This is a genomic window from Dactylosporangium cerinum (genome assembly GCF_042653625.1).
Classification (GTDB): domain Bacteria; phylum Actinomycetota; class Actinomycetes; order Mycobacteriales; family Micromonosporaceae; genus Dactylosporangium; species Dactylosporangium cerinum.
The window spans coordinates 1-53,276 of the sequence record NZ_JBHSIU010000065.1 but is presented as its reverse complement, the minus strand read 5'-3'; the positions used below and the strand labels follow the sequence as shown (position 1 = coordinate 53,276).

Genomic DNA, 53,276 nt, shown 5'->3' with positions numbered 1-53,276 from the left:
TGTGGCTCTCATTTGGCATGCGTCCTGCCGGTCACCGCGGCGTGGAGAGGCTCCAGAGGGGTCTGCCCAGCTCGAAGAAGCGCTGCCCTCCTCGCTGACATAGCACTCGTCAGATCGAGGAGGGCCGGCATGGCACGCGTCATCATCGGCATGGACCCGCACAAACGGTCCGCGACCATCGAGATCATCACCAGCCGGGAGAAGGTCCTTGCCCAGGGCCGGTTCGGCACCGACCGCGACGGCTACACCGCGATGCTCAAACTGGGCCGGCAGCACAAAGACCGGGTCTGGGCGGTGGAAGGCTGCAACGGCATCGGCCGGCACATCGCCCAACGCCTGGTCGCCGACGGCGAGACCGTGCTCGACGTGCCAGCGAAGCTGTCCGCGCGAGCCCGGCTGTTCGACACCAGCCAATCCCGCAAGACCGACCCCGCCGACGCCCACTGCATCGCGGTGGCAGCGCTGCGTGCCAACGGATTGCGTCAGGTCACCGTCGATGACGTCACGGTGGCGTTGAGGCTGCTCGTGGACCGCCGTGACGGGCTTGGCCGGGCCCGGACCGAAGCGCTGAGCCGGCTGCACCACCTGCTGCTCGAGCTCGTCCCGGGCGGGGCGAAGCAGTTCCTGTCCGCGCCACAGGCCCGAGCGCTGCTCAACACCGTCCGGCCCCGCGACCTTGTCGGGCGCACTCGCCGGCAGCTGGCCTCGGAGCTGATCACCGAGGTCGCGGTCATCGACAAGAAGATCAAGGCCGCGAACCAGCAACTGACCGAGCTGGTCGCGTCGACCGGCAGCACCTTGCAGCAGCTCACCGGCATCGGCCCGTCCGGCGCCGCCCGGCTGCTCGGTGATATCGGCGATGTCGGCCGCTTCGCCAGCCGAGACCACTTCGCGTCCTGGAACGGCACCGCGCCCATCGACGCGTCCTCCGGCGACCAGCACCGCCACCGACTGTCCCGCGCCGGGAACCGGCGCATCAACCGGGTCCTGCACATCATGGCCATCGTCCAGCTCCGCAACGACACCGAAGGCCGCGCCTACTACCGACGCAAACTCGCCGCGGGCAAAAGCCCGATGGAAGCCATGCGGGCCCTGAAACACCGACTGTCCAACGTGGTCTATCAGCAGCTGGTCAAGGACACCAAACGAGTCAGGACGGGCCCGGGAGGGCAAACGGGAGCGACTCTGCAATCCAGCGCGGCCGGCTCAATCCCGACAGCCGACACTTCGGAGAAGCCACTTCCCGGACCCGCCAGAACCCACTCTAGAACACCGCCCCTGGCCGCATCTTGATGGCATGAAGGAGCGGTGCCTCGCTCCTCGTGACTCCCGGCGGGATGCTCGGGGTGCTCACGTCTCACGACGAAGGAGGCCCCTGTGGACGCAGCGTACGACGGTCGGCAGATCGTTGGGATGGATCTGCATCGGCGCCGCTCGGTGCTGGTGCGGATGACCGAGACCGGGGAACGGCTCGAGACCGTCAGGATCGACAATGATCCAGTCGAGCTCGGTTTGCAGATCGCGAAGGCGGGCGAAGGCCCGGAGGTGGTGCTGGAGGCGACCTACGGCTGGTACTGGGCGGCGGACGTGCTGGCCGCAGCCGGCGCCGCGGTGCATCTGGCGCACCCGCTGGGCGTGAAAGGGTTCGCCTACCGGCGGGTGAAGAACGACGTGCGCGACGCCGCCGATCTGGCGGATCTGCTGCGGATGGGCCGTCTGCCGGAGGCGTGGATCGCCCCGCCGGCGGTCCGCGAGTTGCGGGAACTGGTCCGCCACCGGGCGAAACTGGTGGCGTTGCGCAGCGGGTTGAAGGCCTCGGTGCACACGGTGCTGGCCAAGCAGGGCGTCCATATCGCGGTGTCTGACCTGTTCGGCGTCGGCGGACGTGAACTGCTCATCGCCGCGCCGCTGGACGGCGCGTTCCGCGGCCGGGTCGATTCGCTGTGCCGGCTCATCGACGCCGTCGACTTCGAGATCGACGCCCTGACCAAGCCGGTGCGTTCCCGGCTGTCCGGGCACCGCGGGTTCACCGCGATCCAGGCGATCCCCGGTGTCGGCCCGGTCCTGGCGGCCATCTTCGTCGCCGAGATCGGCGAGGTCGACCGGTTCGGCGGCCCGGCGCAGCTGGCGTCGTGGGCCGGACTCACGCCACGGCACCGCGAGTCCGATACCACCGTCCATCGTGGACGGATTACCAAGCAGGGCTCGACCCTGGTGCGTTGGGCCGCGGTCGAGGCCGCGCACAGCGCCGCCCACACCGGCTGGCTCGCCACCACCAAGGCCCGCATCGGCGAACGCCGCGGCCGCAACATCGCCACCGTCGCGGTGGCCCGCAAACTGCTCACCCTCGTCTTCTACGGCCTGCGCGACGGGCACATCCGCGCCCTCACCCAGGCTCGGAAGGCGGCGGCGTGAACGGGTTCGGACGTGACCGGGCACGAGATCGTTCTGTGTCTGACCCTCACCGGCCGGTGGCGTGGTCGCCCTCTTGATTGATCCTGCCCGGTCACGGCCGCACATCACCATGCCCCTACCTGCGGGGCGAATGGATGACCGGCAGCCGAACCCCGGCCTGCCCTCCGGCATCACGCCCGGACCCTGGTGCAACGCGGCCAACCCCACAACCTACTTCCCGGCATCGCACAGCCTGGCGTGCACGACGGCGGCGTCAAGACCAAGCCCCTGCGGGGCGGCCCTCCGGGCCGGCCTTGACCCCGACGCCGCATACACGCCTGCCCGAAACCCATGCCGGAAACAGACAAACAACGTCAGCACTCCAGCCCTCATCGACTTGACCGGCCCCGCTCCTTCATGGATGACACAGAGGGGTGCCAGAAGCGGATGCCTCGGACACCAGCGTCGTGGACGGCCGGCGTCACGTTCCGTGTCCGGCATGCTCAAGGCAGGTGTAACCAGTCAACTGGAGTCACCATGTAACGGATCAAGCGGAGTACGACACCGAAACCGACCGAGTGTCGAGCCTCAGTTGATGCGTTACGGATCAGCGTCACATGATGTGTGAAAGCTCCGGCTAGACGATCTACCTTACGTTTTCGGTCGAAGGCGTGGGCTCCGCTGCCCACGAGTCGGGTTCGGTCTGGCTCCAGGTCAGCTCACCGGTGAAGTTCCAGTGCCGGCGGAGGTGTGCTTCGAGGTCGTGTTGGGCGACCTCGATCGGTGCGTCTGGTGGTGTGTCGGGCAGGTCGCCACAGGCGATGGCGTCGGGGACCTCCGCCACTGAGATGCGCCACTTCGTTGGTGTCCGGTAGAGGAGCACCCATCGAACCTTGGTGCCGTTCACCCCGAGTCTCCTCGTCTGCCGCCCCGTCGCGGGGGTTCAGGTTTGCGGGCCTTCAATCTAGCGACGCTTTTCGTAGTCGTGCGAGGCACTTCGGTGAGAACCTGGTCGCCGTCGTGAATGCGGAAGGTGGCGTCGGCTTCTTCGATGGTGACGGTTCGGCCAGCGTGACCGATCCCGACATGGATCTTCTGTCCAGCGACGACGAGAGCGCCGCAGCTGCTGACGCGGCGGTCGACCCGCTGCGGATCGACCGGTGGCGCCGGGGCCGGTCCGGCTGGGCGAGCATCGCGAATACGGGTCATGTCGGTCGGTGACAGCGGGTTGGGCAGGCTGCGTAACAGCACGCCCTGGTCGGCGAGCTGCATCAGGGCCTGGTCCAGGCGGACGGTGACGCGTCGGCCGGCGAACTGGCTGCCGATTGGGTGCTGGCGGCCGGCCAGCCCGATCAGGCCGGTGGCGTTGACGAGGCGGTCCACCTCGACCGCCGTGCCCGGTTGGACAGGTGCGGCCGGGAGCGGTGGTGGGCCGGCGGGTTGGCCGCCAGCGGCGAGCAGCTGCCGCAGGTGGGCGGCGGTGAGCCGGGACGGCACGGTCTTGAGCCGCACGTCGTCTTTGAGCAGGTGCACGACGGTCGTGTCGGCCCACAGGGTGATGGTGGTGCCGGCGTAAGCGGGGCCGAGCCAGAACTGCTGGCCGCACACGCCGAGGTTGCCCGAGGCCGGGACGATCCTGGTCGGCTCCGCGGCGAGGTTGACCGGGTCGACGCCGTTGGCCGACATGACCAGCGGCGCCACGGCCGCCTGGGTCGCCGGGGTACTCGATGCCGCCGCCGGCGCGGGTTCGGGGGCGGGCGCGGTGGTGAGGGAGGCGGGCACCCGCAGCGGCAGGGCGGGCTGGTCTGGGCGGGCGACGAACCGGTCGGCGGGAAACGCCATGCCCAGCGCCTGGTGCGGCCGGTTGGTGTTGTACTCGCGGCAGAATTCGTCGATGGCCGCCTGCGCCGCCTCGACGACACCGGCACGCTGTCGAGCAGTTCGCGTTGCAGGGTCTGGTGGAACCGCTCCACTTTGCCGGTCGTGGTTGGTGAGCGGGGCTTGGTGTTGCGGGCGATGATGCCGTTCTCCCGGCAGATCCGCTCGAACAGCACCTCACCCGGGCGGGGCTTGGTGAACCGGCCGGTGAACTGCTTGCCGTTGTCGGTGAGCACCTCTTCCGGGATGCCGAAGCGGCGCAACGCCGCCACGAACGCCAGACACACTGCCCGGCCGGTGGCCCGGCGCACCGCCGTGGCGATCACGCAGTACCGGGAATGGTCGTCCACCCCGGTGATCACCTTCGCCTCGGTGCCGTCGGCGAGCATGACCCCGCCGACGATGTCCATCTGCCACAGCTCCATCGGCCGATCGCGCTGCCAGCGGGTGTAGTCCTGCCGGCGACGACCACGCGGCTGCGCGTCGACCAGGCCGTGCCGCACCAGCACCCGGTAGATCGTGCTCAGCGACGGGATCGGGCCGGGACAGCCGTTGCGACCCAGCTCAAACTCGATACACCGCTGCCCCCAGCGCGGATGCTGCCGGCGCAGCTCACAGATCACCGCCTCCACCTCCGGCGACGTCTGCGCCGGATGCGCATGCGGCCGGTGCGAGCCGTCAGCCAGACCCTCCAGGCCCAGGGACCGGTACCAGCCCAGCCAGCGGTGCACCGCCTGCCGCGACACCCCGAACCGCTCGGCCACCTCGGTCACCGGAACCCCGGCATCGACTTCCAACACAGCCCGGTACCGCTGCTCCGTCATGGTCAACTCCACCAGCACTCGGCGGAGTGTCACGCACGTCCTGATACCGATGTGTCACGCGGGTACCGAGACCGGACAAGTGCCTCGCTGGAGGCCGGTGAGAACTTTCTATACGTCTTCAAGGCGGCCCTGGCGGCCGCTGCACACCGCTCGGGGCACGCCGCGCCTTGCCGCTCTGCTCCCGGCGCCGTGGCTTGGTCTTCACGCCAATACGCGCACCTGTCGACATCATGTGGCCCTATGGCTTACGCTATTTGCATGGATGTCGATCATCGCGGACCCGTTCCGGTGTATCTACGGCTCGCGTCGGCACTGCGGCAGCAGATCACAGCGGGTGTCTACGGACCCGGGTCTACACTGCCATCCGAGGACGGTATCGGCAGGGTTCACGGCGTGGGCAGAATGTCGGTCCGCCGCGCTCTGGACGTACTACGTCACGAAGGTCTGATCACGACGGAGCGCGGCAAACCGGCCGTCGTTCGCGAGCACCAGGAACGGACGTTCGTGCAGCTGGGTTATGAAGACCGGCTTGTCGCCCGGATGCCGACCCGAGACCACGCCCATCTGCTCAGCATTCAGGCCGGCGTTCCACTACTGGAAGTGCGCCGCGCAGATGGATCGGTGGAGACCTACCCTGCGGACCTGTTCGGCGCTCAAGGTCCACCACGTCCATGAACCCATGCACCCGCCGAGATCGGTCTGACGGACAACAATTGCATGAGACCCCTGCCCCGGGTTCCGACGTATCCTCGCTTGCCCGAAGATCAGAGCGGCGGAGGTAGCGGGCGCAAGGATTGCACCATAATGCCGCTTATGTACGCACGCCTGCCGACACGATCCACGCTCTGCGGCTGCATGAAGCTGCTCGACAAGTGGGTTCCGAAGTCACCGACGAAGCCAGGAGTACACGTGAAACTGTCGACATGGGCCGTCGGGGAGGCTCGGGGGCGTACTGGCGCGAATTGATGCGCAGGAACGGCCTTGATCTCCTCGTGTATCACGGCGTTAGCTTGAAGCCGTTCGGCTTCCATGTCCCAGTTCTCAGGCGTGCGTGTTGGACCATGTCCTACGACATGACCATGCTATGTAGCAGCAGGCAGATCCGATCTACTTCCTCTGCCCGCAGGTCGAGCGGGTACTGCAGTTCGATCGACATGCCGACGCGGAGGGGAAAGGCGATCGTCACAATCGGTACAGCAGCCATGAGACAGCTGCCGCCCGGTACTGCCCCGTGACGGGAGCTTGGCACTACGGGATCGCCGCACAGCCACGCCAGGTAGAGGCGCCGGCCGAGCCGCAGCCGGCTCCGGTAGCTCGAGTCGCTGCGGAATCCGGGTCTGATGGCGGAGAACCTGTCGACGAGCTCGTCGAGGTCAAGGTCCGCGGCCAGCGTGCCTGTTGGCACGTGTAGTGCCTGGCGCACGCTGCGCCAGGTGGAACGCGTCTGGCGCAGGCTCGCTGGCCTGTAACCCGCGTACCCGGCGGGGTCTGCGGCTGCCTGCCCTAACCAGCGTTCCAATCCATCGACCGTCCCCGACCTGACACCGTCGTCGGCAGCGGCCACAGGTGCGCTCGCCGGGTTCCGCCAGGAGCGATCATCGTTCACGGACGTATCGCCGCACGACTTTGTCGGTCAGCCAAGTCTGGTCAGCCAATGGCCCCAGGTCATGGCGGCCCACGCGCTTCCCGTGCCCGCCTCTTCGTCAAGCGCGTAGCGCGGCAGTGCTGCGGCACGTCGGTGGCGTGCCGCTCGTCACTTCGGTTCCGTGACGGTGGCCGACGACTGTGCTTCTGTCATCTCGGTCGGCGGACTCGCTGTAGCGGTCAGCGCCTCACCTGGCTCGCCGGTTCGGACGGCATGGCCCTCACCCGCCAGCGGGCGTGCTCGCGTTGCTGCGGATTCCAGGTCGGCAGTGGATCCAGATGCGTGCCGAGGGTGTGGATCAGGGCAACGGCCATTCGGGCGTCGGCCTCGCAGTTATAGCGGTGTATCGCGTGACCGCCGTCGCGTGTGTGGAGCCGGCAGTCGCTGAGCTCAACTGTCCACACGCCGGAGCCGTCCACCGCTTCTTCTAGGCGGACGAACAGATGCCGAACCGGGTCGCGGTCGGTGCCGGTGATCAGCCAACTGGCCTCCCGCAGTTGGGGAATGCCAACCATGCACCCATCGTATCGAACACATGTTCTGCGCCAGAGCGGCATCCGGATCAAGGTCCTGATTGGGCGTACGGCATGTCCACAGCGGCCATGAGGTACTGACAGTGGCGAGGGTCGCCCCCGTTCAGATCGCGCGGATGGATCACACTTTCTGATCTGTTGCAGGGATGGTGACGCCTCGACGGCAGCGCGGTCCAGGTGGTGTCGATATGAAAGTGGGAGCGAGTAGGCAGTAGCGATGGCACAGGGATGCAGGAAACGGTGTGACGAGCGGTGTTTCGTCTCAGATGTTGATGCAAACATTTCAGATTGTGCAAACCACCGGTCGCGCCTAGGTACGGAGAGAGGCTTCGGTTCGAGGTGGCGCCCGCATCCGCAGGACATCAGTAAGCAGCCAGAACGACGGTTTCGCACGGCGGTACCCAGTGAGTGACCGGCGCTTGCCACCTACGCTGCGTCCACACAACGGCGTTGATCAGTGAGGGGTTGTTCACCCTCGGTTGATCTAAAGGTGCAGAATGGACCGATGTCGATGGTTGTGGATCTTCGGCTGGGCATTGACCTGGCATCGGCCCGGGTGCGAGCGGTGGTCGGGTTCCAGGACGGAACCGCGGTGGCGTTGCCGCTGGACGGGGTCGGCTGGTTGGTCAACGCCGTGCTGGTCGACGAGGACGGTTCGCTGCTGGTCGGGGTGGCTGCGGAGCAGCGGGCGGCCGGGGTGGCGTCGGCGGGGTGGGTGGTGGAGCCTGGGTCTCGGCTTGGCAGCGAGGTGCTGGTTGAGGGTCGGCGGGTCGAGGCCGTCGATCTCGTTGAGGTACTACTGCGCGAGGTTGGGGCGTGCGCGGCTGCGGTGGCGGGTGCGGTGCCGGAGTCGGTGGCGGTGGCGGTGCCGGCCGGTTGGCCTGCTCGGCGGTTGACGGCGTTGCGTGTGGCCGCGCGGGCTGCGGGGCTTCGCGGGGTGGAGGTGGTGACCGCGCCGGTCGCGGTGGCTTGGCATCTGCTGTGTGGTGCGGCGGTGTTGCCGTACGGGTCGACGTTGCTGGTGTGTGAGGTCGACACCGCGTGCAGAGCGACGGCGCTGCGGCGCACCGCGAGCGGGTTCGACGTGCTGTCGTGTGTGGACACCGCCACGGTCGTCGCTGGCCTCGGTACGCCCGGCGCGGCCACTCGATCATCGGGCCGTTCGGTTAACGTTCCGTCAGGGTCTGCTGGACTCGCCGCAGTTCCATGTCAAGGACAGGTCGCTGAGGGCGCATCGCCGTGGGTCGGGCGTGACGGTGATAGCCCGCCCGCTGCGGCCTGGATCGGTGAGGTGGCGCGCCGTGCGGTGGATGGTTCGGGTGCCGCTGCGAGCAGCCTGACGATGGTCTGTGCCGTCGGTGCGGGCGCGTTCAACGTGTCGGTCGGTGCGGAACTGCACGGTGCGGTCGATGTTGAGCCGTTTCTCGTGGCGGAGGCGGACCTCGCGGTAGCGCTCGGTGCGTTGCGGGCTCCCCGGCCGACCAGCCGGGCGGCGACCCGGCCGGTGAGTGGGTCGGTGGTGTCTTCGACATCCGGTACGCGGGACGCGCCGGTGGTTGAGGCTGGGTGGCGGGATGTGGCGGCGGCAGCGGTCCCGGCGATGTGGTCGGTGGTGTTGTTCTGGCAGTTCATGGCGGGGTCGGAGCGGTACGGGCCACGGCAGAGCATCGACCGCGCGATGTTGCTGGCGGCGTGGGGCGGGCTGGCGTTCGCGGCGGTGTTCGGCTTGATCGCGGTGGTTGGTGGGTTGGTGTTGGTCACGTCTCTTCGGCATGAGGAGAGTGCGGCGCCGGCCTGGGTGCGGCATCGGCTGCTGGCGGTGGCGCTGGCCGGTGGCGGCGTGGGTGGCTTGGTGGTCGCGGCGGTCTATGCGACGGTCGCGGCCGGGTACTTCGATCTGGAGTCCGGGCCGCTGCTGCGGTGGTCGGTGCTGCCGGTCCTGCCGGGTGTGGTCGCCGTGGTGGGGCTTGCGGTGGTGGTGTGGCGGCGTCCGGACCCGCCGCAGGGTTCGTGGTTGGGCTCGCTGCGGTTCCCTCCGTTGGTCGCGGCGCTGGTCGGTTTCGGCGCGTGGCTGATCAGCTGGGACGAGCAGGGCAGCCCGGTGGCGTTGAACGTGCTGGCGGCGGTGTTGCGGCAGTGGGTGGCCGAGTCGCCGACCGACATCATCGGGCCGGTAGGGCGGCTCGGCGGGTTGTGCGTCGGTGTGGGCGTGGGGTTGTTGTTGGTGCGGCGTGCGTTGCATCGGCTGTTGCTGGCGGTGCCGTTGGCTGGGCTGATCGCCGGGTCCTTGGGCTGGCATACGACCGGGATGGTGGCGGTCGGGTTCGCGTTCGCCGCTGCGGGGTGGTGGGCCGCGCAGGCGGTGTGGCTGTTGCTGCGGCGCCTGTTGCTGGTCCCGCCGGCTGGTACGTCGGTGCCGTTCGGGGCGGGACCTGCCGCTGCGGTCGGCGGCGGGCCGGGCTGGTCGTCGCCGTCGGTTGTGCCGCAGCACCGGGACGTGGACGGGTCGCGATGGGTCGGTTGATCCGCGTCGTGGGTGCGGCGGTGGCCGCGTTGGCGGCCCTGGTGGGGCTGCCGGCCACGCTCGTGGTGTTCCAGCGGGCGGTGGAGTGGGACTGGCCGCTGATCGTGGCGCAGCCGCTGTCGCCGGGTGGGTTGGCGGCAGCGGGGGTCGGGGTCGGGTGGCTGTTCTGGCTGCTCCTGCTGCGGTCGGCGGTGCTGGACGCCGTCGATGTGGCTCGGCGCGCCGCACGCGCGCCACGGCTGCCGGTCCCGGTGCACACCGCTGTCACCGCCGCCGCGAGCGGACTCATGCTGGCGGTTGACGCGCTACGCGGTGGCACGCAAGCACTGCACCTGTCAGCTTCGTCGACCGTCGCCGAATCCGCGGCCCGCGATCCGGACAGCACGCGGCCTCCGGCCGCGACTGACGCACCCCGAACCCGATCCGGGGCCGTCCCCGCCGGTGTACCGCCGATCCGCGCCGACCCGCCGGCGAACGCTGTCGGGCCTGCGGCGTCGAGCCCGCACGTGGGCGGAGTCGCGGTGCCCGGGGGTTGGTTGCCGCTGCCCGTGCTCATGGCGGTCGGCGCTGCGGCGGGCGCGCTGTGGGTGCAGCGGCGCCGGACCTATCGGCCTCGGCCACCGGTCCGGGCGCACCGCACCGACGCTGACCTGGCCCCAGCGTCTGAGACCCTGCAGCGGCTGACCCGGCTCGCCCGCAGCGTCGCCGGTGCCGCCGATGCGCTTGCCCGGACCGGCGTGGACACCGACCTGGCTACAGCGTCGGGGACGGCCGGACACGTGGGCCGCAGCGGGTCTCCGACCGATGCGCTGGCCGACCTGCCTACCGACGGCACCGGCTTCGAGGACCTGCCCAAACCTGGCACGGTCCTGGCCGACGCGCTGCCGTCGCCCGGTGTGGGACTGATCGGACCGGGCGCGCATGACGCCGCTCGCGGCCTGCTGGTCGCGCTGAGCACTGACCCGCACCACCGCGCAGCACCGGTTACTGTGCCGGCCGACGTCCTGCAGATGCTGCTCGGGCCGGGTTGCGTAGGCACGAACTCGCCGCGGCTGCACGTCACCAAAGGTCCACCGGTCCGGGACGTGGATGGCGCTGTCCTGCACGTTGGTGCGCCTCCCGACGGGCTGGACGCGCCGGACCAGCGACCCGCGAACGGCGGATCAGCCCCTTGGCCATGGCCGCCGCGTACCTCGGCAGCGGCGGAGACCGGAAGGAACGACCAGGTGGCTGGGACCCGAGTCATCCGGCTCGGCGCCTGGCCTGCCGCCACCACGTGGTTCGTCGCCGGCGACGGGACCGTGCGCGTGATGGACGGCGCCGCGTCCGGCCCGCGTCGGGTCGCGGTCCTCAGCTCGCAGACAGCGCGCTCGGTGCTGAATGGTCTCGGGCTCATCACCACACCGACGACTCCCCCGCCGACGGCTGCGGTGCCCGGTGTGCTCCGGGCCGACGGGCCGACGGCCGCCGTCAACCAGACCGGTGCCGTCGGTGACATCGCCGGGACCTGGCCGCGGACCCCACCGGCCGTCGCGCACATGCCGAGGCGGCTGCAGGTTCGGGTGCTCGGCCGGCCGGTCGTGCTGCGGCCGTACCCGGACGGCAGCACCGCCCCGGTCGTGATCCGGCGCAGCGCCGGTCGGCAGATCCTGCTCATGCTCGCCGTACATCGCGACCCGGTCAGCGCCGACATGGTCAAGAAGGCGGTATGGCCGGACGAGCCAGGTACCGCGGTGCACCGCCGGTACCTCACCACCATGTCGGAGCTGCGCCTGGCCTTGGTCGACGCCGCCGGGCAGCCGGTCCTGCTGCAGTCGACCAACACCGCCCGGCCGGGCAACACCCGGTACTGGCTCGACCCGGACACCGTCGACGTCGACCTGTGGCGGTTGCATGACCTGCTCGACGCCGCCGACAGCACGGTCGAGACGGCTGGGCGGCTACTGCTGCTGCGGCAGGCCGCCGACCTGTGCCACGGCGAACTCGCCGAAGGCAGCGCCGAGGAGTGGCTGACCGTCGAGCAGGAACGGTTGGCCCGGCATGCTCTCGATCTGCGGGTCCATCTTGCCGACCTCGAGCCTGACCACGGCACCGCGGTGCGACTGCTGCGAAGGGCGTTGCGGGACGCGCCCGGCAACGAGTCCGTGCACCGGCGGTTGCTGCTGCGGCACGCCGCCGCCGGCGACGCCGACGGGCTTCGCCGGGCGGCGGCGACACTGACGGAGCACCTCACCGCCGCCGGCATCGAACCTGAACCCGACACAGTCCAGGTCATCGCAGCCGTCCTCGCCGACGCCGCAGACGCCGTGTATCTCCCGGCCACGGCGGCGTCCGCACCGATGTCCACCGCCAGCAGTCCCGCCGCACGGGGCACCGTCGAACGGAGCCGCCAATGAGTGCCGCACCCGAACCGTCCGGGCCGGCCCAGCCCGGCAGGTCCACGTCAACGCTGCCCGGCCAGGCCGGCAATGGGCAGCCGGAGGACACAGACACAGCCGCCGCTACCGTGACAGACGGTGCCGTGGAGGACCAGCGTCCTCGCGTGACCGGCCCGGATCCGAACCGGGCCGCCACTGCCGAGCTGCCCGCCGTGCTGACCCGATTCACCGATTGGCGGGCGTCGCAGTTCCCGGTCGGGGTCCGCGTCCCGTTGCCGTCCCTGCCCGCGCACGCAGGTCCGCCGACGGCGGGTGTCGCCGTGGCGCCGCGATCGTCTCGGCAGCAGCGACGCCGGACGACGCAGATCCTCGCCGGTGTCCTTGCCGTACTGATCGTGGTCACCGCAGTCACGATCGTCCGCAACTCGTACGGGCCGCCGCCGCGGGAACTCGTCCAGCGGCTGTTCGACGCGATCGCCGACCGGGACGACGAAGCGTTCTCCCTGGCCGGGAAGTGTTCCGACAACCCGCTGTGCACAGCTGTCGCCCTGAAAACCGGCTACCAGCCCCCCACCAACATCCACATCGACAGCGAACGGGAGCTGCCCGCCGACACACAGCTGCCGGGGACGAAGCGGCGGAACGTCACCGTGTCCTTCGACCTCAACGGACGACGGGCGACAAACGAGGTGGGTCTGACCTACCGGAAGCAGAACTTCTTCGGTGGGTCCTGGTCGATCACCGAACCTCCCGGGTCGGTCATCACCATCCCCGGCCCCACCCACTTTCTGATCGACCTCGCGGGTGCCGACCTCCCACCCATCGCCGCGGACGTCCCCGTCACGGCCTGGGCGCCGCCCGGCGTGTACACCGTCAGCAAGGCAGGCACCGCACTGCTGGAAGCCAGCCAGGTCACCGTCACCATCGGCGCGGACGGCAAGGACGGCGCGGGCGACACCAACGGGCCCGGCGGCACCGACGGCGGTGAAGCGTCCACGACCGTCACGCTGCCTGACACTATCAAGGCGGGCGTGGCCGAGCAGGTGATCGCCCAGGTCCGTGCCGGGATCGACGCCTGCGCGGCACAGGGGTCGTTCAACCCGGACACCGACCCGACCCTAGGCACTATCAACACCTGCCCGATGCGGCACTCCACCAGATACTCCATCACCGACAAGCCGCAGTGGACCGTCCTGCAATACCCGCAGGTGCGGCTCGACCCCGCCCCCGACGGCACGATCACCGTCACCACCACCACCGCGGGCCGCGCCGAGATCCACTATCGGTGGACGATGTACCTCGCGGAGCCCCGGACCTGGTACGAGGTGAACGCCGTCGAGGAATTCAAGGTCAACGGTCGGGTCACCGCCGACAACGGCACCCCGACCTGGGCCCCGACCTGACCGCAGCGTCGCGACGGCCGGCCCCGGGCACGGACATCCGACGCGCGTCCATGCCCGCGACGCCGCCAGGGCGGGCACACACGTGCCCAGCACCGTGGCCCGCGCCCGCAGCGCAGCAGTTTATGTAACGACTGGTTCCCAACCTGGTCGTTTCAGCAGTCCCAAGGTCGACGGCCGGCAGATCACGGCTGCGCGCATCGCAACCACTGTGAGCTGCGGTGTTACCGCGTGTGATGGCGTGTGATCACGTGTGTGCCCGTGTGACCACGTGAACGGGTCATCGTCGCCAAACGCGGTTTAGCGTCGCAGACATCAATCGACGTCGGCCTACATGGAGCGCGGTCACGATGTTTGTCGGACGCCCGGAATCCCGCCTCGGCACCGCACCGCCGGTCGCGCAGCGCAGCCGATGGCTGCGTCGACGGGCCCGCTATCGGCGGCGTCGCCGGATGGCGGCGGCGCTGCAGCGGGTCTGCGGCGCGTTGACGCTGCTGTGCGCCCTGTTCGGTCTGCCGGCCGCGCTGATCCCGACCCGCCAGGTGTGGTGGTCCGAACTGGACGTCGCGGCCGCGGTCGCGCAACCGTTGAGCCCGCCGGTACTGCTGCTCGCCGCGATGGGCACGGGATGCCTGCTGTGGGCGTGGCTCGTCGTCGGCACGGTCCTGGACGCCGCCGCCGTGTTCACCCGCACTGCCCGGACCCTCCGGCTGCTGCCCGCGCCGTTGCAGACCACCGTCACCACCCTCGCAGGGTCGCTGCTGATGGCGATCACCTCGGTCACTGCGGCAGCTTCCGCCGCCGGCGTCACACCGCCGGCCGGTACGGCCACACACACCGCCGGCCCACCGACCGCCGCGCTGCCGGCGTCCGCCGCGGAGACGGTCGCCGCGGTGCCGGACCTGATGCCGGTGTCCGCGGATACGACGCTGCAGCTGTCGCCGACCGTCGGGCCGCGCAGTGCCATGCCACATGTGACGCACGCAGCGCAGGGACGGCCGATGACGGTGACCGTACGGCGAGGGGACACGTTGTGGAGCATCTCCGAGCGGTGTCTGGGTGATCCGCATCGCTGGCAGGAGATCTACCGGCTCAACGCCGGACGCTACGACCGTGCGGGCCGGATGCGCGGTGGTCATCACATCGAGCCGACCTGGGTGCTGACCCTACCCGTCGACGCCGAACCGAGTGCCTCGACCGGACACACCGATCCCAGCGGAGGGGCCGGGACACCGCCACCCGCTACCGCACCGGGCCAGTCGAGCAGCCCGGGCCCGTCGACCACGACCACGACCACGACAACCGAGCAGGCTCGCGACGACGGAATCACCGGCCAACACCCGTCCGGTATCGCGTCCGTCCCCGTCACGCCGAGGACGGTGAATCCCACTGCAGGTCAGCCCGGGCAGGCAGGACGGGCAGATTCCGGGGATCGGACCAATCGGGGCGGGGCACCCGGGGTCGGGCTGTTCACCGGTAGCTGGGTCGACGCCGGCCTCGCCGGCGCGATCATCGCGGCAGCCGCGCTGGTCTGGGCGCATCGCCGCCGCCGCTACATGCCGAGAACACCGTCAGCGTCGACCCGACCCGACGACACCGACATCACCGACCTGCCCGCAGTCGTCCGGAAGCTCCGCCGGGCCACCGCCACGTCCACCACAGACGTCGCCGTCGACGCAGCCGCCGTCATCGAGACAACCGACGGCCACGCCACCGGCGGCCAGCACGATAGCGGCAGCGTCGGTTCCGTCGCAGCGTCCGGCACGGACCTGCACCACGATGCGGCAACCGACGAGGACCGAGGCGAGGCGGCAGCGGAGCAGAGCCGTTTCGTGCCGGGGTGGGGCAGGTCCGTCGGCCTGGGCCTGGCCGGTCCCGGTTCGGAGGCAGCAGCCCGCGGGCTGCTGGTCACTGCTGTCGCCGACGGTCCGGACAACCCCGCCGACCGCAGCGTCGTGCTGATCCCGACGCCGACCGCAGCACGACTGTTCGGGACCGGACACGCCCTGCCCGACACACCCCGAATCGTGATCACGAACGGGCTGCCGGAAGCCCTGGACCAGCTGGAGGCCGTCACGTTGCACCGCAGCCGCATCCTCCACCAGCACGCCGTGGACACCGTCGCCGAGCTACGCCGCGTCGATCCGCTCGAGGAACCGCTACCGCCGACGATCCTGCTCGCCGACACCGACATCCTCGATGAGGACCGCGGTCGGGTCACCGCGCTGCTGCGGCAAGGGCACCGGCTCGACGTGCACGGCGTCCTGCTCGGCACCTGGCCACCCGGCGACACCGTCACCGTCGCCGCTGACGGCACCACCAGCCAGACCAGCCAACACGAGAACGCTTCGACCGCGACCCCGACCGACGGCAGCACTCGGCACGCCGTCGACCTTGGACGGCTGACCGTCCTGACCGTCGGCGAAGCCGTCGATCTGCTCAACGTGCTCGCCGAGTCGCAGACCGGCCAGCTCTCCACCGCCGCCTTCGACTCCCCCGCACCCGACGAGACGAGCGATCCTGACGCCGGCGACACCCAGGGCGCCACACCAGAACCCGACGCCTCGCAACCCAGTACGGCTCTGGAAGCCCGATCGTCACGCTCCACCGGCTGCAGTGACCAGCCACCAGCGGCGGGCACCACCGAACCGGACGTCGACACCGACGCTGACGCCGGGGCGGCGGCCAGCCGCGCGAACGGCGATACAACAGGCCGCCCGATCCGCCGTGTGGCGGTGGAGCTCCTCGGCGCACCGCGAGTCGTGGACGCCGACACCAGCAAAGGAACACTGCGGGCCAAGTCGCTCGAACTCCTGGCGTACCTGGCCGTCCACGACGGCGCCGTGCACTACGAATCGATCCTCGACGACCTGCTCCCCGACGCCCCGGCCAGAAAAGCAGTCCACCGCCTGCACACCTACATCTCCGACCTGCGCCAGATCCTGCGTCGTACCGGCGGCCACGACACCTACATCACCCGAACCGGACAGCGGTACCAGCTCAACCGCGACGCGTTCGACGTCGACCTGTGGCAGATGCGCACAGCACTGCACCAGGCCGAACTCGCCGACAACCCCGCCGACCGGAACGCCGCCTGGCAGCAGGCACTGCAGGCATACCAGGGGCACCTCGCCGACGGCGTGGACTACGAATGGATCGAACCGCACCGGGAAGCGGCCCGCCGGCAGGCAGTCGACGCGGCACTTGCCCTCGCCGCCACCCTCAAAGACCAGCCCGAGACCGTGATCCCGATCCTCGACCGCGCGATCACGCACAGCCCATACACCGAAGCGCTGTACCAAGCCGCGATGCGCGCAAACGCCGCCGCCAGCCGCCTGGACACGGTCCGGGCACTGCGGCACACCCTGGCACGGCAGCTGGCCGACATCGACGCCGAACCGAGCGAGGAAACCACCGCCCTCGCCGATCAACTGCTGACGGCCTCGCCGGCCACACCCCACCACAACCGCCGGAACCAGCAACCGAACCAGCCCGACGCGTCGGCGACCCCGCCCGCCGATCAAAAGCCCACATCCCGAACCGGCCAGGCCGCAGACTACGCACCCGACCCGCCGACCCCACGACCGGCCGGCGACACCGACACGGGCAGGGGCACAGCCGCATGAGCAACCCGGCGGGCACTGGGTCGGTCCACGACATCCGGCCACGAACCTTCGCCAGCGGCGGCCCCCACGTCGACACGGTCCAGGCACTTCGTACCGACGTCCGGACATCGACTGTCGGGCGTCACGGCTTCGACGCCGAACTGCACACGGCGGTGCGGCACGCGGCGCTACTACGGCGCGGCTTCTACTCGGTGGTGCTCGTCGTCGCCCTCGCTGGGCAGGTGTCCGGCGCGGTACACGCGCTGGACATACCGCTGCTGGCGGCGATCCCGGCAGTCGGTGCGTTGGAGCTCGGCGGCGTCGTGGTGATGGCCAACGCCGACGTGCGACGCCGGCTCGGGGAGCGCGCGACCGGGTCACGACTCCTGTCCGCGGCCGTGGCGGCTGGGGCCACCGCGTTCAACTGGACCGCGCACCCGGACCCGCTGCTCGGCGGGTTCTTCGCCGGAATGTCCGCGCTCGGATACCTGGTGTGGCTGACCCATACCGAGAACTCCCGCCGCGACCGGCTCCGCGCGCTCGACGCCCTACCCCCGACCACACCCGCATACGAACCGTTCGGCCATTGGATCCGCCACCCGTGGCTCACCCACCGAGCCAAGTCCCTCGCCAAGGCGCACCCCAACCTGGGCCTGTACGAATCGCTCGCCGCAGCACGCACCGAACTCGACGCCGAACGGCGCCGAAGGGCGATCGCCACCGTCCTGCACCGCAAGATCCGCGCCACTGTCGACCCGACCACCGCTGACATCGCCGTCGCTGTATACGACCTCGACGAGATCGCCGGCCGGCTCGCGAACCGAGCCGACTACGACGCATTGACCGACCTCATCGCCCAGGGTCTAGCACCGACCCAGCTGGCACCTTCGCCGACGCAGCCAGGCCAGCGCTCTACAACGCCCGTTGACAGTCACACCGCCCAAGCACCAGATCCGAGCCTGATGGACGCATTCAGGCATCAGCCGGTCCGGCCGTCAACGCTGGCGGCTCCGCCGATTAACGCCGACGCCAGACTGCCGCAATCCACGATCGCGACAGCACGGTCCGGGCACTGCAGCACCCCGGCCCAGCGCGGCACTGTCGCGAAACCCGCGTCGCTGCCGAACCTCGCACACACCGCAGCCGACTCGGGTGTGTACGCGATTCCGACCAGTGACGTGGAAGCGGGGCCGGATGAAGCGAGCCGCATGACGCCCACCGATCAACAGAGGGCTGACCCGATACCGTCCCAGCGCCATGGCCGTCCCGGCAAGGCGGCACTCGCCGAGAGGAATGATCAATCTGTATTCGATCAGGGCTTCGACCAACCAGAGGCCGTCCCTCTCGACACAGCAGCGGCTGTTGCCTACTGGCGGCGGCGTGAGCCGGACCTAAGTCTCGCCGAGGTCGCTGCCCGGATCGGCCGGTCGAAACGCACCGTTTACCGGCACTGGGAAAGGACTGTTGCCTGAACACGACCGGGGTGCTGGCGGAGACCGGCAAGTTGCACCTGCTGGCCCACGCCGATGCCAGGACACTCAGTCACCGTCGCGCCGGCGACCGCGACAGTCAGGTCGAATCTGCGCTCCGGATCGGATGTACCCACCAGCGTTGTTTCGCTCGGGAGCTCGACCAACGGCCGCGTCTGTCCCAGACCCGTTCGATACGGCTCGGTCGGCCGCGACATGGTTGCGGATGGGGAGCCGGACGCTGAAATTCTGCTGGTGGTGGGGCGACGGGCGGGAAGCACGCCGCGCTTGCACGGCCGTGGTCCACGCGCACCGCTCGTCGGTCCAGGACAGGTTGGCACATTGACCATCGGCTCATTGCGGCGCTCGATCAAAGACGTCAACCGCAAGTCGCCGCAGCACGACGTCGACGGCATGGGCTGTGACGGTAATAGGTGGTTCGACGACCGTCTCAGCCAACCGGTCGAGGCCGGGCAGCGAATTTCGGGTTCACGACTTGGACTGCGGTAGGGATGCCTGCCGGACTTCCGATGCAGCCAGGCGAACGGCCGCAATAGTCAGCGGGCGCGGCGTATCTCCTGGCCGAGCGCTGCGGCGGCGCCCGCCAGACTGGTCCCTGTCTGCTTGGTCTGCCCAACGAGGGCTGCGACGGCGAGCGCCAGCGCCAGGGACGCATTTGCCTGGGCATATGCGATGCGTTGGTCCGTCGTTTCAAGGTCCTCCGGGTTGATCTGATTGAGTGCAGCAGCGGCGGCCTTGGCATGGTCTGCCATGACTCCTCCTCCATAGGGGACCAACCGTGACGGCGGTGCACACTGTCGCGCAAGACCCGACCCTCGGTTGGTGGCAGTGACGCTTCAGGCGACACAGCGTCGAGCCGTCAGACCTGACGCGTCAAGTCGCCGGACCGCTTTCGGCAACCGCGGGTCCCAGTCGGCGTTGCGGTCGTCGAGGTGTCAGTCAACGAAAAGCGCTGATCCGGGCGTCCGTTGTGGCAGGTGATGGTCGGCGCCGGGTCTGCCGCGTGGCAGCTGGTTCGGCCGTCGGCCGTGAACCGTTCTGACGGCGCTGGTGAACCAGTCGGTGAACTGTCCCGTGTTCGAGTGGCCGACAGCGGCGCGCCCGAACACGGTCGGTGCCGGTCGCGGGTCGGGGGTGTCGACTGGAGCAGGGGCGGTGGTCGGTGCGGTTCGGGCGGCAGACGGGGAACTCGCCGCCGGTGATCGGGCCGGTGCCAGCGGGCGGCGGGCCATCCGCAGCGCCCGATAGGCATCTACGGCCGGGGCGCAAATGCGGCGAACGCCGGTGCAGCGCAGGTTGGTGCAGTCTCCGGCGGAGTTGCGCTGGTGCTCGGCGGCGACGTCGAACGCCAGCCGCCAGAGCAGCACGTCGACCACGTCCTCGGGGACGGTCACGTCGGCGGACGGATGCGTGCGCTCCTGGGTGACGGTGCTGAGCATGCTGGTCATGGCGTGGTCTCCCCGCGGTGCGTGCGTCTGGTCAGCCGCCGACACCCGGCACGCGTGTGGCGGCGGGGTTGCCGGTTCCGGCACACCCATCGACGCTCGACTTTCCGCGCAGGTCAAGCCGTCGCGAGCGACCCCGGGCAGAGCGCGGGTACGAGATCCCGGCGGTGTGTCCGCCAGCGGGGGTGTCTGCGGACGCCGGGCCGGGTGGTTCGACCTCGATGAAGCCGAAGAGGCGTCCGATGAGTTGCAGCCGCCAGGTGCGGTACCGGTCATGGAAGCCGCGGCAGACCGCCGGTTGCACGTCGGGTGGTTGCCGTACGGGAGCGTGTCGTGGCAGATCACATAGCTGCCGTCCGCCACCGCCGCAGCGACGATCCCTTTGAGTCGACCGGTCGCCAGATGCATCCGGTTGCCGGGGTTTCTCTGCACCACACAAGAGGCACAACCGATCGAACGACTCTGTCTCGTGACCCACTCTTCGGGAAGGCAGGTAAGTACTCGGCCATGGAGCCAGTCCAGCTGTCCGTTTGGGAACCCCCAACGGACAGAAGCCGGGCCCCGGCACCATCGTCGTCCGCTCATAGCCGATGAGTGAGCCACTCCGCCGATCACCTCGACCCAGCCTGGCCGGGCTGCGGTCGTGCCACCAATACAGTAAGGGAGATCACCAAGAAGCCCTAGCCTAGCCAGCAGCAACGCAGCAATAGCAGGTCTCAGGACGGTCTTGAGCGATCCATGTACGTCGCTTGCGGCGCCGGCCAGCCAAGACGGCGCTGGCCGCCTTGATCACCGATGATCAGTTCACCCCAGAAGAAACGCACCCGTCGCATATCGTGGGTAACGATGGACGGCTATGGAGCAAAGAGCGATCTCACGTCGCCTTTGAGACTGATGTGTAGCCAGCCGCCGGGCGCTAGGGTCGCCGTACTGGCGGTGACTGGGAGGCTGATCGCATGGCGGATCCTTCGGACGGTATTGGGCTGGCAGAGGCGATCGCGGCGTTGCGTGATGAGCTGCTGCAGGCCCGCGCAGAGGGGTCGGGTCGCGATATTCAGCTTCCGGTGGAGTCGATGACAGTCGAGCTTACCGTGACGGCGACTCGTTCGGCCGAGGGCAAGGCGGGGTTCAAGGTGCCGATCGTGGAGCTCGAGCTGGGCGGCGGTGGTAGCCGGCAGCGCGCCGATGAACAAAAAGTCACCGTGGTATTCGGTGGCCCCGTCGATCGCTTGGGCCAACCGATCAAGGTCGCCAACGCGGGTGATGAGCTCAAGGGATAGCAATTGGACGTGTCATTGGCGGATCGGCTCGTTGAGGTCATCGTTGACGCTGGCGAGGGTGTCAATCCTCGGTACCGGTACGGATCAGGGTGCATCGTGGCCGGCCGCACCGTACTCACCGCGGCTCATGTGGTCGCTGGCGACGTCGCGGTGCGTGTCCGCACCCCCAAGAAAGAACTCTGCGACGCGTCGATCGACTTACGGTTCGTCGGCCAGGAGTCTGGGCCGGCTCCGGATCTGGCTTTGGTCGAGATCGACGACCCGTCGGTGGATTTTCCCGCGCTCCGGCTGGCCCGTCTCGACCGGGACAGCGCGGTCGAGGCTGCGATTAGATGCCACGCCTTCGGCTATCCATGGTTCACAGAAAGGCCGTCACCGGCGGCAGTCCGCGAGATCGCCGACGCCATCGGCGAGGTTCCAGTGCTGTCGAAGCTGGCCACCGGGCTCGCGAGCGTCCTGGTGCGAGACTCACCACGCCCGCTGCCCCTGGAGGATTGCACGCTGGCCGAGTCGCCATGGTCCGGTATGTCCGGAGGGCCGGTCATCGCCGGAGGGAAGCTGCTAGGCGTGGTGATCGAGCACGCGCCGCGGGAAGGGCAGTCGACGATCACCATGGCGCCCATCAGCCTGCTCGAACACGATCCGGACTACCCACTGTGGGGGCCCGGAGTGAGTGATCCCGGCGCGTGGTGGAGCCGCTTGGGGGTTACCGGTATCGCCGACGTGGTGGTTCTGCCCCCAAGATCACCGGATGTTGCCGTCGTGCCCGAAGTCGAACTCCCACCCGACACGATGGAACATTTCCGTCCGAAATTCGAATCGGCCGGGTTCGCCCCGCCCGCGCGGGAGACGGCCGGTGCGCAGTCCGTGTCGCACCGAATGCGGTCGATGCTCGCAGCTGCGGCGGGCCTGCTGACTGCGTTGCTGACGCTGTTGCTCTGGACGACAGCCGGTTCGGCACATATCAGCGCAATTTGGGGCGTGCTCGGCGGTGTGATGCCGTTCGTGATTGCCTTGGCCACGTGGGTCTTGACGAAGCCGGCGTTGGTGGTCGCCGATGATGTGGCCCTCATCCGTTACATGTCGACGACGTTGGCGGAACAGGAACGTTCGCAGGGCGTTCATGATCCATGGCCGATGCCGGTCGTGTTGCGGGTCGCGGCGCATCAGTCGATGGATCGCTGGGACGTCATCCGCGGCGAGCCGGACGTCCGTACCCCCATCGAACTGGACGGCGACGTCCGGGCCATCGAAAAGGTGTTCGCCGCGATCCCCTCCGGTCGTATCGTGCTGGTCGGCCCGGGAGGAGCCGGCAAGACGACGGCCGCCCGGCGGCTGGCGGCCGCTTGTGCCTTGTCGTGGTCGCCGGGCGCGCCGATTCCGGTCATCGTCCCGCTCGCCCTGTGGGACGTCCACACGGTCGATCTCTCCGACTGGCTCGTCAGCTGGATGAGCGAGAACCTAGGCCCGCTGGTGAACCGGCCACAGGCGGCACGACAGCTCCTCGACACCGGACAGCTGATGCTGATCATGGACGGATTCGACGAGATCCCGGCGTCCGTGCGCCCGTCGGCGCTCATCGCCGTCAACCGGCTCCTCCGGCCGGGCCAGCGGATCGTGCTGACGAGCCGGCCGAGCGAGTACGCGGCGGCCACCGCACGCGGCGAAGTGCTGCGGGCGGCGCCGGTGCTCGAACTCGCGCCGCTGACCCCGGCGGCGATCTGGGACTACCTCGCTGCGGCGGCGTCCCAGACGGCCGCGGCCGCCTGGCGGGACCTGCACCGCAGGGTCGACGACCGGCATCCGCTGCTGCGCACCCTGGCCGTCCCGCTGTTCCTGAGCATGGCCCGCGAGCTGTACGGCAGCGGCGACCGCGACCCACTCGACCTGCTCGACCCGCGACGCTACGCCGGCCGTGCCGCCATCGAGACGGCGTTGCTGGCCGCGTACGTCGAATACGCACTGGGCGAGCGCCTTCGCCCGGTGCGGCGCGGGGCGACGACCCGCCGGGTCCGTGAGGCGGAGCGGACTCTGCGCTTCCTCGCCCGCGCCACCATCGATTCGAACGATCCGACGATCGCGTCGTGGCGGTTGCATAACTTCGCCCCGCGGCTGGCTGTCGGCGGCCTGTTCGGCGCGGTCGTCGGGGTGACGGCCGCCTTCGGCCTGACGCTGTCGTTCATCGTGTACCGGCCGCAGAACGCGGCGTCAGCGGCCGACCTGGCGTTCATGCTCAGCGCCCTGCTCGTCGGCGGCGTCGCGGCCGCCCTGGCTGCGCCGCAGCCAAAACCGGTGTTCACGCAGGCTGCGTGGCTGACCGCCGCACGCGGCCGGAGCCCGTGGCTCACGGTCTTCGGCGTGATGGCGCTGGTCCTGGTGCTTCGATCGGTGACACCACACGGCATCTTCGATCAGGTCCTCGCGATCGCCGCAACGAGTTGTGTCGTGCCCTGGGCCATGCTGCCGTCCCGCCGGCAGCGACGGGTGGCGGACGCCGTCGACAGATACCACCGGGCGGTGGTCGCCGGTGTGGTGTTCGCCGTCGCCGCCACGATGGCTCTGCTGCAGCGATCGGCTCAGCCGGAGATCCCCGTGAGCGCCGCTCTGATTCTCGCCGGCGCGCTCTGCGGCTATCTCAACCACGACCGGCAGGCACGCGTGCCGACCCCGGCCCGGCCCCTTCGCAGCGTTCGATCACGGGTCGCCGTGACCATCGTGGTGACCATGGTCGGGCTAGTCGTCGCATACCGCCCGCAGACGGCTGCCTTCGTGGTGAAGGAAGTCCTCGGTGGGGCCCTTGACCTGGTCAGCCTTGGGCTGCCAGCGAGTGCCGGACTCAACGACACCAAGCTGTTCGGGGTCGTAGTCGCCGCCGTGGTCGCGCTACTGTCCGCCCAGGTCGGCGGCGGCCTCGCCGCGGCTCGGACGGACGGCCGGCAACCACGGCGGATCGCACCGCGCCTCCGCGACCTTCCCGAGGTGGCCTCCGGGCGAATCGCCCGAGGTGCGGCGGTCGGCGCCGTGCTCGGCTTCTCGTCCGACCTTCTGACGGGCTTCGGCGACTTCGTATCATCGCTCCTCGCCGGTGGCGTCACCCTGTCGCCGCCGGCTTCTCCGATGGCCGTCGAGTTGCGGTTGACTGGCGCCGACCAAGTGTTCTCGGCGCTGGGCGGCAGCGACGTGATCGGTTCGGCGTTCCTGGGCGCGGTGATCGGTCTGCTGCTCGCCCTGCTGCGTTGGGTCCAGACACCGGTCGACACCGCAGACGCGGTCGACCACCGCTCGGTGCTGCGGGCCGACCGCCGGGTCTTCGTCCTGGCCGCCGCCGTGCCGGCCGTACTGTCGGTCTCCGCCGGCAACGCAGTCGTCGGCCACCCCGTCCCGATCGGCGCCGACGCCTGGCTCGGCGTCGCCGACTGGTCCGCCATGGCCTTGCCCCGGTTCGCGCCGTATGCCACGCACCTGGCGGGCAGCCCTGTAGCGGGCGGCACGCTCGGCGTCATCCTCGTCAGCTCCTTCGTCATGAGCTTCGTCGGCGTTCCGCTGCTGCTGTACGCCACCCGCGACATCGCCTGGCAGCAGTACCGCTGCGCTCACGTGTGGCTCGTCCTGAGCGGCCGGGTGCCGGTCCGCCTGGCGCGGTTTCTCGCGCACGCCCAGACCGCTGGCATCCTGCGAGAAGTCGGCGGCGCATACCAGTTCCGCCACGAACGGCTGGCCAAGCACCTGTCAGGGCGGCGGTGACGAGCATTTTCTAGTCCCTGAAGAGGCTGTTGCGCTCTCGCCGAACTTGTGGCGCTCGTAACCTACCGCCAGACCAGAACTCGACCATCCCCTGGACGCTGCCCGCCGCCGTGGCGTTCACTCTTGATCACCTTCACGCCGCCGCGCTCGGCTCGCCGCGACCCCGCGGCAATCGATACGCTCCGTACGCCGTTTCGGCGGCCCGACCTGCCGACTGGTGTGCGCTCATGGCCGCATTGAGCGCGTTTGCGGTGTCCGTAAGCCGATCGCCCAACGGACATCCGACGACTCAATAGCACCGGCCAAGGCGTCGAGGTGGGCTACGAACTGGCGTTTCTCAGATGACCCGTCCGATGAGTGGCTTCGTCGGTGAGAACCGGGCCCAGATGTGCGTGACTTCGGGGCCCAGGTTGGCCGCTTTCGCTTGATCGTTGTTGGTGAGTTCGGGACCCACCTGGTCAATGTCGGATTGATCAGAACGGCGGGTCGGGGCCTGCGGCGAGGTTCGGGTAGGTGGGCTGCGGAAGCGTCGGGATGTCCCGGCTGCTTGCGTGGCGCGTCCAGGTCCGCGCGGAGGATGCCGTCGATGATCGGCTTGAACGCATCGAGTTTCGACGCCCTGGGTGGCAGCGGTTTGCGTGGCTGCGGCCACGCCGACTGCAGCGCCGAACGCACCGTGCGGCGGCTGACCCGATACTGCCGTGCCAACGCCCGCACGGACATGCCGGCCCGCGAGTCCCGTCGGATCGCCGCGAACAGGTCGACCTTCGACATCGGCGCCATCGGCAGGCTCCCGTCCAGACCAGCCGATGCTCCCACCGGCCGAGGCGGGCCCGAAACTCACGAACAACAGAAACCACCCGAACGAGGTGGTCCCCGAACTGGCAAACAAACCGCTGGTCACCCCTGGTGGACGGCATGCCCACCGATGTCCTTGAGTGCAGGGGATCGAGAGATCATCTTGTGGATGCAGCGGCCGCCACCGGCTCGTCGATGCTGTGTCATCATGCTGCCGTGGCTGAGGAGCGGGCTGACCTGTGCAACATGGTCGACGACATCATGCGGGCCTGCGAGGCGGACGAGTACTGGTTGCCGGACCCCGACATGCGGGCTTCGCTGCACGGTCTGGTCGCTGACGATCCGCGGTCCGTCACGGTGGGCCTGGCGTATCTGTGGGACAGCTCGTTCATCGAGCATCCGAACGTATTCCAGCCGGCGGTGCCGGCCGTCCGGTACGTGCTGGCGCTGCTGGACCGCAAGGTAGGCGGCGATACGGTGATCCGGAGCCCGGACGGCAGACTCCAGCCGTTGCGAGGGCATCTGCTGACCTGGCTGTCGTTCGTCGCGGAAGCAGTCGGTGACGTCCGCGTCCGTAAGTTCGTCGAGCTGGCTGGCCATTCGCCACTGGGGTACCCGAACTCGGCGTGGCAGGCTGTCCGGCAGCTCCGTTCCCAGATGTACGATGCCGCCGCCGCGTTTCTGGACGATCCGGACCCCCGTGTTCGACAGGAGGCGATCGCTGCGGCGGTGGTGCTCGTACGAGTTCCCGAGCTGGCCGTCCACCGTGAGCACGTCGGTGCCGCGGCGCGAGCATTTCTGGACGCCTGCACGGACCCGGTGCGCAGGCGATGGGCGGAAGAAGCATTCCACGAGTTGAGCCCGACCTACGTTGCCGACGAGCCAGGACGGACGCAGCCGGAACTCCGTCGGATGAACTGATTCGCCGTGATTCGTGGCCTTTCGTGAGCTACCAGGCCGCCTTCATCACGCGGCGTAGTCGCCTACGACAGCTTGGAGGTAGTGCAGCAGGGTTCGGAGAGCGCAAGGGACGTCGCTGGCGACTCGACGGCGTTGGGCTCGCCAGCCGTCAGACCAACCACATGGGTGGGCCCTGAACTCACGAACACAAGAATCGGACTTCAGCCCGTGGGCCCCGAGCTCGCCTACAAACGGGTCCGGAAATCACGGACGAAGCCAGATGAGTTTTCTCAAAACGCGGGGCTATCCGTACAGATCAGACGGATCTTGCCGCCGGTACTCATCCGCTCGTGCTGCAGCGTCTCGTCGATCACGGCCTCGTCAGCCGGCCAGAGCCAGGCGCGCGGCCAGACCTACGCCCCTGACACCGGCCGGCGAGCGGGCACTACCGCTCGTTGTCACGTTCGTCGACAAGCTCGATCTGTGGGGCGAGACCGGCGCCGAGCAGGACGGGCCCCTGCCGGTGCCGGCATTTCGCTCCACCCGCTCACAGTCATACGACTCGCCGGCACCATCAGTTGGCGGGAGACGCCCGAGCGGCAACGTCAGGGAACAACGGCGGCCATCTGCTCGATGAGCGTGTAGAGGTCCTCCACTGCTGTCTGCACCTCGCCGAGCCGGATGCTCGGGGCGAGCTGGACGCAGGCGATGACCGTGGCCGCGTCTGGCACTACGCCGGTCATGACTCCGTGCGGCCCTGCCGGCGCTGGGTGGTGGCGTTCGGGTGGCGCCTGAGCGACGTCGGTCAAGTCGCTATCCGGTCCTGCCCTTGCCATCCCCGGCTGGTTCGGCGGGCGGCTCGACGTCGACGAAGCCGAAGAGGCAGGCGATGACCTGCAGCCGCCAGGTGCGGTACCGGTCGGCGAAGCCGCGGCAGACCGCCGGCTGCGCCTCGGGGAAGTTGCCGTACGGGAGGGTGTCGTGGCAGATGACATAGCTGCCGTCGACGATGGCTTGCTCGACCATCGTCTTGAGACGGCCTGGCGCTAGGTGCATCTGGTTCCCTGGACGGAAGATGCACGTCGCGCATTGGCGGGCCAGCAGGCGGGTCTTGCCGGTGACCGGGTCACCGACGCTCAGCGGCGGTGGGGCCGTGTCGGGGACCTCTGGGTCGTGCAGGGAGTCCATGTCGCTCCTTCCTCAGCACTGTGGGGCGGCCGTCCGGTGGTCTGGACGGCCGCCAGGCACAGTGGGCGGGTATCGGTTTGCCAGAGGGTCTGGCTGGTGGCGGTGGGCGGTGCCCTACCGATCGGTGGGCAGGTGCTGGTGGCGCAGCCAGGCCAGGACGGTGTCGATGTCGGTGCGGCGCAGGCCGGTGCCCGGATGGACCGGGACCAGCAGGGTGGGCCGGCCGTTGCGGGTGCGGTTGCGTGCGTCGTCGGGGTCTTTGCCGCCGACGGCGTCGTCGAGGACCGCGACCGGCCGGTCGCCGATGGCCCGGTAGAGGTCGAACAGTTTCCACTGGTGACGCCTGCGCACGCCGCTGATCTTGACGCCGATGACGGGCATGTGGGGTGGGAGGCCGAGGCGGGGCGCGATCCAGGTGGCGGCGAGCGGGCCCCAGCTGGTGCACCACACCAGTTCGGCGCCCGAGGTGGTGAGTTCGGTCAGCCATTGGCCGTGCTCGGGGTGCAGCCACACGGTGCCGGTGACCGGCTGCCCGTCTGGGCCTAGCCCGTCGTAGGTGTGCGGCCGGTAGCCCAGCGCGGCGGCCCGCGCGGGGTCGTCGGGGTTGAGCACCCCGTCGACGTCGACGGCGACCACCGGCCCGGTCCCGGACACCGTGGTGAGGGCGTCGAGGTGGTGCTGCAGCGGGAACCGCAGCGGGTCTGCGTGCTCGGGCATGCGGGTACTCCAGACGTGAGGGAGTGGCGCAGCTCAACAGGGTGGTGCGGGTCGCTGGTGGCGACTCACGTCCTCGCGGGTGCCGGCATCGGCCAGGTCCGGCCGATGGGGTTCGCCGGGGAGGACGGGTTCGCGGTGATGGCCGCGAGGTCAGCGCTCGGCTGCGCGGATGAGGAAGCAGTCGGGCGCGGCGGGGTTGTCGTGGCGGTAGTCGCCGAGTTTGTCGTCGTAGTGGGCGGGCTGGCCGCAGTGCGTGCAGCGCATCGGGACCGGGGTGTCCAGGTCGCGGCCGTCGTCGGCCTGGGTGGTGGTGTGGTTGTGGCCGGGGTAGCGGCAGGTGCCGTATGTGCACCAGGGCCGGTCGGGTGCCTGCAGCGCCGCGGTGACCGCGTCCTGCACGGCGACGATGTGTTCGATCGTGGCGTCGGTGCCGTCGTGCGGGACACCGACGTCAATGAGGAAGTCGTTGGCGTCGCAGTGGTCGTGTAGTTCGGTGAAGGACCGCACGGTGGCGGGGAGGGCACCTTCGGCGACGCTGTCGTCGACCGCGGTGAGGATCTGTCTCGCCCAGTCCGCGATACGCGAATCGGTTGCTGGCATGGGGTTTCGTTGCTCCTGTCGGTGCGGGGTCGGGTTATGCCTGGGTGAGGGCGGTGACGGCGGCGCCGACGATGACGTCGATCGCCGAGATCGGGTTGGTGACCGCGACCGTCGTGGTGTGGGTGTAGGTGTGGCAGGACCCGCTGTCGCCGGGGTGCAGCCACAGCACCGCGCAGCCGGTGCGGTGCAGGGTGGTGATGAGGCGCTGCGCGGCATCGATGTGCCCGCTGTAGTGGCCGTCGGAGACCACGGCGAGCATCCGCACGGTGCCGCGGTGGCGCAGGTTGAGCAGCTGGTCGGCGAGTTTGACCGCCTCGGTGAACCGTTCGTAGCTGTCGCGTGCCTGCATCTGGTGGACCTGGGCGGGTTTGTGGTGTGGCGGGACGAGCAGCGTCACGGTCGCGCCGAAGGCGAGGGTGGTGACGGTGGCGTCGGTGCGGCGGGCGGCGTTGGCCAGGATCCACGCCGCCGACGACATCGGCGCGGCGAATGCCCACATGGAGGAGGACACGTCGACCAGGACCGCGAGGTGGAGCTTCGGCTTGTGCGGTGGCAGGGTGGCGCGTTGCTGCCACGGTTGGGCGGTGGGCAGTTGCCCGGCGGCGCGTTGGGCGTCGGCGGTGATCGCGGCGCGGGCCCGCAGCCGCCCGGGTGGGATCGCCGACGGGCGGGTGGCCGGTTCGACGCTGCTGGTCCGGGCCGTGCGGAGCCGGGCGGCGAGCGTGCGGGCGGCCTGTTGCTCGTCGGTGGTCGGGTCGCGCAGCGTCCAGGAGGCGGGGGCGCCGTGCCGTTCGGCGATGCGCTGGGCGGTGTGGGTGGCCGGGTTGAGCCCGGCAGCGGCGGCGAGGAAGCCGCCGATCGCGGCGGCGAGCGCTCCGGCAAATTCGCCCTCATCGGCGGTGGGTGTCGCCGGCTGTGTGTGCGGGTCGATGCCGAGGACCCGGCACCACCGCCACGCCAGCTCGATCATCGTCTCGGCGTCGGTGTCGCCGACGGTGTGGGCTTCCCGCCAGATGTCGCGCAGCCGCGCCAGCGGTTTGCGGCCGAGGACGCTGGTGACCGCCGCCCGGACGGCTTTGACATCTTTGGCGGTGAGGATGCGGGCGTCGACCCTGGCCAGGAGCAGACCGGCGACGTACGCGGCGTGCCAGACGTCGTCGGCGGGTGCGTCGTCCTCGTTGACCAGGACGTTGACCATGTGCCGCAGCCAGCGGCGGTCGCCGCGGCGGCGGGCGCGGTGACGGCCTTCCGCTCGAGATTCCTCGAGCATGTCGGCGACCGCCGAGACGACCGGTGGGGTGCCGGGCGGGGCCGTCCACAGGCTGTGCGCGGCGTGCCCGGCTTCGTGGACCAACGCGCCGTAGCCGGTGGGGACGATCTTCTTGTGCGCGGCCCGGCGAGGGTCGGCGACGTCGGGCTTCCCGATGTGGGCGGCGTCGACCTCGACCCGGCGGAAGGCCGGGTAGTAGCAGGCCGGTGCGGTGCCGCCGGCGCCGGGGGCAACGACGACGGTCAGGTCGGTGCGGCCGGTCAGTTTCGTCACTTCGCGGGTCCAGGCTCGGTCCCACTCGGCCCAGTCGGGGTCGGGTTTGGTGAGTCCGGTCGGGTGCAGGTGGCTGCTGGGATCTGGCATGACGGTTCCTCCTTCGGGGTTCGGGGTTAGCGCTGTTTGCCGAGGGTCAGGGCGGTGACGGTGGTGCCGAACGCGGTGGACAGGGCGGCGATGACCGCGGCCCGGTCGTCTTCGGGGGCGCGGCCGGCGAGGTTGGCGACGGCGGCTGGCAGGCTGAGGGTCTTGCGGACTTTGCTGAAGCCGAGCAGCTCACGCAGCTGCGGCGCCCAGGTGACCTTCCCGGCGTCCAGGTCGGCGTTGATCGTCTGCGCCGCCGCGATCGCGGCGGCGGGGACGCCGAGGTGTTTGGCGAGGTCCCAGTCGGTGGTGACCTCGATGTGTACGTCGAACCTGGACGCGAGGGCTTCGGTGAGGATGGCGCCGTGGACGCCGGGGTTGTGCCCGGCGATGACGTAGAACCCGTCGACGGCCTCGACGCGTTCGTTGCGGTAGCCGGGGATGTGGATGACCCGCCGGCCGTCCATCGCCGGGTACAGCACCGCGAGGACCTTCGGCGGGATGAGGGTGGCGTCGTCGATGAGCAGCGCCCGCCCTTGGCGCATCGCCTGCACGAGCGGGCCGTAGACGAACTCGTACCCGCCGTCGGGCAGCGGGATGAAGTTGCCGAGGAAGTCCTCCACGACGGTGTCGCCGGTGCCGGTGATGGTGAGCAGGTCCGGGAAGCTGGCTTCGACCATGGCGGTCTTGCCGGTGCCGGGCGGCCCGTACAGCAGCACCGGGATCCGCTTGTCCCGCAGCCGGTGCAGCACGTCGACGTCGGTGGCGCCGGCGAGCCGGCGGGGGAAGTAGTGCTCGCCGTTGGGGCGGGTGACCGGGCCGCGCCGCCCAGGCCGGGCTCCCCCACCGCTGCCGGCGGGACGGGGTGCGGCGGGTGGCAGGGCGCCGGCGGCGTCGATGCCGGCCTGGGTGATGCGGAACCGGTGGTGCGGGTCGCGCTGGTGGGTGGCGTGACCGGCGGCGGTCATCTTCTTGAGCACCTCGGACACCGCCCCAGAGGACGGGACACCGAGGGCGGTCTTGATCGCGCCCGGCTGGTGGAACTCGTCGGGATGCTCGACCAGGTACAGGGCGACCTTGCGGTACAGGTATCCGGGCCGGTTGCCCGTAGGTTCGGTGCCCGGGTCGGCGGCGGAGGCGCCGCTGGGCGCGGTGGCCGCCGTCGGCGGCGTGGCCGGGCTCGGCGTTGGTGTGGTCATGTGGTGCCTCGATTCGCAGGTCGAGCCCGCGCACCCGTCTCCGGGTGCGCGGGCGGATGGATCCGCGCAGCGGAGACGGGTGCGGTCCTGCTTCGTCCTCCTCGGCCGGTCGGCCAAGGGGCGCGAGGGCGGGTGACCACACCCGGTGTTGCATCAGCAGGTGGCGCCCGGCCTGCCTGTGCGGCGGCCGGTGGTACAGGATCAATGCCGTCGAGCCGCCGCCCTGGCGTGACAACTGCCCGCGTGGATGACACCGAGGTGCGGCAGGCGCCGGTGCAGCAGTCGGGGGTGCGGGCACGCCAGGTTCGGGTGGCGGTTCAGTAGGTCAGGTTGGCCCAGGGGTGGGCGCCGGCCGGGCAGGTGCGGTCGTGCACGGTCAGGAGCGTGTCGGTGACCGGGTCGGTGTGCCGGGTCAGGCGCAGCACCAGCCACACTTCGGCGGGTCCGTCGCCGCCGATGACGGTGGTGAACGTGTCCGGGTGCGCGTCGCGCAGGGCGTCGTACGCCTCCCGTTCGCTGGTGGTCGTCCAGTTGCGGGTGGCGTCCCAGCGGGTGAAGTGCCCGAGGTCGAGGTAGCGCGGCCCGTACACCGACAGCACCCCGCCGGAGAACTGTGGGCCGAACGCCAGCAGCGGCAGCCCGGGGATGTCGCTGTGCCCGGACCGGACGGTGAGCGGGATCCGCCCTTCGAGGCGCCACCAGCCTTCGGGCATCCAGTCGCGTCCCTCGTCCAGGGTCCAGTCGTCGTCGATGCCGGTCATCGCCCAGCTCCGTCCGTCGGTCCACTGCGGTCGTCGGCACCGTGCGGGTCGGGCCAGCCGTTGGACGGTTCGGGCTGGGTTTCGGGCTGGGGCGGCCACGGCTTCGGCCGCGGCCGTGCACCGAAGATCGGGTCGGTGACGTCGGCGGAGCCGCAGATGGTGCAGGTGAGCACGGTGTCGAGGTCGTAGCCGGCCATCGACGGCAGCTCGTGGTAGCTGGTTTCGTTGACCGCGCCGCAGACGCCGCACTGCTCGCTGCTGCCGTCGGGTCCGTACCCGAACACGGCATCCGGTTCGGGGTCGGGTACGGCGGTGGCGGTCCACGGCAGCGCCGGGTGCGCCACGCAGCACCAGCCGTCGTCGGCGGCGGTGGCCGGGGTGCGGTCACCGATCTCGTCGACCAGCCAGGTGACGCCGTCCTCGACGACGGTGAAGACGGGGCAGCCGGTGGTGTGGCTGCAGCTGGTGTCGGCGATGATCCGGCGCAGCACGTCGGTGGCGAATCGGGCGGGTGCCCCACCGTGCAGCCGGTATCCGGGGCACGTCTGTCCCGGGTAGGTGCTCAGGCCGGCGGCGGTGAGGTGCGCGTCGCGCCACACCGCGGATGCGGGTGGCTGGCCGTCGCGGACGGGTTCGGTGGTGACCGCCCGCAGCCCGGCGGTGTCGAGGTCGACGGTGCACCAGCGGTGACCGTCGTGTGCGCCGCGGCGCAGCAGGTCCCGCAGTGGCGTCCCGGTCAGCGACGATCGGGTCTGCAGCGGCAACCGCAGCGGTCGGTCGGGTCCGAGCCGGACGGCGATGTCGGTGACCGCGTCACCGGTGGTGGTGAGGTCATCGGTGTGCAGGGCCCGCGTGGCGGGGGTGGCCGTGAACATCGGGATGCCGTTGCTGTCCAGCAGTGGCCTGGGGCCGTCGCGCAGGATCAGCGCGGGGTGTGCGGCGCGGGTGAGGGCGTGTTCGGCGTGCAGCACGGTGGCGTGCAGGTCGAACCAGAGACGTCGGTCCATGGTGTGGGTGTGCTCGCTTTCGGGTCGGCCGGCCTGGCTGCGCCCGCCCTGGGCGAGCAGCAGCCAGGCGCGGCGATGGTGGTCGGGAAGCAGCGGGCGCGGCAGTCGGCGGATCGCCGAGCGCGCGGAGGGCCGGGAGATCGGCCCGGGTCGGTGCTGTGGGGGCGGTTCAGACCCGGCGCGGGTCGGCTGCCGTCCGGGCGTCTGGTTCGTCGGCCAGGCCGCCGGGGATGGCCTCGTCGACGTCGTTGAGGTCGTGGTCGTCGACGAACTCGGCTTGGTCGAGCAGGTGCTCGACGAGGTTCCGTGCGGTGGTGAACGCGTCGTCGCCGTCGGTGGCGGCGACGCTGATGGTCAGTGCGACGGCGAGGTTCACCGTCCAGTACCGCCGCAGCGGCTCCAGCCCGAGCGCGGTGAGCAGGTCGTTGGTGACGTCGAGGTCGAAGTTGCCCGCGGCGACGCCGTCGCGCACGTTGTGCCGGATCTGCGCGACTGCGGCCTCGTGGGTGGCGAGTCGGGCCTCGGCCCGCTCGGCTCGCTGCCGGCAGGTGCACGACTGCGGGGTGTCCGTCGGAATGGCAGGCGCGGTGCCGGTTTCGGCCGGGTCCACCGGATCCTGACCGGTCATCGCTGGCCTCCGGCGGTGTGGGTGAAGGTGTAGATGGCGGCCGGGTTGGCCGGGTCGTCGGTGGACAGCACGGTGAGGGTGCCGGCGTGCGGGTCGATCAGGTAGACCCATTGCGCGGGCAGGTCGGCCAGTCGCGCCACCGGCAGCGTGGTGGGTGGCTGCGTCTCGGCGGCGCCGAGGATCATGCCGACGCCGGGAACCGGCGTGTCGCCGTCCAGGAAGGTGTCCTCTTCGGTCACGTCGGCGCCGAGGTAGGCCCAGGTGTGCGCCAGCAGCGCGGCGACGGTCGCGGTGCTGTCGCCGGCGAACGTGACCTGCGTGATGGCGACCAGCGTGGGCACCATGTACTCGGGGACGGCGTCGCTGTGCACGTAGCGGAGGTGCGCCACGGTCGGGTCGGTCGCGTCTCGGCGGCCGACGAATGCTCGGGTTCCCATTGCGGGACTCCTCCTTGTCTATGAACGTGGTTGGTGGTCGTTGCCGGCTACGCGGATTTCGCGACGCCGGCGGCTGCCGGGTTGACCCCGGGACCCGGCACCCCGGCGTCGGGGTTCCGATGGCCTTCGGGGTTCAGGCGGCCGGGTGCGGGCGGGCGCAGAACGCGGCGAGCTGCTCGGCGGTGAGCACCGGCACGGGCTGGTCGTGGGTCCAGCTGCCCGCGAGAGGCCGGGGCAGGGTGACGGTGCCGGCGTCCGGGTCGTGGCTGGTCGGGGTGACGAGCAGAGCGTGGCTGTCGGTGAGCAGCCACACGTGGTGGCCGGTGACACCGTCGGTCGGCGCGAGGATGCCGATGCCGCCGCCTGTACCGCCGCCGAGGCCACCGCTGAGGGCGCGCAGCGCCGCGGCGAGGACCGGCAGCGGGTAGCGGCGCAGGGTGGGGTGGCAGGCGTGCAGGCCCGCCTCGGTGACCCACTCCACGATCGGCGGGATGCCGTTGCGCAGGTGCCGCGGGTCGCTGCCGGGGACGCCTTCGCCGGCGAGGATCCACGGCAGCACGTGCGGGCCGAGAATGAACCGGCCGTCGCTGTCCGCGTCGATCGTGTGCTGCTGGCGGTGGCCGGTGCCGGCGAACCAGGTGACCGTCAGCCGCCCGCCGTCCAGGTGCAGCACCGGCAGCCCGGAGCCGGGCCGCCGCTGGGCGAACCAGGCGTCGGTGTCGGCGATGACGCCGGCGAGGGTGTCGGTGTCGAGCCGGGCGACGATGACGCCGCGGGCGTGCTCGACGGTGCAGATGTGGCCGTCCCAGGCGCTGGACCAGCCGTCCAGGGACACCCATGCCGGCCGCCACCGGTGCGGCCGGTGCGCGGTCGCGGCGTCGCCGGCGGCGGCGAAGGCCGCGGGGAGCGGTTCGGGGCGGGTGAGGCGCAGCGGGTGGTGGCTGTGCCGGGCCCAGCGGCCGTGCACGGTCGCCTCGTACACCACCACCGCGTCGTCACGCTCGTCGAGCAGATACAGCCACTGCGCCATACCGGCCTGCAGCGGCTGGCCGAGCCGGACCTGGAACGGTGCCGGCGGATCGGCGTAGATCAGCCCGAGCGGGGTGTGGGTGAGGACGCCGGCGAACCTCGCCTCGGCGGTAGGGCCGGTCGGCAGATCGAGGTCGAGCTGCAGCCAGCCGTGGGCCAGCAGCCGTTGGGTCATGAGCGTCGTCTCGCCGTCGAAGGCCACCGCGTGGACCCGGCGCAGGACAGGCAGCATCTGTTCCGGCGGGTAGCCGGCGGACACCTCCACGACGGTGGCGGAACGGCCGTCCGGGTGACAGCTGCCGAGCAGGCAGGATGTGGACATCAGCGGGTTCTCCTTGCGAGGTTCGCGCCGGTTGCTGCCGGCTGTGGCGTGGACAGAGTCGGGATGGTGCGGTTCACCGGCTGTGGCCGAGCTGGTTCAGGCGGCGCAGGGCTGTCAGCACTCGACTTGCGGCGATGTGCTGGCCGGTGCTGTCGCTGGTGGTGATGGCGGGCCGGGTTGCGTCGCGGCGGCGGATGAGCTGCCAGGCGTGCCCGGCGGTGTCGAGCGCGGCGACGGCGCGGACCTCGGTGCGCTGCGTGGCGGGGGCGGCTGCGAGGTCGCCGTGGCGGTAGCCGGGCCGGATCATGCCCTGCCATGCTTCGAAGCAGAACCCGAACCCGACCAGTCGCCGCCCGTCGTGGTGCAACCAGTCGCGCAGCCAGTCCCGCATCGCCGGTCCGGTGAGTTCGGCCGGCAGCCCGAGCAGCACGTCGACCGGGTGCAGGTTCACCGCCGGGTTGGTCGGGTGCGGGCGGTGCCAGGTCGCCGGTGCGACCAGACCGGCGTCGACCTCGACCACCAGATCCGCCGCAGTGTCCACAGTGGAGGTCAAGGTGGTGATCGAGGTGACGGTGCGGGTCGGGTACGGGCGCGGGTGGTGGAAGATGCCGATCAGGGCCGGTGGCTGGTCCCAGCCGTGCCGGTCGAGTCGAGCCTCCACGCGGGCCAGCGAGGCGGTGACGGCGGCGCGCAGACCTGGCGGATGCCCACCTCGAACCTCGACGTGGGCACCGCTGGTGTGGTGGTTGGTCAACGGGTACTCCTTCCTGCCGGCCGGGTGTGACAGCACCCGGACCGGCGACTCCAGTGGGTAGGGATGCAGGGCGGATCGAGCCGATCGTGTCGATCGACGCTTGCCGTGCCGCGTTTGGCCAAGTCGTCCTGGCGCTGTGACGCGAACGCTTGGCCGGTAAGGGATTGCAGGGCTCAGGCGCCGAGCGGGGCACCGACGGCGGCTTGCCACCAGACCGGGTCGACCGCGCTGGCGGGGCTGTGGTCATGGCTACCGTCGGTGGCGAGGTGCACTTCGTAGTGCAGGTGCGGGCCGGACGAGTGGCCGGACGTGCCGACGACACCGATGACCTGACCGACGGCGACGGGTTGACCTTCGGCGACCATCGGGCGGGTGAGCATGTGGCAGTAGCGGGTGACGATCCCGCCGGGATGTTCGATGTCGACGTACCAGCCGCAGCCGCGGGTGAGGTTCGGGTCGCCGTCGCGGTCGCAGCCCCAGTCCGAGGCGTCCCGGACGTCGGCGGCGTTGCACCGCACCCGGCTGACGGTGCCGGCGGAGGCGGCATGGATCGGGGTGCCGCGGGCGGCCATCAGGTCGACCCCGTCGTGGGTCGGCCGGTCCGCGGTGCGGAACCCGGAACCCGGGTTGGCTCTGACCGGCTGCGTCCAGCCTTCCGGACTGATGATGATGCCGCAGGCGGCGAGGCCGCCGGTCAGGCCGGTGAGGGTCTGCACGATGGTGACCGCGTCGGGTTCCCACTGCGCGTACGCGTCGGGCAGGCCGCTGATCTGTACGGCCTGGGCCGCCTCGGTCAGCGGCAGCGTCTGCCAGTGGGGGATCGTGACGAGCTTGTCGTAGAACTTCCCGGCCGCGTAGACGGTATCCATCAGTTGTTCGACGGTGCCCCAGCCTTGCGAGGGGCGTTGCTGGAACAGCCCGACCGAGTCCCGGTCGCCGTACTTGATGTTGCGCAGGCTGGATTCCTGCATGGCGGTGGCGACGGCGATCACCCAGGCGCGGGCCGGGAGCCGGCGGGCGACGCCGGTGGAGATGATGGTGGCGGCGTTGCCGACCTGAGTGGCGTCCCACCGGCCGATCGCCGGGAACGGTCCGCTCGGTGCCGATGGCGCCGGTTGGCCGACGGGCTGGCTGGTCGCGGGCTGGATCGGGGTGCAGCTGGCCGAGGCGCTGCCGCCGGTGAACACGACCCCGGTCAGCCCGGCGCAGACGAGCAGGACCGCGCAGACGAGCGCGGCGGCGAGGGCGAGTACCCGGCTGGTCATGACGGCCCCGTGACGGCCGGCGGTCCGCCGGTGCGCGGCCGGACGCGGGAACGGGTGCCGGTGCCCACATGGGCTTGCGGCCGGTTGTGGCCGGTGAGGTGGAGATTGCTGGCAGGGCGGTGCATCGAGGGCGGTCCTTTCGGTGACGGCACGGGTACGGGCGCAGGGCCGACAGACAGGCGCGGCGCAGCGTCCCGGCACGCGGTTGGCCGGCGGTTGTGGTCCGGCCGGTGCGCTCGGGAGGCGCCGCGCCGCGCGGCTTCGGGATTGAGGTGGCGGTTCAGGCGTCGAGAAGGTGACGGCTGAGGAGGCCGCCGTCGCCGGTGTGGACGGTGACGCTGTCTCCGGCGGGGTCGAGCAGGTACAGCCACGCCGTGTCGAGGAGGCCGAGGTGGGCCAGCGGCACGACGGTGACCGGGTCGCCGTCGGCGACACCGTCCGGTCCGGTCGCGGCGTGGGTGATCCCGACGCCTGCGATGACCCGCCGGCCGGTGCCGCGCTGCAGCGGACCGCCGGTGTCGTGACGGCCACGCGTGGAGGCGTCGGCGGCGGTCCGTGACGTCGTCGCAGCGGTAGGGACGGCCGGGTCGAGGTAGAGCCAGTCGTAGGCGAGCAGCCGCGTGGCGAGGCGGGTGCTGTCGCGGCCGGCGGCCGTGAAGAGCCGGCGCAGGACGGGCAGCATGACGCGCGGGTGACCGCCGGCATCAACGCCTCGGGCCCGCAGCAGGTCGGGCCGGTACGGGTCGCGCACCCCGATCAGGCAGTCGCTGTCGACGTAGTGGACCCGAACCGTACGCCGCGCCCCGGCAGAGCACCGGTCGCTGCGCAGGTCACCGGCCAGCGCAGCGGCGCTACCAACGGTGTCCTGCGGGGCGGGGTGGGCATGCCGCGGCGCCTGGCCGGGCGTGGCTGGCCTCGGTGCGACGACGCGCGGCAGCGCGCCGTACGGACCTGCGGTGCTGTCGACGGAAGGGCCTGACGCCTCCGTGGTGGGGCTGGTGGTGCGGTAGGTGGCCGGGCGGGTCGTGCGGTAGGTGGCGGGCGTTCGGGTCGCACTGTGGTCGTGGAACGACATGGACGACGTCCTCCTGCGGATCGGTACGTGACGGTCGATGGGTGGCGCGGGCACAGCGACGACCGCGCCACCGCCGGGGTGGCGGGTGGCGCGGTCGTCATAGGCGGTCCGGCTGGTCGCCGGGGTGTGTCAGACGGGGCCGTCGGCCCGCCGGTCAGCCGGCGGGGGTGGTCTCGCTGCTCGTGGGCGACCGGTCAACGCCGGCGTTGGCGAGGTGCCGCCAGACCCGGCCGTTCCAGTACTGCCAGGCCACGCCGCGCGGGTCGGGCCGGATGGAACGCAGCCGGGCCTGCAGGGCGTGGAACGCGCCCGGGGTGGCCGGGGCCGGGCTGACGCGCACGAGGTCGCAGATCGTGCCGGTGTCGTCGAGGAGCCGCACGACGGTGTCCCCGGCGGTGATCGCGTCGTCGGTGGCGTGGCCGAGCAGGGTCTCGAGGGTGAGGGCGTCCAGGACGGCGGCTTCGGTCATCGGTGCACCCCAGCAGCGGGCCGCCGCCACATATGCCTGCCACGCCTCGGGGTCGAACCGGTCGCTGGTCGCGGCGAGCACCGCCATCGGCGCCGCGCCATCGGGTGCGGCGGTGGATGCCGGGTCAGCGGGTGTGGCGCCGGCAGGTTCGGTGGCGGCGGACGCGGCGGCACCGACGACCGCGGCGACCGGTGCGCCGTCGTGGCACAGTTCACCGCTGTAGCCGCGTCCGACGCCGAGGGAGACCAGGACTGTCACCGTGTACGGCGCCGGGGCGAGCGTGGTGTACGGGGCGTGGGTGAGCAGGACCCACTCCTGGCTCGCGTCGGGATCGGGGAGTTCCCCGACGATGCGGGCGCAGTCGTAGGGGTCGACGGCCTCCCAGCACCAGGATCCGCCCATCACGACGTACCGTTCCCGGCTGTCGGGTGTGATCCGCTCGACCGCCTCGGGGTCGTCGTGCTGGACGGTGGAGTCCACGACGATGACGTCGCCGTCCCACCACATCCGCGCGTATGCCTCGCCGGTCTGCCGGTCCAGGTCCGGCTCGGGCACCCCGGCGGCGGCGAGGTCGGCGCGGTAGGCGTTGCGGACCTGCTGCTGGTCGGCGACGATCGCCTCCGCCACCGTCTTGGTGCAGGTGAACACGGCCCAGCCGTTCCACCGGTCGGTCAGGGTGCCGACGTAGCCGGCGGTCAGTGGGACCGGCGCGCCGGCGGCGGCGGCGTTCCAGTCGCCGGAGAACACTCCGACGCTGCCGAAGGTGACGTTGTCGGGGTGCAGGTGGGACAGGTCCCGGTCGTCGCCGGTCGGGTGCAGCCGGCGACGACACGCGGCGACGACCGTGTCGGTGACCGCCGTGGTGTACCCGTCGCGGTAGGCGTCCACGGCATGCCGCCCCTGCTCGCGGGTCAGGTGTGTGGCGTGGCCGTCCCCCGCGACCGCGTAGTACTGGGTGGTCGTGCTGTCGGACCGGTCGGCGTCGGCAGCCGGCAGGGTGTCCAGGACGGCGGGGTCCTCGTCGTCGATGCCGTCGAGGATCCGTCGGGCCGTCGCGGCGGTGTCGCCGCTGGCGCGCCCGCCGATCGTGTCCTGTAGCCACCACTCGGCGGCGGCCGTCCCGTCGGCGGTGCCGGCGGCATGCAGCGCGTCGAGGAGGTCCGTCCACGCGACGTCGTCGGCGGCAGGGCTGGCCGGCTCGGCGGGGAGGGCCGGGCTGGCGGGGAGGGCCGGGCTGGCGGGGAGGGCCGGGCTGGCGGGGAGGGCCGGGCTGGCGGGGAGGGCCGGGCTGGCGGGGAGGGCCGGGCTGGCGGGGAGGGCCGGGCTGGTGGTGGGGACGGCAGTGATGGCGTCGCCGTCGTCGAGCAGCATCGACAGGGTCGAGCCGTTGTCCCAGGCGACGTCGACGCGTCGCTGTTCGGCGTTGTAGCGGCGGACGGTGCCCTGGTCGCCGGGGCGTAGTTCGGTGTGCGGGTCGCTGGTGTGGACCAGCGCGACGCGCTGGCCTGATTCGTACTGCATTGGTTCCTCCACTGTGGATGGTTGGTGGCTGTTCGCCGCCGGGGACGGAAGGGGGGTTCGGCGGCCCGCGCCGGCATCGCCGACGCGGGGCACGGCGAAGCACCCGTACCGGTTGGTGCGTGGCGCGGGGCTGGTGCCGAGCTCGGGGTTTCGCCTTCGACAGGCAGTCGGTGCGGTGGCCCAGTCATGCGAGCGGTGGTGCCGCGACGGTTCGCCCGACGGTGGCGGCGGACTGCCCGGGCTGTGATCGCGGTGCGGTGTCGCCTCGGTCGGGCTTGGGCGGGCTTGGGCGGGCTTGGGCGGTCAGTGGGACTGGCTGTCGCCGTCGAGGTGCAGGCGTTGCCGTTCCAGGGTGATCAGGGTGCGTGCGGGGGCCTGCCAGCTGTCGTCGCCGGTCGGGGCGGGGGTCGTGCCGTCGGCGAGGGCGCGCAGGGCAGGAACGTGTGCGGCGTAGGCGCCGCCGATGGCCTCCAGGTCGGCGCAGGCGCGGGTGATGAGGTCGCGGACCTTCTTCGCCCACCGGCCGGGCTGGCCCCACTGGTCGCGGCGGCGGCCGTGCAGCGGCCCTTCGCACAGGTTGGAAGCAAGCCACGCCACGGGCGGGTGGACGCCGACGGCTTCGGCCAGCAGGGCGACCTTGTCGTAGTCCCAGGCGGTGCTCACGCCCTGCTGGCGGCGGAACCCGGCCGGTCTCGGGCGGGTCAGCAGGCTCCAGTACACGGGCCGGACCGCGGTGGAGGTGACCATGTCGTGCTCGTCGGTGAACCCGCCGGCGGTCAGCGCGTGCGGGAGCCGGTCGGTGAGCAGGTGCGCCAGTTCGCGGCGGCTGACCGGCACGGCCGGGTCGTCCGCGGCCGTCAGCCGGACCCGCCGCCGGTTGCCTGGCGTTGGCGGCGCGACCGGTTCGGGCAGGGCGCCGCCGTCGGCGAGGTCGGCCAGCAGCCCGAGCAGCAGACCGCCGAACTCGGTGAGCATGTGCTCGAAGCCGCGGCTGCGGTCGCTGTAGTCCGTGCTGGGGATGAAGCGGCCACCGCCGCGGTGCCTGACTCGGTGGGCCGCCTCGTGAAACAGGACCGACAGGGTCCGGTGCCGGTCGGCGAGGACATCGCGGTGGACGGCGACGTCGCCGGTGCCCGGGGTGTAGAACCCGTCCGCACACGGGGATTCCTCGCTGTTGCCGTAGACGCGTACCCGGTCGAGCGCGAACGGTCCGATCACCCGGTCGACCAGCGCCCGTGCGGCGCTCAGCAGGTCGCGTTCGGCTGTGGTGAGGTCCCGGTCCGGTACCCAGGTCGTCTTGTCGTGGTTGCGTTCGTAGTGCCGCTGCTGGCGCACGCGGGCGACCTCGACGCCGAGCAGGGCCATCAGGGTCTGCTCCTGGTAGCCGGGCAGTCCGCTGGCCGTGACCGGGGTGTAGTCCATGTCCTGCAGGTCCAGGACCGCCTCTTCCTGGCGGGTTCCGGCGTAGAACGCGTTGGCCGGCAGGTGTGCCCGCGCCCAGGCCCGCCACGCTGCGCGGGGTCGGGCGGCGGTGACGGCCGGGAAGAACTGCTCGGGTTCGCGCAGCTTCCCGCCGGCGAGCACGTGGGTGGCGAACCGGTCGACGACGGCCTGGTCGTCGCTGGCGGCGAGGATGGCGCGGACCGCGTCGCGGAGTGCGCCGGCCTCGATCACGGTCCGGTCGCGGTTCTGCAGACCCTTGTCGTCTAGCGGCAGGTCGTACGAGCCGAGCAGGCCCGGCATGGTGGAGACCAGCACGCCGCCGATCCACACCCGGCCTGGCGTGTCGGTGAGCACGCAGGTGCCCGGGTTCGTGGGTGGGTGGTAGCCGGGTTCGCTGAGCGCCCGGAACCGTCCGATCGCCTCCTCCGCCAGTTCCTGGGCGCAGGCGACGGTGAAGGCGGTGCCGCGAGTTCGGTCGTTGGCGCGCAGGTGGTAGACGAGGACTTCAGCGCCCTGCCCGGACAGGGACGGGATCAGCCCTTCGAGCAACCGGCGCCGCTCGACGGTCGGGGTGAACCCGTAGCCGACCGTCTCGCAGCGCACCGCGCCGATCTCGGGGCTGCGGGCCAGGACCAGGCAGGCGAGTTTCTTGCCTTCGCCGAACTGCCCGATCTGCTGCATGGTCTTGGTGGAGTGGCCGAGGATCATGCCCTCCTCCGGAATGCCCGGACCGTCGTCGGTGATGGTGAGGATCCCGTTGGCCCACCCGACCTTGGCGTCGCGGTCCTCGTCGAGGGCGTTGGCGATGAGTTCGCACAGCGCGCGGACCGGCGTCCACGACTTCACGTAGTCCGGGGAGATGGGGTAGGCGAGCGTGTCGGCAACGGCCGGATCGGACGCGGCCGCGCTGCCGTCGTGCTCGTACGGTTCGGTGTGCCGGTCAGGGCGGTCACCGTTGTCCATTCTGGTTCTCCTTCGTGTGCTCGGCGCCGGGGTAGCCGACGCGCAGGTGGGTGCCGTGCCGGCTCGGCCGCGATGCTGTGTGTGCCGCTGCCGTCGTCGGTGGTTGCGGTGGTGGCGGTCGACCCGCGTGTCAGTGGGCGAACGCGGCCTTCTGGCTGTCGCCGGCGTCCTGTGCGGCCGCCACCCGCGCGCCGACGGCATCGCGTCGCGTTGCCGGCGGGGCGGAACACGGTGGTACCGCCGGGTGGATCCGTGCCACCGGCCGTGTGGGCGCGGGCGGCGGCCTGTCGACCGATGGCGGCATGGGTCGCCGCCCGGCCCTGCGGGGCCTGGGAGCCCGGTGTCACGCAGAGCCCGGACGGCGACATCTCAGATCGACGCTCGACTTTCCGTGAAGGTCAAGTCGTCAGGCGGTGGAAGGGGTGGCTGTGGTTGCGGCGGCCGCTCGCCGGACGGCCGACGGTCGATGAGTCGTCTGGGGTTCGGCGACGCCCGTCAGGCGTCGGTGATTGCGGCCGGCTGGGGTTGCCGGCGTGTCAGCGGTGGTCGCGGCAGCGCTGTCCGGTGTCTTGACAGCGCGGCGCCGCGGCGGGGGTGCTGGTGGGCTGATAGCGGCTGACGCCGCAGCCATGGGTCTTGGCGTGGTACACGGCCTGGTCGGCGTCGCGCAGCAGGTCGCGGGGTGTGTCGCCGAGCCGGCTGGTGGTATAGCCGACGCTGGCTCGAGCGGTCACCCGCACGCCGCCGTCGAGGACTGCGGGTTCGGATGCGACAACGGCCGCCGCGTCCCAGGCGGCGACGCGGACCTCGTCCGGGCCACCGTCCACGAGGACGGCGAATTCGTCGCCGGAGAGCCGGGCGGCCAGCCGCACCGGCGTCGGTAGCCCGGTGAGGCGCTGCCCGACCACGGTGAGCAGGTCGTTGCCGGCCTCGTGGCCGTAGGTGTCGTTGACGGCCTTGAACTGGTCGAGGTCGAGCAGGATGAGCCCGAACGGCCGGCCGTCGACGATGGACCGGCGCAGGGCGGTGAGCAGGGCCCGTCGGTTGGGTAGGCCGGTGGTGTCATCGTGACTGGCTTGGTAGCGGGCGAGCTGCAGCGCGTGTCGCAGCCGCAGCAGCGGCACGGCCACCACGGCGATACCGGCGAGGACACCTCCGGCGGCGGTGAGCACGGACTCGAGAGCAGTGGACAATGGGGACGCTCCTGGTGTTGGGGAGCGCCGAGGGTGGGCGTGGTAGGTCCGACTTCCGACGCCCGCCCTCGGGCGATCCGATCCGGGCTCAGGTCAGGTGGATGCGGTGACCGACGTCGGCTCAGCGACCGTCGCCGCCGCAGCGGGACTGGCCGGGTTGGCCGGGTCGGCGAGCAGTTGGAAGCTGGTCGGCTTCTCCACCGCCAGGACGGCCTGACTGCGGGCGACGAGGCGCTGCGCGGCGAGGACGACCGCTCCCCCGCTGGCCTTCGGCAGGCCGGTCCCCTCCTCAGCGTTGTTGATCAGCTTGCACAGTTGGCCGACCTTGTAGACCCGCTCCGGATGGGCCTGCAGAATCCTGAGGATGCTGCGGTCCAAATCTCCCGCGGCCCGCCGCGCAGGACGCGGGCTGTCGCTCGATGCCGTCGCCGCCTCGCCGCCCGTGCCGCCCACGCTCGTGACGGTGTTGTTGTTCGATGTGCCAGGATTGGTGGCCGTTTCGGTGTCGCCTACCGCGAGGGCGTCTGGGCCATCGGCGGTGGCGGGCTGCGGGTCTGCGGCTGTCAGCTCGTCGGCGGTGCCCAATACGTCGTCCGCCGTGGACGTCAGGTCGTGTTCGTGCTCGGTGCCGTCGGCGTCGAGCGCGATGGTTGCCGAGTCGTCGGGGTCGCTCCTCTCACCACCGTCCGGGTCGGCGTCCTGCGTCGGCATGTCCGGTGCATCGGTGACTGCGGCGCCGGCCGCAAGTTCGGTGCGGGTGTGCTGGCCGACCTCCTGACCGGCGTGCCGTTCCAGGTCAGCAGGTGGTGGCGTCACCGCCGACGTGCTGGTCGCGGCTGCGCCGGCGGGTTCCGCGTCAGCGGCGTTTGCTTGGGCCGCGAGGACGACGGCCAGTGCCTGACCGTCGCCGGTCAACTTCCACACTGTTTGACGGTTGTCGGCCTTGGCGGATTCGGCGACCCCGGCGGCGTTGAGCTTGCGCAGCTTGGGGGTGACCGTGGGATAGGCGATGCCGAGGTGGGTGGCGAGGTTACCGGCGCTCTGCGGGCCGAGTTCGGCGAGTGCGAGGACGATCCGCTGCGATTTGTCGTCCAGCGGCGGTGTCCCGGCCGTGGTGGTCTCGCTGGTGGTCTCCGAGTTGACCACCATGGCGGTGTCGATGGTGTCGAAGGCGGTGCGTTCGGGCATGTCAGGCCCCTTTCTCCCTGCGCTGGCAGGGTTTCGTGGTGAGGCGTGCACTGATGCACGCTTGGTCGGCGCACCGAAAGCAAGTCGTTCGACTGACCTCGGCGGGTCGCCGGAGACAGCGATGACGGCCGGTCCACGCAGGCGCGGACCGGCCGGGGGCAAGGTGGGCGGGGGTTCAGCGGGACCCGGCACGCGGGTTTGTGCGCGGTGCGGCGGCGAAGGCGACCCGGACCGCGTGCGGGATGGCGCCGCGGCCTCGGTACTCGGGCAGGTCTTTGCGGTCCGAGTTGGTCGCCCACCAGGAACGCACGGCTTCCGCGTCGCCGGTAGCGGCGTAGCTGCGGGTGAGCGGGCGCTGCTGCTTGGGCAGGCGCCGGCCGGCGGCGACGAATGGGGCGAGGGCGCCGCGGAGCGTTGCCAGGTTGGCCTCGGACAGGTCGATCTCGTAGTCGACGCCTTCGAGGGCGAAGCGGTAGGTGCCGACGCCGTCGGTGCTTGCGTCAAGGTCGTCGGTGACGACGGTGCGGATCAGTTTCGCCATGGTGCTTGGCCTCCTTGGAGATAGGGATGCAGTGATGAGCACCGGTGCGTCGCTCGGCCCGCCGGGACACACGGTGAGTGCCGGCGGATGCGGTGAGCGGACGGGGCCGGTGGTGTGCCCGGCGAGTGGGTGCTGTCAGTCCGTGCACAGCCGGGTGTGCATGGGCAGGTCATCCGGTGCGGGGGCTTGCGGACGTGCGTGCGGCACATCGGGGTGGACCGCCCGATGTGCTGGCGTGTTTCCGCAGCGGCCGTGCAGGCGGCCTGGGGTGGAGCCGGTCGGGCAGCACAGGCGTTGCGTCCCCTGGGTACAGGGATGCGGTGCGTGGCTGGCCCGACCGGTTCTGGTTGTGGTGTCAGACGGCGACGGCAAGCAGTTGCTGCTCCTCGTCGTTGTAGGCGAGGTAGGTGTTCGCCTGCTTGAGGCAGGTCACCGGTTCGGTCGGTTCGTACTGGTGGAGTCAGGACACCCGCCGCAGCATCGGCAGGCTGCTGCTGTTGCTGCCGTAGGGCAGCGGTTGCGTCGAAAGGCGTGGCCGTCCGCCCAGGGTCGCGAGGTGCGGGCCGGTTGGTGTGGCGACGCTGCGGATACGGCGGCGGCCGACGCCCAGATGGAGTGTGGCCGGGTTGAGCACGGCCAGTTGCATTCCTGCGGCGAGACCCCGGTACAGGTCATCGATCAGCGACGGCCCATCCGGGTTCAGGAGTGGCAGTACTGCGGCGTGACTGCGGTCCGGGGGGCGTACGGCCGGTGTGGTGAGCGCGGCGTGCGATTGCGCAGAGACGTCGGCTGGGCTGCGGGATTGCAGGTGGTGCCGCATGAATCCGTTGCCGTGGAGGTGTACCTGTCCTCCTTCTCGGAAGTACCACAGCGCGGGGCGGGCGGCGACGTCGGTGGCGGCCTCCTGCTCAGTCCTCAGGTTGTAGTCGGCGAGGACGGCGAACCGGGCGTGCTCGAGCACTGCCTCGAGCTCGAAGTACAGGTGTACGGGCATGGCTACTCCCTCGTTTGTTCTGTCGTTTGTGCGGATCCGGCCGGCGGCACCGCTGGCCTGTGCCGGCCGAGGTGGTAGGCCGGTCGGGCAGTGCACGCGTTGCGTCCCCCGGATGCAGGGATGCGGTGCGTGGCTGGCCCGACCGGTTCCGGTTGTGGTGTCAGACGGCGACGGCGAGCAGCCGCTGGTCGGCGTCGATGCAGCCGAAGTAGCGGTTGGTCTGCTCCAGGAACGTCACCCGGTCGGCGAAGGCGTCGCTCGCGGGAGCGAAGCGGTGTCCCTCGGCGGTGAGCACGGTGTCACCGGCCAGCGCAGTGGAGGCGCTGTAGTGCTGGTACGCGATGCAGCCGGCTTGGAACATCTCCAGCTCGCGCAGGTTGAGACGACCGGCGCCGTAGGTGACGGCGTTGTGCATCCGGATCGCGTTGACGCGCGGCTGCGCGTTGTACGCCGCGATCGCGGCGTCGCGCGGGAGCTTGTCGGGGTCGGCGAGGTGCCGGACCAGGAACTGGGTCCACGGGGTGGCAGGGCGGGTGCCGTGCACGACCCGTGACCACAGCTGGTAGCGGACTGCTGCGCCGACACCGACGGCGTGGCGCATGCCGTCGAGGTTGAGCAGCCGGGCGGGTCCTCCGGCGCAGTAGACAGGGTGACCCTTGCGGGGGTCGACCAGCTGGCTGCGCTGCCACACCCACATGCTGGGGATGGCCCAGAAGCGGTGGGTGAGGGTGCCCTGCACGTTGAAGTGCTGGTCGAGCGCGCGGTTGGTGAGCGCCTCACCGGGCAGCTCGTCCGGCACAGCGACGATCATGATGCGGACCGTCGGGGTCAGCGTCGCAGCGCGATTGGCGCCGTGGTTCGTGCTCGTCGATGACGTCGTGGACGTGGTGCGGTGCTTCTTGGACATGAGGGGCCTCCTGCAGGGTTTTGGGCGCCGTGCGGGCGCGCAGCAAGGACCGGCCCACCGGGTTCGTGGGTCGGGTGCTGGAACGGGTGCTGGGGGTTGGCTGGCGCTTGAGTGCGGCGCCTGGCGTGGGCTGGGGAGGTGCTGGGGTTGTGCTGGTTGGCTGGTGCGACCTGAGGGTCGCCGCGCGGGTGCGGGTACCGACCGGCCCGAGGGCGGGTGGGTGGCGGGCACCTGGTGGTGCGGCGGGTGGCCCGAGGTGGGACCGAACCGGGTGGAGAAATATATGAGGTGGGATGTAGTGCCGTGAACGGTAGCGGCCGTCGCTCACAGACCTGGCCGTCGCGCTGGTCGACGGAAAGCGGTCATGACCTGCGCTGTGAGCGGTTGTGCGGTGCGGGCCGCGTCGTGCGTGGTGTCGTGGTGAGACGGCACCACGCTCACAAACGATCTTGCACCGGGACAGTCACCGCAGTGGCTGTGTACCGGCCGGTGGCAGCGCGGCGTTGACCTGCGCGGTGAGCGGGTACGGCGCCAAGGCGGTTGGATGACCGCAGGGGTGGGCGCCGCAGCGCCGGTCCGTCGTCGCTGGAGTCGTCGCTGTTCAGTCGTCGTAGTGGCCGGGGTTGGTGCCGGAGCGCGGGCCGTGGTCGGACGGTAGTTCGTGCAGCCGCCGGCGGCGTCCGGGGCTCGCCGGCAGGTCGGTGGCGAGGGTCCATACCCGCCCGGCTGGGTCGGGGCCGTGCACGGCGGTGGCGACGGGCATCGGGGTGTGCACCCCGGCGAGCAGCCGCAGGATGTTGGCTTCCCGCTGCGGGGTGGGCAGCCACAGCAGCACCGGGTAGCGGGGCCCGAACTCGGTGAGCCGGGCGTAGGCGCGCAGCTTCGCCACCACGCGCGGCAGGTCCTCGGTGCCGCGGTCGTGCTCGAGGAAGAACCCGACGGTGTGCTCGTGGGCGTGCCAGATGCCGTGCCCGTCGGGGCGGATGCCGGACTGGGCGTAGACGTCGGTGGCGTGCTGCTCGGACCACCACCGCACCAGCTGCGCTCCGGCGGTGTTGGGTAGGCGGGTGGCGGCGATCAGGTCGATGAAGAACTGGTTGACGCCGAGCAGGTGCGTTGCGGTGGCGCTGGCAGCGATGCGCCGGGCCCGTTCCAGGGAGGTGCGTGGCGTCTTCGCGTGGCGGCCGTCCGGGTCGTGGTAGGCGTCCGGGTGCAGCTGCAAGCCGACCGGGCCGAGCGTGTACAAATACGGCACGGCGGTGTTCGCGGCGTTGGGGTAGGCGAAGCGGTGCACCGCGCCGAGCCGGTGCAGCACGGTCAGGCGCCGCTGCGCGATGCGGCGGCTGTCGAAGAACGCCGCCGCGATCTGTGTGCTCGACAGCAGGTAGTGCTCGGCGAGCAGCGCGAGCAGGGCACGGTCGCGCGGCACGATGCGCCGGAACACGGCGAGCGGATCAGCACGCCCGGCACGGGCATCGGCGCGCACGTCGTCGGCCCCGCCGGGTCGGTCTGACCCGGCGGGGCCGGCAGCGTTGGAGCGACCGGGACCGGGAGGGGATCCGGACGAGGCGGGACGAGGAGCAGCGGGGCGGAGCGAAGCGGATTCGAGTGACATGGGTACTGAGCTCCCGGGCGGGAAGGGATCCCTCGTTTGCGAGGGTGTCTGGCGGGCAGGGGCGGCCGGGCCGGGCGCTGTCAGGCGCACGTACTGCACTGACAGCGCAGGTCAGGCATGCGATGGCGGGGTCGTGGCGGAGCGTGTGACCGTCCCCCACCGCGACCGGGTGGACGACCACCTCGGCGGCATCGCTGACAGCGGGGGCGCGTCCATCCGCTGCCGGCGTGGCCGGGGAGGCGGTGCGGCGCCGGACGGCGGCAGGTGCCCGGTGCGGGCGGGGGCGGTTCAGGGTCTGGGCTGCCGCGGCCGGTCTCGGCGGCTGTCGGTGGGCTTTCCGTCGGGTTGCCGGGGCTGGGACAGCCGCTCGACGAGCGCGTCGATGGCGCTGGTGTCCTGTTCGGGCACCGCTGTGGCGGCGGTCTGCCGGATGGCGAGGGCTTCGCCGATGGCGGGCTTGGGCGGCCGTGTGCGCATCGTGAACGCGGGGGTCTGCCGGCCGTTGACGACGAGGCGGGCGGCGGCGGTGTACGCGTCGAGGTGGGCCAGGTCGTGCTCGTCGAGTTCGGGCAGGGTGTGCCGGCCGAGGACCCGGGCGTCCTCCGGCGCCACCGTGAAGTAGATCTTGTTTCTGGCGTTGGACGACGCGGCGGCGAGGAGGTCTTTCGGGAACTGGGCGAGGTCCTGGTGGGCCAGGACCAACGAAAGCCGGTACTTGCGGGCTTCGGCAAGCATCGTGTCGAGGCTGTTGGCGAGGGTGAGGAAGTTCTGCGCCTCGTCGATGATGAGTGTGGCGTCGCGGCGCCTGTCAGGCGCGACGGTGGCGCGGGCGGTGGCGGCCTGCCATACCTGGGCCAGGACGAGGGATCCGAGGAGTCGGGTGGTGTCCTCGCCCAGCTGCCCTTTCGGGATGCGCACGAGCAGCGCGCCGCCGTTGAGCACCTTGCCCATGTCGAAGCTCGACTTCGGGAACCGCATGGTCTTCTTCACGAAGTCGCGCAGCAGGAATGCTCTGAGGCGGGCGAGGACGGGGCCGATGACCTGGGAGCGCAGCGCCGGGTTGAGTTCGTCGTACCACTGCCAGAACCCGGACAGCCCGGCCGGGTCGTCGAGGTCGACGGTCATCGCCGACCGGAACTTCGCCGAGTTCAGCAGGGGCGGGATGTGCTGCAGGGTCACGTTCGCGTGCCGGAGCAGGGTCAGGCAGGCGACGCGCATGACGTCGTCCATGCGGGGCCCCCACGCCTTGGCGAAGATGTTGCTGAAGATGCTGACCAGGTTGTCGACGACGAGGTCCGGGTCATCGCCCTGGAGGGGGTTGAGGCACGGCGGGTTGGGCTGGTCGGGGTCGTAGATGACGAGGCGGTCGGCGACGGAAGTGGGGAGCCGGTCGAGGATGTCGGTGATCATGTCGCCGTGCGGGTCGATGACGACGGTGCCGCGGCCGGCTTTGATCTCATCCACGGCCATGTTGACCAGCAGGGTGGTCTTGCCGGAGCCGGTGGAGCCGACGACGTGCAGATGGTAGCGGCTGTCCGGCACGGACAGGCCGACGCTGTGGCCGCCGACCTCGGCGTCGCCGAGGACCTTGATTCCGCGGCCGCCGCCGGGCACCGCGACCGGCGCCGGCATCGGTTTGGCGTGTGCGCGGTCGAGGCCGGGTACGGCGAGGTCGCGGGGCAGCGCGGCGAGGACGGCGAGCTCGTCGGTGTTGACGAGGAACCCGGCGCCGAGCCGCCGACCGGCCAGGACCGTCACCGGTTGCGACATGCCGGCCCGGTGGGTGAGGCGGTTGCGGGCGGCGTACATGGCGAACGAGCTCGCGACCGCGTCGGCGATCCCTCGCAGCCGGTCCTGCGGTGAGGCTCTGCCGCGTTCGCTGGTGCTGGCGAGGCCGTAGCGGATACCGACGGTCCACAGCGGCGTAGCGGTCTTGTCCAGGATCGCGCGGACGTCACGGTCGACGCCGGGGTCCCGGCGGCTGGCCTGGTTCGCGGTGCTGCCGCGCCGGGCGGACGTCCCAGCCTGGAACGCTTCGAGCAGCCACAGCAAGGGCGCGGCCGGGTTGAGCGCGGGGACGGCGGTCTTGCCGTCGCGCAGCCTCCCGGCGGCCCGTCTGGCTCTCGCCGTGCGCCGCGGCGGCGCTGGCCGGGTGAGGATCTGCACGCAGGCGTGCTCGCCGGGGCGCAGTTGCGCGCCGGCGGCCATGAGCGCGCGGAGCGGGTCGGCGTCGAAGTCGGTGTTGTACGGCAGCCATTCGGCGGCCTGGGGCAGCAGGTGCCCGCCGGTTGCCGGGCCCGCGGCGAGGGGGATGGGCGGTGCGGCGTTCGGGTCGGTGGTGGTGGCGGCGCCGGGCCAGGCGGCGCGGATCGCGGCTTCGACGGCGCCGGGCGGGACGGTGCCGGGAACCCACACCGTGATCCGCAGTTGCCGGCCGGTCCACGTGTACTGCCACACCACGTGCGGCGACCCGTACAGCAGCCGCCGCTTGCGGGACGGGGTGAGTACGCCGTGCAGGTTCGCCCACAGCGCCGCCGCCGCGTGTTCGTCGACCTCCGGCGGTGGGGCGATGGTGACCATTCGGGCGCCGGCGGCGTGACGGGTGTGCCGCCACCCGGCTAGGAGGTTCCGTCCGGCCACCCAGGCGACGAGGACGGCGATGGCGATGGCGGGCAGCCACGGCCGTGCGGCGGCCCAGTGCATGGCGTTGAGCAGCCACGCCGCCACCGGTGCAGGAGGTGAAACGAAACCAGCGCCCGGCCCGGAAGGGCTGGACGCCGGTGACGGCGGAGCGAGGAACAGCAGGTCGGGTGGCGGATGGCCGGGTGGTGCCAGTGCGTGGGCCGCCGACGCGACGGCGGGGAGGGTGCTCACAGCGGGTCCTCCTCGTCGTCAAGGTCCTCCAGGTCGAGCAGGTCCGCGGGTTTCGTTACCTGAACTGCACGAAGTTCCTTTGAACTCGTGGTTGGTTCCGTTGTCGTTGCTGCTGGCC

General features: G+C 70.9%; 39 protein-coding genes and 1 pseudogene. 11 read left to right on the top strand and 29 right to left on the bottom strand.

What is annotated here, in order from left to right; translation table 11 throughout:
• Nucleotides 1–129: 129 nt before the first annotated feature.
• Together ACFPIJ_RS42315 and ACFPIJ_RS42310 are read left to right on the top strand one after the other, a co-directional pair.
• Complete coding sequence (locus ACFPIJ_RS42315) at nt 130–1,293, top strand: IS110 family RNA-guided transposase (protein WP_380124344.1); 1,164 nt, start codon at nt 130–132, stop codon at nt 1,291–1,293.
• 84 nt (nt 1,294–1,377) lie between these two features.
• Nucleotides 1,378–2,415 (top strand): IS110 family RNA-guided transposase, encoded by a 1,038-nt coding sequence (locus tag ACFPIJ_RS42310; RefSeq protein ID WP_380124342.1) that lies wholly within the window; start codon nt 1,378–1,380, stop codon nt 2,413–2,415.
• Nucleotides 2,416–3,040: 625 nt separating this feature from the next.
• Here the strand turns inward: ACFPIJ_RS42310 and ACFPIJ_RS42305 are convergent.
• Complete coding sequence (locus ACFPIJ_RS42305) at nt 3,041–3,301, bottom strand: hypothetical protein (protein WP_380124339.1); 261 nt, start codon at nt 3,299–3,301, stop codon at nt 3,041–3,043.
• Nucleotides 3,298–5,102: pseudogene (locus ACFPIJ_RS42300) on the bottom strand (IS481 family transposase). The gene ACFPIJ_RS42305 and the pseudogene ACFPIJ_RS42300 overlap by 4 nt, the downstream one beginning before the upstream one ends.
• A gap of 252 nt (nt 5,103–5,354) precedes the next feature.
• Between ACFPIJ_RS42300 and ACFPIJ_RS42295 the strand changes: the two are divergent.
• A complete protein-coding gene (locus ACFPIJ_RS42295) occupies nt 5,355–5,771 on the top strand; it encodes a GntR family transcriptional regulator (protein WP_380124337.1) in 417 nt (138 codons plus the stop codon).
• 391 nt (nt 5,772–6,162) lie between these two features.
• On the opposite strand, the gene ACFPIJ_RS42290 is transcribed toward ACFPIJ_RS42295, so the two are convergent.
• Together ACFPIJ_RS42290 and ACFPIJ_RS42285 are read right to left on the bottom strand one after the other, a co-directional pair.
• Complete coding sequence (locus ACFPIJ_RS42290; RefSeq protein WP_380124335.1) at nt 6,163–6,702, bottom strand: hypothetical protein; 540 nt, start codon at nt 6,700–6,702, stop codon at nt 6,163–6,165.
• Between the two features lie 218 nt (nt 6,703–6,920).
• A complete protein-coding gene (locus ACFPIJ_RS42285) occupies nt 6,921–7,256 on the bottom strand; it encodes a hypothetical protein (RefSeq protein ID WP_380124333.1) in 336 nt (111 codons plus the stop codon).
• A 475-nt stretch (nt 7,257–7,731) separates the two neighbouring features.
• Between ACFPIJ_RS42285 and ACFPIJ_RS42280 the strand changes: the two genes are divergently transcribed.
• The 5 genes from ACFPIJ_RS42280 to ACFPIJ_RS42260 all read left to right on the top strand — a co-directional run bounded on the left by ACFPIJ_RS42280 (nt 7,732) and on the right by ACFPIJ_RS42260 (nt 18,653).
• On the top strand, nt 7,732–9,798 hold the full coding sequence (locus ACFPIJ_RS42280) for an Hsp70 family protein (protein WP_380124332.1): 2,067 nt from the start codon (nt 7,732–7,734) through the stop codon (nt 9,796–9,798).
• Nucleotides 9,786–12,194: a hypothetical protein gene (locus ACFPIJ_RS42275; RefSeq protein ID WP_380124330.1), complete on the top strand. Its 2,409-nt coding sequence runs from the start codon at nt 9,786–9,788 to the stop codon at nt 12,192–12,194. The genes ACFPIJ_RS42280 and ACFPIJ_RS42275 overlap by 13 nt, the downstream gene beginning before the upstream one ends.
• A 146-nt stretch (nt 12,195–12,340) precedes the next feature.
• Nucleotides 12,341–13,579 (top strand): hypothetical protein, encoded by a 1,239-nt coding sequence (locus tag ACFPIJ_RS42270; protein ID WP_380124329.1) that lies wholly within the window; start codon nt 12,341–12,343, stop codon nt 13,577–13,579.
• Between the two features lie 347 nt (nt 13,580–13,926).
• Entirely contained in the window at nt 13,927–17,202 is a 3,276-nt protein-coding gene (locus ACFPIJ_RS42265; RefSeq protein WP_380124328.1) for a BTAD domain-containing putative transcriptional regulator, read from the top strand.
• A gap of 308 nt (nt 17,203–17,510) precedes the next feature.
• Nucleotides 17,511–18,653: a hypothetical protein gene (locus tag ACFPIJ_RS42260; protein ID WP_380124327.1), complete on the top strand. Its 1,143-nt coding sequence runs from the start codon at nt 17,511–17,513 to the stop codon at nt 18,651–18,653.
• A 554-nt stretch (nt 18,654–19,207) separates the two neighbouring features.
• On the opposite strand, the gene ACFPIJ_RS42255 is transcribed toward ACFPIJ_RS42260, so the two are convergent.
• Together ACFPIJ_RS42255 and ACFPIJ_RS42250 are read right to left on the bottom strand one after the other, a co-directional pair.
• Complete coding sequence (locus ACFPIJ_RS42255; protein ID WP_380124325.1) at nt 19,208–19,423, bottom strand: hypothetical protein; 216 nt, start codon at nt 19,421–19,423, stop codon at nt 19,208–19,210.
• A 183-nt stretch (nt 19,424–19,606) separates the two neighbouring features.
• On the bottom strand, nt 19,607–20,119 hold the full coding sequence (locus tag ACFPIJ_RS42250) for a hypothetical protein (RefSeq protein WP_380124324.1): 513 nt from the start codon (nt 20,117–20,119) through the stop codon (nt 19,607–19,609).
• A gap of 953 nt (nt 20,120–21,072) precedes the next feature.
• Here ACFPIJ_RS42250 and ACFPIJ_RS42245 point away from each other — a divergent pair.
• From ACFPIJ_RS42245 to ACFPIJ_RS42235, 3 genes are all read left to right on the top strand, one after another.
• Complete coding sequence (locus tag ACFPIJ_RS42245) at nt 21,073–21,396, top strand: trypco2 family protein (RefSeq protein WP_380124322.1); 324 nt, start codon at nt 21,073–21,075, stop codon at nt 21,394–21,396.
• A gap of 9 nt (nt 21,397–21,405) precedes the next feature.
• Nucleotides 21,406–25,140 carry a trypsin-like peptidase domain-containing protein gene (locus ACFPIJ_RS42240; RefSeq protein WP_380124349.1) on the top strand — a complete coding sequence of 1,245 codons (3,735 nt, stop codon included), beginning with the start codon at nt 21,406–21,408 and terminating at the stop codon, nt 25,138–25,140.
• 918 nt (nt 25,141–26,058) lie between these two features.
• Complete coding sequence (locus ACFPIJ_RS42235; protein WP_380124321.1) at nt 26,059–26,859, top strand: hypothetical protein; 801 nt, start codon at nt 26,059–26,061, stop codon at nt 26,857–26,859.
• A gap of 584 nt (nt 26,860–27,443) precedes the next feature.
• Here ACFPIJ_RS42235 and ACFPIJ_RS42230 read toward each other — a convergent pair.
• From ACFPIJ_RS42230 to ACFPIJ_RS42120, 23 genes are all read right to left on the bottom strand, one after another.
• Nucleotides 27,444–27,581 (bottom strand): hypothetical protein, encoded by a 138-nt coding sequence (locus ACFPIJ_RS42230; protein ID WP_380124320.1) that lies wholly within the window; start codon nt 27,579–27,581, stop codon nt 27,444–27,446.
• Nucleotides 27,582–27,651: 70 nt separating this feature from the next.
• Entirely contained in the window at nt 27,652–28,026 is a 375-nt protein-coding gene (locus ACFPIJ_RS42225) for a hypothetical protein (protein ID WP_380124318.1), read from the bottom strand.
• Nucleotides 28,027–28,140: 114 nt separating this feature from the next.
• Nucleotides 28,141–28,743, bottom strand: a complete 603-nt coding sequence (locus ACFPIJ_RS42220; protein ID WP_380124316.1) for an HAD domain-containing protein — start codon at nt 28,741–28,743, stop codon at nt 28,141–28,143.
• A 150-nt stretch (nt 28,744–28,893) separates the two neighbouring features.
• Nucleotides 28,894–29,343 carry a hypothetical protein gene (locus tag ACFPIJ_RS42215; RefSeq protein ID WP_380124315.1) on the bottom strand — a complete coding sequence of 150 codons (450 nt, stop codon included), beginning with the start codon at nt 29,341–29,343 and terminating at the stop codon, nt 28,894–28,896.
• Between the two features lie 34 nt (nt 29,344–29,377).
• Entirely contained in the window at nt 29,378–30,976 is a 1,599-nt protein-coding gene (locus ACFPIJ_RS42210; protein ID WP_380124314.1) for a VWA domain-containing protein, read from the bottom strand.
• A 26-nt stretch (nt 30,977–31,002) separates the two neighbouring features.
• Nucleotides 31,003–32,172 (bottom strand): AAA family ATPase, encoded by a 1,170-nt coding sequence (locus ACFPIJ_RS42205; protein WP_380124312.1) that lies wholly within the window; start codon nt 32,170–32,172, stop codon nt 31,003–31,005.
• A gap of 317 nt (nt 32,173–32,489) precedes the next feature.
• A complete protein-coding gene (locus tag ACFPIJ_RS42200) occupies nt 32,490–32,933 on the bottom strand; it encodes a hypothetical protein (protein WP_380124311.1) in 444 nt (147 codons plus the stop codon).
• A complete protein-coding gene (locus ACFPIJ_RS42195; protein ID WP_380124310.1) occupies nt 32,930–33,940 on the bottom strand; it encodes a hypothetical protein in 1,011 nt (336 codons plus the stop codon). The genes ACFPIJ_RS42200 and ACFPIJ_RS42195 overlap by 4 nt, the downstream gene beginning before the upstream one ends.
• Nucleotides 33,941–34,109: 169 nt before the next feature.
• The gene (locus ACFPIJ_RS42190; RefSeq protein WP_380124309.1) at nt 34,110–34,568 is read right to left on the bottom strand and encodes a hypothetical protein; all 459 of its coding nucleotides are present in this window, start codon (nt 34,566–34,568) and stop codon (nt 34,110–34,112) included.
• Nucleotides 34,565–35,005, bottom strand: a complete 441-nt coding sequence (locus ACFPIJ_RS42185) for a hypothetical protein (protein ID WP_380124308.1) — start codon at nt 35,003–35,005, stop codon at nt 34,565–34,567. Before ACFPIJ_RS42185 ends, ACFPIJ_RS42190 begins: the two co-directional genes overlap by 4 nt.
• Before the next feature lie 133 nt (nt 35,006–35,138).
• Nucleotides 35,139–36,356 carry a hypothetical protein gene (locus ACFPIJ_RS42180; protein ID WP_380124305.1) on the bottom strand — a complete coding sequence of 406 codons (1,218 nt, stop codon included), beginning with the start codon at nt 36,354–36,356 and terminating at the stop codon, nt 35,139–35,141.
• A 73-nt stretch (nt 36,357–36,429) separates the two neighbouring features.
• Nucleotides 36,430–37,110, bottom strand: a complete 681-nt coding sequence (locus tag ACFPIJ_RS42175; protein ID WP_380124303.1) for a hypothetical protein — start codon at nt 37,108–37,110, stop codon at nt 36,430–36,432.
• Nucleotides 37,111–37,283: 173 nt separating this feature from the next.
• The gene (locus tag ACFPIJ_RS42170) at nt 37,284–38,375 is read right to left on the bottom strand and encodes a M23 family metallopeptidase (protein ID WP_380124301.1); all 1,092 of its coding nucleotides are present in this window, start codon (nt 38,373–38,375) and stop codon (nt 37,284–37,286) included.
• Nucleotides 38,376–38,655: 280 nt separating this feature from the next.
• Nucleotides 38,656–39,450 carry a hypothetical protein gene (locus ACFPIJ_RS42165; RefSeq protein ID WP_380124298.1) on the bottom strand — a complete coding sequence of 265 codons (795 nt, stop codon included), beginning with the start codon at nt 39,448–39,450 and terminating at the stop codon, nt 38,656–38,658.
• Between the two features lie 154 nt (nt 39,451–39,604).
• On the bottom strand, nt 39,605–41,440 hold the full coding sequence (locus tag ACFPIJ_RS42160; protein ID WP_380124296.1) for a DUF4314 domain-containing protein: 1,836 nt from the start codon (nt 41,438–41,440) through the stop codon (nt 39,605–39,607).
• A gap of 303 nt (nt 41,441–41,743) precedes the next feature.
• Nucleotides 41,744–43,846 (bottom strand): ATP-binding protein, encoded by a 2,103-nt coding sequence (locus ACFPIJ_RS42155; protein ID WP_380124294.1) that lies wholly within the window; start codon nt 43,844–43,846, stop codon nt 41,744–41,746.
• Nucleotides 43,847–44,382: 536 nt separating this feature from the next.
• Complete coding sequence (locus ACFPIJ_RS42150) at nt 44,383–45,039, bottom strand: GGDEF domain-containing protein (RefSeq protein WP_380124291.1); 657 nt, start codon at nt 45,037–45,039, stop codon at nt 44,383–44,385.
• A gap of 93 nt (nt 45,040–45,132) precedes the next feature.
• Nucleotides 45,133–46,227, bottom strand: a complete 1,095-nt coding sequence (locus ACFPIJ_RS42145; RefSeq protein ID WP_380124289.1) for a winged helix-turn-helix domain-containing protein — start codon at nt 46,225–46,227, stop codon at nt 45,133–45,135.
• Between the two features lie 175 nt (nt 46,228–46,402).
• Complete coding sequence (locus ACFPIJ_RS42140) at nt 46,403–46,768, bottom strand: histone-like nucleoid-structuring protein Lsr2 (RefSeq protein WP_380124287.1); 366 nt, start codon at nt 46,766–46,768, stop codon at nt 46,403–46,405.
• A gap of 460 nt (nt 46,769–47,228) precedes the next feature.
• Nucleotides 47,229–47,762, bottom strand: a complete 534-nt coding sequence (locus ACFPIJ_RS42135; protein WP_380124285.1) for a hypothetical protein — start codon at nt 47,760–47,762, stop codon at nt 47,229–47,231.
• 160 nt (nt 47,763–47,922) lie between these two features.
• Nucleotides 47,923–48,669 carry a hypothetical protein gene (locus tag ACFPIJ_RS42130; protein WP_380124283.1) on the bottom strand — a complete coding sequence of 249 codons (747 nt, stop codon included), beginning with the start codon at nt 48,667–48,669 and terminating at the stop codon, nt 47,923–47,925.
• Between the two features lie 601 nt (nt 48,670–49,270).
• Nucleotides 49,271–50,155 carry a replication-relaxation family protein gene (locus tag ACFPIJ_RS42125; RefSeq protein WP_380124281.1) on the bottom strand — a complete coding sequence of 295 codons (885 nt, stop codon included), beginning with the start codon at nt 50,153–50,155 and terminating at the stop codon, nt 49,271–49,273.
• A gap of 417 nt (nt 50,156–50,572) precedes the next feature.
• A complete protein-coding gene (locus ACFPIJ_RS42120) occupies nt 50,573–52,987 on the bottom strand; it encodes a type IV secretory system conjugative DNA transfer family protein (protein WP_380124347.1) in 2,415 nt (804 codons plus the stop codon).
• Nucleotides 52,988–53,276: the final 289 nt, after the last annotated feature.

What these genes read in the sequence shown, in the direction of transcription:
- ACFPIJ_RS42255 (WP_380124325.1), bottom strand. Translation starts at nt 19,423, where the DNA reads ATGGCAGACCATGCCAAGGCCGCCGCTGCTGCACTCAATCAGATCAAC.
- ACFPIJ_RS42235 (WP_380124321.1), top strand. Translation starts at nt 26,059, where the DNA reads ATGCCCACCGATGTCCTTGAGTGCAGGGGATCGAGAGATCATCTTGTG.
- ACFPIJ_RS42160 (WP_380124296.1), bottom strand. Translation starts at nt 41,440, where the DNA reads ATGCAGTACGAATCAGGCCAGCGCGTCGCGCTGGTCCACACCAGCGAC.
- ACFPIJ_RS42165 (WP_380124298.1), bottom strand. Translation starts at nt 39,450, where the DNA reads ATGTCGTTCCACGACCACAGTGCGACCCGAACGCCCGCCACCTACCGC.
- ACFPIJ_RS42130 (WP_380124283.1), bottom strand. Translation starts at nt 48,669, where the DNA reads ATGTCCAAGAAGCACCGCACCACGTCCACGACGTCATCGACGAGCACG.
- ACFPIJ_RS42155 (WP_380124294.1), bottom strand. Translation starts at nt 43,846, where the DNA reads ATGGACAACGGTGACCGCCCTGACCGGCACACCGAACCGTACGAGCAC.
- ACFPIJ_RS42265 (WP_380124328.1), top strand. Translation starts at nt 13,927, where the DNA reads ATGTTTGTCGGACGCCCGGAATCCCGCCTCGGCACCGCACCGCCGGTC.
- ACFPIJ_RS42145 (WP_380124289.1), bottom strand. Translation starts at nt 46,227, where the DNA reads ATGCCCGAACGCACCGCCTTCGACACCATCGACACCGCCATGGTGGTC.
- ACFPIJ_RS42245 (WP_380124322.1), top strand. Translation starts at nt 21,073, where the DNA reads ATGGCGGATCCTTCGGACGGTATTGGGCTGGCAGAGGCGATCGCGGCG.
- ACFPIJ_RS42225 (WP_380124318.1), bottom strand. Translation starts at nt 28,026, where the DNA reads ATGGACTCCCTGCACGACCCAGAGGTCCCCGACACGGCCCCACCGCCG.
- ACFPIJ_RS42315 (WP_380124344.1), top strand. Translation starts at nt 130, where the DNA reads ATGGCACGCGTCATCATCGGCATGGACCCGCACAAACGGTCCGCGACC.
- ACFPIJ_RS42230 (WP_380124320.1), bottom strand. Translation starts at nt 27,581, where the DNA reads ATGACCGGCGTAGTGCCAGACGCGGCCACGGTCATCGCCTGCGTCCAG.
- ACFPIJ_RS42140 (WP_380124287.1), bottom strand. Translation starts at nt 46,768, where the DNA reads ATGGCGAAACTGATCCGCACCGTCGTCACCGACGACCTTGACGCAAGC.
- ACFPIJ_RS42260 (WP_380124327.1), top strand. Translation starts at nt 17,511, where the DNA reads ATGGCCAACGCCGACGTGCGACGCCGGCTCGGGGAGCGCGCGACCGGG.
- ACFPIJ_RS42185 (WP_380124308.1), bottom strand. Translation starts at nt 35,005, where the DNA reads ATGGGAACCCGAGCATTCGTCGGCCGCCGAGACGCGACCGACCCGACC.
- ACFPIJ_RS42215 (WP_380124315.1), bottom strand. Translation starts at nt 29,343, where the DNA reads ATGCCAGCAACCGATTCGCGTATCGCGGACTGGGCGAGACAGATCCTC.
- ACFPIJ_RS42170 (WP_380124301.1), bottom strand. Translation starts at nt 38,375, where the DNA reads ATGACCAGCCGGGTACTCGCCCTCGCCGCCGCGCTCGTCTGCGCGGTC.
- ACFPIJ_RS42120 (WP_380124347.1), bottom strand. Translation starts at nt 52,987, where the DNA reads ATGCACTGGGCCGCCGCACGGCCGTGGCTGCCCGCCATCGCCATCGCC.
- ACFPIJ_RS42275 (WP_380124330.1), top strand. Translation starts at nt 9,786, where the DNA reads ATGGGTCGGTTGATCCGCGTCGTGGGTGCGGCGGTGGCCGCGTTGGCG.
- ACFPIJ_RS42250 (WP_380124324.1), bottom strand. Translation starts at nt 20,119, where the DNA reads ATGACCAGCATGCTCAGCACCGTCACCCAGGAGCGCACGCATCCGTCC.
- ACFPIJ_RS42190 (WP_380124309.1), bottom strand. Translation starts at nt 34,568, where the DNA reads ATGACCGGTCAGGATCCGGTGGACCCGGCCGAAACCGGCACCGCGCCT.
- ACFPIJ_RS42180 (WP_380124305.1), bottom strand. Translation starts at nt 36,356, where the DNA reads ATGTCCACATCCTGCCTGCTCGGCAGCTGTCACCCGGACGGCCGTTCC.
- ACFPIJ_RS42220 (WP_380124316.1), bottom strand. Translation starts at nt 28,743, where the DNA reads ATGCCCGAGCACGCAGACCCGCTGCGGTTCCCGCTGCAGCACCACCTC.
- ACFPIJ_RS42210 (WP_380124314.1), bottom strand. Translation starts at nt 30,976, where the DNA reads ATGCCAGATCCCAGCAGCCACCTGCACCCGACCGGACTCACCAAACCC.
- ACFPIJ_RS42295 (WP_380124337.1), top strand. Translation starts at nt 5,355, where the DNA reads ATGGATGTCGATCATCGCGGACCCGTTCCGGTGTATCTACGGCTCGCG.
- ACFPIJ_RS42205 (WP_380124312.1), bottom strand. Translation starts at nt 32,172, where the DNA reads ATGACCACACCAACGCCGAGCCCGGCCACGCCGCCGACGGCGGCCACC.
- ACFPIJ_RS42195 (WP_380124310.1), bottom strand. Translation starts at nt 33,940, where the DNA reads ATGGACCGACGTCTCTGGTTCGACCTGCACGCCACCGTGCTGCACGCC.
- ACFPIJ_RS42135 (WP_380124285.1), bottom strand. Translation starts at nt 47,762, where the DNA reads ATGCCCGTACACCTGTACTTCGAGCTCGAGGCAGTGCTCGAGCACGCC.
- ACFPIJ_RS42285 (WP_380124333.1), bottom strand. Translation starts at nt 7,256, where the DNA reads ATGGTTGGCATTCCCCAACTGCGGGAGGCCAGTTGGCTGATCACCGGC.
- ACFPIJ_RS42200 (WP_380124311.1), bottom strand. Translation starts at nt 32,933, where the DNA reads ATGACCGGCATCGACGACGACTGGACCCTGGACGAGGGACGCGACTGG.